Here is a 51,353-nt window from a genome sequence, read left to right on the forward strand (position 1 = left end):
ATCGGCGCCAGCGGACCGGGATGGCGATGGAAAGACGTAGTGAAAGGCATAAGCTCGAGGTTTTCCGTGAATCAAATCCGACGTAATCCCTGCTAAGTCGGACGAGCACGGAAAAAGGACAATGCCAGGTGAAAATAAATCAGCCGCGGGCGACGACCCGGGTGTAATAGCGGGTGAAACGCGACACCCGGACGGGCAGCGCGCGTTCCACGGCGGCCAGCGCGCGGTCGGTGTCGTCGATCGGGAACGCGCCCGACACCCGCAGCGACGCGACCGCCTCGTCGCAGCTGAGGCGACCGGGACGGTAACGGTCCAGCTGCGCAATGAAGTCGTCCAGGCGCAAGCCATCCACGATCAAGAGGCCGCGGGTCCAGGCGTCGGGTTCGCCCGTGACGGCGCCGTCATGGCGGGCGCCCGCCCCTTCCAGCACGCCCTGTTCGCCCGCATTCAGCACCAGCGGCGGCCTTCCGTCCAGCGGCAGCAGCTCGACCGCATGCCGGAGCACCGCGACGCGCGTCTGCGTGTCTTGCCGGTTGACGGTGAAGCGCGTGCCCAGCGGGCGCACCGTGCCATGCAGCGTCGTCACGCGCAAGGGCGGCAAGCCCTGCGCGGCGTGTTCGGTATCGATCAGGATCTCGCCCGCGTGCACGGTGATGTGGCGGCCGCGCGCGTCCACGGCCACGTCCACCGCGCTGGCGCTGTCCAGCCACAGCAAGGTGCCGTCCGTCAGGACCAGTTCGCGTCGTTCGCCCGTTCCCATGCGGTAGTCAGCCAGATAACTGGCCGCCATCCGCTCGACCGGTAGCGTGCGCCAGGCCACCAGGCCGCCGGCGCCAAGCAGCGCCACCGCCCCCAGGCCGTTACGCAGCACGGCGCGCCGCCGCGTGAAGTGATGGTCGGCCCGGTACAGCGTATCGGCGGCCAGCCGCGCAGGCGCCGCGCCCAGCGTGCCGCGCAGCCGTTCGACCTGCCGCCAGATGCGGGCATGTTCGGGGTCGGCCGCCAGCCAGCGGCCATGCGCTGCCACATCGGCCGCGCTGACGTCATCGGCGCATAGCCGCGCATACCATTGCGCCGCCGCGGTAATTGTCTTGTCCGCCATCGCCGCCTACTGTCGTTCCAGGGCGTAGACCAGGCAGTGCTCGGTCGCGCGCGCCATGTACTTCTTGACCGAGCTGACCGTCACGCCCAGCTTGGCCGCGATGTCGGCATAGCTTGCGCCTTCCAGCTGCGACATGAGGAAAGCGCGCCGCACCTTGTCGCCCAGGCCGTGCAGCATGGCGTCGATTTCGCGGATGGTTTCCAGCAGGATGGCCTGCGTCTCGGGCGAGATCGCATGGGCCTCGGGCTGCTGCGCCAGGGTTTCCAGCCAGGCCCGTTCCAGCACCTGGCGGCGGATGTGGTCGACCAGCGTGCGCTGCGCCACCGTGGCCAGAAAGCTGCGCGGCTGCCGCACGCCCTGCAATTGGGCCATGGACGCGGGCGAAGCCAGCAGGCGGAGGAAAGTGTCTTGCGCCAGGTCGGCGGCCTCGGCGGGCACGCTCAGGCGGCGCAACAACCAGCCGCGCAGCCAACCGTGATGGTCGCGATAGAGCAAGCCCAGCTCGCGGTGCTCCAGAGATTCCGAGGACGACATGGCCGTAGCGCGACCGCTTCCTGATTTTTAAGAATGGGAATTGTAATCATTATTGATGATGGCGGGCAATTGCCCGCCATCTTCCCGGATGCCTACCCGCCGCTACACCATGGGCGGCACCGTTTCACGCTCGGGGTGCCGGTGCTTGGCCAGCGCCTCGATGAACAGGCCCGCGCTTTTCGCCGGCGAGCCGCCGCCCATCAGCAGGCCGCCGTCCGACTCGTCAGGCGCAATGCCCGCCGATCCGAACAACTGCCCGCCCCGTCCCAACGCCAGCAGCGTCTTGCCGTGGCGGAAGGCGTCGCGCAGGAATTCCAGCGCCCGCCCGTCCGTCTGCAAGCGCCCCACGGCGCCCTCGCCGCCCGGGACGATGGCCCCATCGAACAGCCCCGAAGGGTGGTTGTCCAACGACGCGTCCGCGTCCAACGTGCTGCCGTCCTCGGCCTGCACCGGGCCGATGCGCTGGCCCACCAGCCGCACCACCACGCCTGCCTTGATCAGCGCATCCGCCACGGCCGACACGGCCCCGCCGTCCACGCCTTCGGCCACCAGGATGGCGACCTTGCGCGTGGCGACGCCGCCATCGCCCGGTCTTGCGGTCAGCGACAGCGTCGGCGACACCTCGACCTCGGGCTTGGGCGGCTCGGCGATGGCGCGCGGCAAGGGCTCGGGCAAGGCCATGCCCAACTGGTCGGCCACGGCCATGGCCAGCTCGTCCGACACGTTGCGCAGCGACGCCACCATGCGCTGCCGGATTGCCGGCACCGTCAGCTTGCTTAGCTCAAAGGCGAAAGCGTTGATGATGTGCTGCTGTTCCCAGTCGGTCTGGCTATTGAAGAACAGCGTGGCCTGGTTGTAGTGCTCGGCGAACTTCTCGGGATGGCCGCGCAGTTCGTCGCCCGTCACCGGTTCCGGGAATGGCACGAAACCTTCCATGCCGGCCTGGAACGGGCAGCCGCCCGCCAACGAATTCGGTTCATAAGCCACCCGCCCGCGATGGATGGCCTGCCGATGCATGCCGTCGCGCTGGTTGTTGTGCACCGGGGCAAGCGGCGCATTGATGGGGATCTCGTGGAAATTCGGGCCGCCCAGGCGCGAGATCTGCGTGTCCACGTAAGAATGGATGCGCCCGGCCAGCAGCGGGTCATTGGTGAAATCCACCCCCGGCACCACGTGCGCCGTACAGAAGGCGACCTGCTCGGTCTCGGCGAAGAAGTTGTCGGGGTTGCGGTCCAGCACCATCCGCCCGATGGGCCTGACCGGCACCAGTTCCTCGGGCACGATCTTGGTGGCGTCCAGTACGTCGAAGCTGAAGCGTTCCGCCTCTTCTTCGGTGAAGACCTGCACGCCCAGTTCCCACTCGGGGCCGTTGCCGGCGTCGATGGCTTCCCACAAGTCGCGCCGGTGAAAGTCGGGGTCGGCCCCCGACACCTTGACCGCTTCGTCCCACACCTGGGAATGCGTGCCCAGCACGGGATTCCAGTGGAACTTCACCAGCCGCGATTCGCCCTGGGCGTTGACGAAGCGGAACGTGTGCACCCCGAAGCCCTGCATCATGCGGTAGCTGCGCGGAATGCCGCGATCGGACATCACCCACATCAACATGTGCGTGGATTCCGGCATCAGCGACACGAAATCCCAGAACGTGTCGTGGGCGGATGCGGCTTGGGGCATGCCATGATGCGGCTCGGCCTTCACCGCGTGCACCAGATCCGGGAACTTCATGGCGTCCTGGATGAAGAAGACGGGGATGTTGTTGCCCACCAAGTCCCAATTGCCTTCATCGGTGTAGAACTTCACCGCGAAGCCGCGCACGTCGCGCGCCGTGTCCTTGGAGCCACGTTCGCCCGCCACGGTCGAGAAGCGCACGAACACCGGCGTGCGCTTGCCCTTTTCGGCGAACAGCGACGCGGCCGTCAGGTCGGTCAGCGCCTCGTAGCATTCGAAGTAGCCATGGGCAGCCGAGCCGCGAGCGTGCACGATGCGCTCGGGGATGCGCTCATGGTCGAAATGCGTGATCTTCTCGCGCAGGATGAAGTCTTTCAGCAAGGCCGGGCCGCGCAAGCCCGCCTTGAGCGAATGCTGGTTGTCTGCGACGCGCACGCCCTGATTCGTGGTCATCATCTGATCGCCAGCATCCGAGCGCACGCGCGCCAGCCGGCCATCCACGGCATTCACGCCCGGGGCGGCCGCGTCGACGGTCTTGTCCGAAACCTCGCTTTCCGACAAGGTGCTGGCGCCCACGGACGGATCGGCAAGGGGTACGTGCGCACCGGTGACCGGGCAGCGTGCCGCCTCGGCGCCGTATTCGGCAGCCTTGTCGGCATTGTGGGGGATGGCCGCCACCGTGGCGCCCACGGCGGCGGCTCGCTTTAGAGCCGGATGGCCGGGCTTGCCGGCGGGACCGGCAGCGGGACCGCTATCGGTATTCATATAAGCGGTGTCGAGTGCACCGCCGCCCTTGCCTGCGGGGGGCTTGCCTGCGGGTTTCTTGCTTGCCATGGTCGGTCTCCTAGTGTTTCAGCATCTTGTCGCGCGACTGTTCGGCGCGGGATGCGCCGATCGCGGATTCCACCTGCTTGACCTCTTCGGGCGGCGGCAGCACGGCCGGAAAGCCCAACGACTCGATCCACAGTTCGCGGGACCAGCCTTGCGTGTGATACAGGTGATGGTCTTCGTCGGTCGCAACAGCGTCATAGGCCTGCTTCAGGATCTTGGCTTCCTTGCCCGTGTGCTGGTCGGCAATCACCCCGATCAGCGACCAATTTGCGTGATCCTTCGTTTCGGCCAGCACCACGCACTCGGTCGCCACCAGCTGCGCGGCATCCGGGTCCCCTGCACTGACCGCCATCTTCATGGCCTTGACCAGCGATTCGCCCAGATGACGGACGACCCCGCGGCCCGGTGTCTGGGTTTCGGGGTCGAGTCCCAGTTGTTCAAACACGGTCAAAAGGACGCGGTGGTGCGTGCGCGTCTCTTCCAGGTATTCCTTCCATTCTTTCTTCAGGTCGTCGTTGATGGCACAGGACACCGCGGTCTCGTAGACGGACAGGCCGCCGATCTCGGTCTCCAGCGCCTGATAGAGCAGTTCGTGGATCTGCTGGGCGTTTCCGGCTTTGTGTTTCATCAGGGGGCTCCTTGTTCAGTGGCACCTGCGGCCTGACCGGCCAGGGCGGACAGTCAAGCGGATGAGGCGCCACTACAGCAATCCCCATGCCTGATCACGCAACGCCTGCCCTCGCGAAACGGAAGGCCTGGAATCCTTAGCATCGCAACTCCGGCCCCAATTCGCTTAGAATTGGAACCATTCTCAATAAAATCAAAATCCGTCCGGCTCGCGGCGGCAACAACGAATAAAGAGGCTCGTTCTGAAATCCGGTTTCCGCCTATCCATGGCCTGGTTGCATACCTGGGTCGGCCTGTGGTTTTCCTGGCTGCTGTTCACGGTGTTCCTGACAGGGTCGCTGGCCGTGTTTTCCGAGCCCATCACCCATTGGATGACGCCCGAGCACCACGCGGCCGAAGCCCTGGCCGCCCAGCAGGAAAGCGCGCCCGTGGACCGCGCCCGCCGCCTGGAGCTGGCGATCGACTACATGTCGCGCAAGCACGCAGGCGCCGAGATGTGGGAGATCTGGCCCGTCAACCGCTCCCACGAAAACAGCCTGTCGGTCTATTGGTTCGACCAGAACGGCCAGTACGCCGATGCGGAACTGGACCCCGCGACCGGCGCCGAAATGGATGACCATCACGACGAGGAAGGCCGCGCCACGATGGGCGGCACGCACTTCGTGAACTTCCACTACACGCTGCACGAAAGCCATTACGGCCTGTGGATCGTGGCCTTCGCCACCATGGCGATGCTGGTGGCGCTGATTTCCGGCGTGGTCACCCACAAGCGCATCTTCAAGGACTTCTTCACGTTCCGCGTGAAAAAGGGGCAGCGTTCGTGGCTGGACGCGCATAACGCGGTCGCCGTGCTGACCCTGCCCTTCCAGTTCATGATCGCGTACACCGGCATCGTGATCTCCAGCGCCGAACTGATGCCCGCCCCGGTCGCCGCCCAATACGGCGCCGGCATGGAAGGCACCCGCCTGTACCTGGCCGAGATGCAGGGCGAAGTCAAACCGCTGCGCACCGGCACGCCGCTTGCAATGCCTAAGCTGGAACCCATGGTGGCCCAAGCCGAAGCGCTGATCGGCCAGGCCGCGCGCGCCATCGTCATCAACAACCCCGAAGACAGCTCCATGCGAATTGCGGTCTACGGCTGGAACGAAGACCGCGACACCTTCCACAACATCAGCGCCACCACCGGCATGGCCGAATTCTCGGGCGCCACGGGCGAACTGCTGCGCACGCGGCCCGCCGGCGGCGTCAATGGCGGCACGCCCGCGCTGGTGCGCCAGGTGATGAGCGACCTGCACATGGCGCGCTTTGGCGGGCTGGCCATTCAGTGGCTGTACTTCATCTGCGGGCTGGCGGGCGCCGCCATGATGGGCACGGGCGCCGTGCTGTTCATGGTGAAGCGGCGCGCCAAGCTGGGCAATGAATTCGGCGGCGCCACGGCGCGCATGTACCGGCTGTTCGAAGGCCTGAACGTAGCGGCGCTGGCCGGCCTGGCCGTGGCGTGCGTCAGCTACTTCTGGGCCAACCGCCTGCTGCCTGTGGCGCTGGAGAACCGGGTGCTGTGGGAACTGCGCTGCTTCTTCGGCGTATGGGCGCTGATGCTGGCGCTGGCCTGGCTGTGCAGCCCGCGCCGTGCATGGATCTCGCAGCTGGGCTTGTTGGCAGCGCTGTGCCTGCTGCTGCCGGTAATGTCGTTCGCGACGCTGGGCGACCATGTGTTCGCGCAGATCGCACGCGGCGATTGGGAAAGCGCCGGCGTTGAACTGACGGCCGTCGCCTTTGGCGTACTATCCGCCTGGGCGGCCATCCGTTTGTGGAAGAAGCCCCTGTCCGCGCCCGCCCAGCGCAAACCCCGCGCGAACCAAGAGGCTGCGGCATGAACATGAACGACGTATTCGCCATTGTGATGGCTTTGCTGCTGACCTACTCGGGCATGGCCTGCCTGAGCCTGGCGATGCCGCGCCATTACGACCAGGTCTGGGGCCGTGATCCGTCGGCCGGCCATACGCGCGTGCTGCGCGGCGCCGGCGTGCTGTTGCTGGCGCTGGCGCTCCTGCCTTGCGTCGGCCTGTGGGGCAATACGGTGGGCGTGGTCGCGTGGCTGGGCTGGCTGTCCGCGGGCGCGCTGCTGTGGGTGGGCATGCTGTCCTGGGCGCCGCGGCCTGCCGCCAGCACCGCCGCCCTGGCGGTGGCCATTTCGCTGGCGGGCATCGGCATCGGCTTCTGAGGCCCACGGGGCATTGCGCTTTGCACGGGCTCCTTCCCCGTGTTTGACCCGCATCAAACCAGGCTGATATCGCGCGCAGGCTACGCGCCGATAGCACCATATGTGGTGGTAGAGTTTTCACACCCCACTACATATGGTGTCAATAATGCCTATCCAACACATCCTCAAGCGTGACGGCCGCGTCGCGGACTTTGATCGCGACAAGATCGCGCACGCCATGGCGGCGGCCGGAACCAGCACGGGGGAGTTGGATCTGGCGGGCGCGCAGGCGCTGACCGATATCGTCATCGGCGCCTTGGCGGACCAACCCTGCCCCGGCGTCGAAACCATCCAGAACCGCGTCGAAGAAGCCCTGGTCCAGGCGGGCCACTGGCGCACTGCCCGCGCCTACATCGTGCACCGCGAACAGCATGCCCGGTTGCGCTCGCTGCGCCACACCCTGGTGGATGTGGAAAGCGCCATGGAGGAATACCTGGACCAGCGCGACTGGCGCGTCAACGCCAATGCCAATCAGGGCTACAGCCTGGGCGGCCTGATCCTGAACGTGGCGGGCAAGGTCACCGCCAACTACTGGCTGTCCAACGTCTTCACGCCCGAAGCGGGCCAGGCGCACCGCGACGGCGACATCCACATCCACGACCTGGACATGCTCAGCGGTTATTGCGCCGGCTGGTCGCTGCGCCAGTTGCTGACTGAAGGCTTCAACGGCATTCCCGGCAAGGTGGAATCCACCCCGCCCAAGCACATGTCGGCCGCCATAGGGCAGATCGTCAACTTCCTGGGCACATTGCAGAACGAATGGGCCGGCGCGCAGGCCTTCAGTTCCTTCGACACCTACATGGCGCCCTTCATCCGCCGCGACGCGATGACGTACGCCGAGGTGAAGCAGGCCATGCAGGAACTGATCTTCAACCTGAACGTGCCCAGCCGCTGGGGCACGCAGACGCCCTTCACGAACCTGACGTTCGACTGGACCTGCCCGGCCGACCTGAAGGAACAGGTGCCGTACGTGGGAGGCCAGGAAATGCCGTTCTGCTATGGCGACCTGCAGGCCGAAATGGACATGATCAACCGCGCCTACATTGAAGTGATGATGGCCGGCGACGCCAAGGGGCGCGTGTTCACCTTCCCCATTCCCACTTACAACATCACGCCCGACTTCGACTGGAACCATCCCAACACCGACCGCCTGTTCGAAATGACGGCGCGCTACGGCCTGCCCTATTTCCAGAACTTCCTGAATTCGGACCTGGAACCCCATATGGTGCGGTCCATGTGCTGCCGCCTGCAGCTGGACCTGCGCGAACTGCTCAAGCGAGGCAACGGCCTGTTCGGATCGGCGGAGCAGACCGGATCGGTAGGCGTGGTCACCGTCAATTGCGCCCGCCTGGGCTACACCTGCCAAGGCGACGAGGCGAAGTTGATGGCGCGCCTGGACACGCTCCTGGGCCTGGGGCGCGACGTGCTGGAGACCAAGCGCAAGGTGGTGCAGCGCTACATCGACCAGGGCCTGTACCCCTACACCCGGCGCTACCTGGGCACCTTGCGCAACCACTTCAGCACGCTGGGCGTGAACGGCATCAACGAGATGATCCGCAACTTCACGCATGATGCCGAGGACGTGACCACCGCCGCCGGCCATGCGCTGGCCGTGCGCCTCCTGGACCGCGTGCGCGACCGCATGACCGAATTCCAGGAGCAGACCGGCCACCTCTACAACATGGAGGCTACGCCCGCCGAAGGCACGACCTACCGCTTCGCGCGCGAAGACAGAAAGCGCTATCCCGGCATCCTGCAGGCGGGGTCCGACGCCCAGCCCTACTACACCAATTCCAGCCAGCTGCCGGTGGGCCATACCGACGACCCGTTCCACGCGCTGCAACTGCAGGAAACGCTGCAAAGCAAGTACACGGGCGGCACCGTGCTGCATCTGTACATGAACGAAGCCGTATCGTCCGCCGAAGCATGCAAGCAGCTGGTGCGCCGCGCGCTGTCGAATTTCCGGCTGCCGTACATCACGGTCACACCCACGTTCTCGATCTGCCCCAACCACGGTTATCTGGCCGGGCATCACGAGTTCTGCCCCAAGTGCGACGCCGAACTATTGGCCAAGCAATCCGCGTGCTGCGCACCCGCCTAGCGCGCGACATCCCGCCGGGCGCAAGCCCGGCATTCACCCCAAGGAGTCCTCGATGCAAACCTTGACCGTCCCCGCCCCCACCGCCGCGGCACCCGCCCTGCAACTGGACGACAGCCAGCGCGTGCGCTGCGAAGTCTGGACCAGAGTGATGGGCTACCACCGTCCCGTCTCTTCCTTCAACACCGGCAAACAAGGCGAATTCAATGAACGCCGCTTCTTCGTCGAGCAACGCGCCTGAAGGCGCGCCTCAACACGCTGAGTCCGGTACGCGCAGGCTGGCCGCAAGGCCGGCCTACGCGGCCCCGCCCCAGCCCGTTGTCCAACCGCTGCCGCGGCATTCGCCCGCCATCGGCGGGCTGGTGCCCTTTTCCACGGTGGACTGGCCCGGGCAACTGGCCGCAGTCGTCTTCATCTCGGGCTGCCCCTGGCGCTGCCATTACTGCCACAACACCGAATTGCAAACCCGCGCCGCCCGGTACGACTGGCGCGAAACGCGAGCCTTCCTGGCCACGCGCACCGGCCTGCTGGACGCCGTGGTGTTCTCGGGCGGCGAGCCTTTGAGCGAACCCCGGCTGCCGGCGCTGATCCGCGACGTGCGGCGCATGGGATATCGGGTGGGCCTGCACACGGCGGGCATCTATCCCTTGCGCCTGGCCGATGTGCTGCGCCATCTGGATTGGGTCGGGCTGGACATCAAGGCCGATGCGCAGGGCTACGACGACATTACCGGCCGCCGCGATTCCCAGCGCCCCGCGCTGGCCTGCCTGACGCAACTGCTGTCCGCCGGCACGGAATTCGAATGCCGCATCACCTGGCATCCCGACTGGCTGGATGAAACGCGACTGCTGGCGCTGGCCCGCGAATTGGCGCGCCGCGGCGTGCGGCGCTTTGCGGTGCAAGGCGCGCGCAGCTCGCCCGGCACCCCGCCCAGCCGTGCGCTTAGCACGCAGGGGCAAGCCCGGCTGACTGAGTGGTTTGCGGAATTCGCCTATCGCTGAGCCAACGACTCGGCCAGCGTCGCGTGAAAGCGCGGCGACCCGATCGCCCCGACGTTGCAGCGCGACCAGGGCGACGTGGCCGTCGGGTCCACGCTGAACACGCGGCCGGGCGCCATGATGACCTTTTCGGGCATCAGGTCGGCCGCCAACGTCAGCGAATCGGACACGCCGGGAAACGCCGACCACAGGTAAAGCGAGCTCCCCGGCCGCGCAAAGACCTCGGCCCCCAACGAATCCAGCACCTGCAGGGCATGGCCGGTGGCGGCCTCCAGCCGTTGCCGCAGCCTGACCAGATGCCGCTCGTAATGCCCGTCGCGCAGCATCACATCCACCATGCGTTCGCAGTATTCCGAACTGCTGACGTGCACCAGGGCTTTCAGGTCGGCCAGGTCGCTGGCCAGCGCCGCGTTGCAGGCGATGAAGCCCACTCGCAGCGCCGCTGAAAACGATTTCGAGAAGCTCCCGATATAAATGGTGCGTTCCAACTGGTCGAGTGCCGACAGCCGGACCGCGGACGTGGGCTTGAAATCGGCCAGCGAGTCGTTTTCCACCACCATCAGGTTGTAGCGCTCGGACAACTGCAGGACCTTATAGGCCTTGGCCAGCGAAATATCGGAACCGGTAGGGTTGTGCGCCAGCGACTGCGTGAAGAACAGCCGGGGCTTTTCGCGCTGCAACAAGGCTTCCAGCGCCACCACGTCGGGCCCATCGGACAGGCGCGGCACGCCCAGCATGCGCACGCCCGCCAGCTTCAGCTTGCCGAACAGGGGGTAGTACCCCGGGTTGTCCACCAGCACCGTCGCGCCCGGCGGCACGAAGTAGCGGATCACCAGATCCATGGCCTCGTTCGCACCGTGCGTCAGTACCAGTTGCCGGGGCGCCACGTTCACGCCGACGTCGCCCAGTTTGCGCACCAGGCTTTCGCGCAGCGGCGCGTAGCCGAAGCGGCTGCCATAGCGGAACAAGGCGCCCAGGCCTGTGCGCACCACCTTCTGGTGATAGCGGTCCATGCGCATGTCGGCCAGCCACTCCACGGGCGGAAAACCGTCGCCTGCCTGCACTGCGTCGGGCTGCGTCTTGAGTTGCTCGCGCATCAGCCACACGATGTCCATCGCGCGGCTTAGCTGCCCGGGTTCCTCGTCAGCCGCCTTGCGCGCGAAATCACCGTCCAGCACGAAGAAGCCCGCGCCGCGCCGCGGTTCCACCAGCCCTTGGGCCACCAGCATTTCAAAGGCCACGACCACGGTGTTCTTGGCGTACCGGTGCAGCTGCGAGAGCTCACGCAAAGACGGGAGTTTGTCGCCCGGCCGGTACACGCCGTCGGCAATTTGCTGGCCGATCAGCTTGGCCAGGCTTTCGGCGATGGGCGCGGCGCGCGGCCGCCTGCCCAGTTTGATTGCGTCTTCCATGCGTCGTTTTCCGCTTGAGTCCGGGCCAGAATTGGTGCAGTGCGATGGTACTGTTTGCCCAAACTGTACCTCTCAATAGCGGTACAGTTTACCTAGAATCAGGCCACTTAATTCTTATACGGAGACCTGCCATCGTGGCCGATTCACGCTTGCCCAACTTTCGCGCGCTGACCCCTGCGCAACGCCTGGCCGCGATTGCGGACGCCGCTTCGCTGACCCCTGAAGAACAGCAGTTGCTGGCCCGACCGGGCGCGCTCGGCCTGGACCGTGCCGACGGCATGATCGAAAACGTCATCGGCGCGTTCGAACTGCCGCTGGGCGTGGCGGGCAACTTCCAGGTCAATGGCCGCGACGTGCTGGTGCCGATGGCGGTGGAAGAACCGTCCGTCGTGGCGGCAGCCTCTTTCATGGCGAAGCTTGCGCGCGAATGCGGCGGCTTCGAGACGTCCAGCAGCCGTCCGCTGATGCGTGCCCAGGTCCAGGTGCTGGGCCTGACGGACCCGCATGGCGCGCGCCTGGCGCTGTTGCGCGAACGCGAGCGCATCGTCACGCTGGCCAATAGCCGCGACAAGGTGCTGATTGGCCTGGGCGGCGGCTGCCAGGACCTTGAAGTCCATGTCTTCCCCGACACCCCGCGCGGCCCGATGATCGTGATGCACCTGATCGTGGACGTGCGCGACGCGATGGGCGCCAACACCGTCAACACCATGGCCGAGGCCGTGGCGCCGCTGGTCGAAACAATCACGGGCGGCTCGGTACGCCTGCGCATCCTGTCCAATCTGGCCGATCTGCGGCTGGCGCGCGCCCGCGTGCGCCTGACGCCCCAGGTGCTGGACACCAAAGACCGTAGCGGCGCCGAGATCATCGAAGGCGTGCTGGACGCCTACACCTTCGCCGCCGTCGACCCCTACCGCGCCGCTACGCACAACAAGGGCATCATGAACGGCATCGACCCCGTCATCGTGGCCACCGGCAACGATTGGCGCGCGGTGGAGGCCGGCGCACACGCCTATGCCGCCCGCTCGGGCCGCTACACGTCGCTGACGCAATGGGAAAAGGACACGTCCGGCGCGTTGGTCGGCACGATCGAGATGCCCATGCCCGTAGGCCTGGTGGGCGGCGCGACCAAGACGCATCCGCTGGCCAAACTGGCGCTGAAGATAATGGACGTGAAATCGGCGCAGGAGCTGGGCGAAGTGGCGGTCGCCGTCGGCCTGGCGCAGAATCTGGGCGCGTTGCGCGCGCTGGCCACCGAAGGCATTCAGCGCGGCCACATGGCGCTGCATGCCCGCAACATCGCATTGGTGGCCGGCGCCGTGGGCGCCGAGATCGATACCATCGCCAAGCGCATGGCGGCGGAGCAGGACGTCCGCACCGACCGCGCGCTGGCCTTGCTGGAGGAACTGCGGCAGTCGCGATAAGCCCGGCCGGCCCCGGCCATATAAGAACAGAGGCGGCGCGCGGCATGGCCCGCGCCGCCCGACCACAACGGAGAGAGACATGGAAGCAAAATCCCCGGCGCCATCCTGGCGCCTGGCCGAGGTATGGAGCGACACCGTGGACCTGCGCCAACTGGCGTGGGCCATCGGCATCGGCATCACCATCAGCGTGGCGGGTTTCTATGCCGCCAGCCGCTGGTTGCGCGGCATGGTCGCGTCCCCCGAACTTGCGCACGCCTACGCCATGCTGGCGGGGTTGGCCGGCTGCGTGATCGCCGGTGTCATCTGCGCGCGCCTGTTCCCGCCCAAACGCGAAGTCATCGAACACACCTCCACCCATGACCCGGCCTGGCGCGCCGAAGTGCTGGCCGAACTGGCCGAGCAGCCCGGCGGCCTGGGCACGCTGGCCGATCTTCCGGAAGCGGTCGTGCGCGAGCTGAAGGAACTGGACCTGTACGACCTGTTCACCGAGCCGCCCGCCGCCCAGGCGTCCGCCACTCATGCGGTGCCCGCCCGCCCCCAAGGCGCATCCAAGGAGGCACTGGCATGAGCGATCCCGCCCTGCTTGAACAAATCATGGTGGCCGCCGCGATGGGGCTGCTGGGCGCGGTGGTGTTCGCCGCGATCGGCCTGGTATCCGGCACCGACGAAACCACGACGCTGGCCCCTTTGACCTTGCTGGTGGTGCTGCTGGGCGTACCGCCCGCCGGCGTATTCACCTTCTTCCTGGCCGGCGCGGTGGCCAAGCACATGACGCACGCCGTGCCCACTGCCCTGCTTGGCATTCCCGGCGACACGCTGGCCACACCACTGCTGCAGGACGCGAACATGCTGCGCAAGCTGGGCGTGCCGCACATCGCCCTGCGCAAGATGGTGTCCGGCGCCATCGTGGCCGCCTTTGTCGCCGTGCCGCTGGCCGTGCTGTTCGCCGTGCTGCTGGCGCCGTTCGGCGCCGCCATCACCAAGTCCGCGCCGTGGATCTTCCTGGCGGCAGCTGTGCTGATCGCCTATTTCTCGGCAGGCCGCTGGGCTGCGGTGGCGCTGCTGGTGCCCTTCGTGGTCGTCATCATCGCGCTGCAAAGTTTGACGGCCAAGTACGGCGTCAAACTGAGCATCAGCTATTTCCTGGGCATCGCCATCGGCCCGCTGATCGCAGACCTGTTCACGGTGATCTCGCCGATGGGCCGCGCGAAGATGATGCGCGACAAGGTGCGCACGTTCTCGCTGGCGCCGGACGTCAAAGGCTGGTCGGGCTACTTCCCCAACCCCTTGAAGGTGATGGACCGCACGCAGACGCGCTGGACGCTGGCCACGGCGGCGATTTCCAGCGCCACCTTCGTGTTCAGCCCCGTCGCCATGACCGTGGTGCTGGGCGAACTGGTCGGCTCGCGCATCAAGCACGCCTACCATCGCCTGACGACGGTGCTGTCGGCGCGCAATGGCGTCACCGAAGCCACCTACATCGCCGAGGCGCTGATTCCGCTGATCGCGTTCGGCCTGCCGCTAAGCCCGGTTGCCGCCGGTCCTGCCGCCCCGCTCTTCAACGCCCCGCCGCGCTTTACCGTGGATGCCGCCACGGGTCAGACGCACAACCTGCACAACCTGCTGAACCACTGGGAATTCCTGGGCTACGGCATGCTGGCAGTACTGCTGGCGGCGCTGGTGTCCTACCCATTCGCGATGAACTTCGCACGCCGCGCCGCGCTGTTCGTGTCGCGCAAGGTCAGCCACGAAGCCATCATCGCCACGTTCGTGGGCCTGATCATCGTGATCAGCATCTGGGAAGGCCAATTCCTGGGCCTGCTGGTGATCCTGACGATGGGCCTGTTCGGCGGCCTGCTGTCGCGGCTGTTCGGCTTCAATACCGGCGTGCAGTTCATGGGGTACTACACCGCCGTGCTGTCGGTGCCCGCCATCGTGAAGTTGATGGCGTAGGCCTCCCTAGTCCGGCAACGGCGCCTCCAGGATCGCCCCGGTCGCGGATTCCGTCATCACGACGGAACCGCCGCCGGGGCGTATCGCCACATTGGTGACCGTGCTGGCGCCGAGTGGGCTTTTCAGGAAGTGCGTGACCTCGCCCCGCGCATTCAGCACGAAAACACCTCCCAAGCTGGCGTGGGCCACCAGCAACCGGCCGTCCGGCGTGGTTGCCAGGCCATCCGGCCCGCTGGTACCGAAAAACGTCCGGAACGCCCCCATCTTGGTGATGGAGCCATCCGGCATCACGGGCGCCCGCCAGACCTGATTGGCCCGGGTCACTGCCACGAAGAGCACCTTTTCCTCGGCGTCCAGGGCGATGCCATTAGGACTGGGCGCGTTCGCCAGCAGCAAGTCCAGGCGACCGGCGTCGGCGTCGTAGCGGTAGACGCGCCCCTGCGGGTCGTGCAGCCCGGTCTGCCCCTGGTCCGTGAAATACAGCCTGCCGGCTCGATCGAAAACCAGGTCATTCACGCCCTTGAACGACTCGCTGTTGCGGTGCCCCAGCACCGTTTCCACCTGGCCGCTCGCCATGTCGCAGCGCAGGATGCCCAGCCGGTAGTCAGCCACCCACAAGCTGCCGTCGCGATGCAGCGCCAGCCCGTTGGGCCAGCCACCGGTTTCGGCGACCGTGTGCCAGTCGTGCATGCCGTCGACCCGCAGAATGCGCCCATGCGGAATGTCCGTTACATAGAGCGCGCCCGACGCGTCGAACACCGGCCCTTCCAGAAAGCAGTCGACGATATGGCCCGCCTTGTTGGCGTCGGCCCAGGCGCTGCGCTGCTTGCGCCGCAAGCCTTCAGGCAGGATGGCGATGACGTGTGCCTCGATGACGACGGGCGGCGTGAAGTCCAGATTCCACATGGCAACCCCCTTATTCCGGCTTGATACCGACGCGTTTTCCCACGCCCGCCCAAAGCACGACCTGCTGCTGGACATAGCCGCCGAACTCGCCCACGGTCATCGACCGGTGCTGCGCGCCTTGGCGCGCCATGTTCTCGCGCATCGCCGGGTCGCTCATCACCTGGGAGACCAGGCGATTCATCTTGTCGACGATGGCAGGCGGCGTGCCCTTGGGCGCGGCCAGGCCGAACCAGTTCAGCACCTGATAGGACGGCAGGCCCGCTTGCGCGAACGTCGGTACGTCAGGCAACGTCGCCAGGCGCGCGTCGCCGCTGACGGCAAGCGCCCGCACGCGGCCGCCTTGCACAGGCGGAATTGCGGTGGGTGCCGCCGTGACCAGCACGTCGATCTGCCCGGCCATCACGTCCGCCAGCGCCGCGCCGGCGCCCCGGTACGGAATATGCGTCAGCGAAATGCCGGCTTCGCTCTTGAACATCTCGGCCGCCAGATGCGTCGAACTCGCCTGGCCGCCGGACCCGTAATTCAGCTTGCCGGGATGGGCGCGCGCATAGGCCACCAGCTGCTCCATCGTCTTGAAGGGCGACTTCTCCGGCACCAGCAGCACCAGCGGCGTTTCAATAATCTCGCTGACGTGGATCAGGTCGTTCCGGTAGTCCCACGGCAGCTTCGCGAACAGCAGCGGCAGCATCGTGTAGGTGGTGTCCGTCACCAGGAAAGTGCTGCCGTCGGGCGCCGACCGCACCACTTCCTGGGTGGCGATCGTGCCGGACGCGCCGGTCTTGTTGTCGACGATGAACGTCTTGCCCGTCGCCTCGGACAGCTTCTGCGCGACCTGGCGCGCGGCGTAGTCCGTCGTGCCGCCAGGCGAATACGGCACGACCAGCCGCACGGCCTTATCGGGCCAGGCGGCCGCGTCGCCCGCGGCGTGGACCGGCAGGCAGGTCATGCCGATTACAGCGGCGGCCAACAGGCGGGGCATGGCGCGCCCGCGCTTGAAAATGGATTTCATCGGGTTGTCTCCTTCGGGTTCTAGCTGGCCGCTTCAAGAGGCGGTCTGGATGTTGGCCTCGCGGATCAGGCGGGCCCATTTCTTCTGTTCCTGCAGGATGTATTGCTGCGCCGCGTCGGGCGTGCCGCCCATCGCGGTGCTGCCTTCCGCGGTGAAGAGCGCCACCGTGGCCGGATCGGCCAGTACCTTTTCCACGACGCCGTTCACGGCCTGGATCACCTCGCGGGGCGTGCCGGCCGGCGCCACCAACGCCTTCCAATCCAGCGCCTCGAAGCCGTCGAAGCCGGACTCGGCCACCGTGGGAACGTCGGGCAGGATCGGCAGCCGCGCCCGCGCGGTCACGGCCAAGGGGCGCAGCACTTTACCTTTCAGCATTTCCTGCGCGGCCTGCGGCGTGGCGAACATATAGTCGGTGTTTTCGCCCAGCAGGTCATTCAGGGCCGGCGCCGCGCCGCGGTACGGCACGTTCAGCACTTCGAACTTCGCCTGGTACGCCAGCAGCTCGCCCGCCAGATGGCCCACCGTGCCCGACCCCGCCAGGGCCTGCTTGATGGAGCCGGGCGCAGCGCGGGCGTCACGCACCAGATCCGCCAGCGTGTTCCAGCGCGCGTTGGCCTTCACCACCAGCACCACGGGCAGCGACGCGATCAGCGCGACGGCGGCGAAATCCTTGCCCGCGTCAAACGGCATCTTCGGCATCAGCGCCGGATTGATGGCCAAGTTGGAGGTCTGCCCCAAGCCCAGCATGAACCCGTCGGGCTTGGTCTTGGCCACATAGTCCAGGCCAATGTTGCCGCCAGCGCCCGGGCGGTTTTCGACCACGACCGACCAGCCGGCCAGGCCGGTGATCTTGGCGGCGATGGCGCGGGCCACCGAATCCGTGCCGCCGCCGGGCGTGTAGGGCACGATCAGCCGGATCGGCCGGCCATCGGGGTAGCCGCCGGCCGTCTGCGCCCGCAACGGCAATGCGGCCGCGCAGAGGGCTGCGCCCAGGAATGAGCGTCGGGATAGAGTCATCATGAGGGTTTGTCTCCTTGTGTAATGTGCCTTGCCTTCAAGGCCGCGATTTCATCGTCGCGATAGCCGGCGGCGCGCAAGAGCTCGTCGGTGTGTTCGCCCACGGCCGGTGGCTGCAGGCGGATGGGCGGCTGGACGCCGTCCAATGTCAGCGGGGCCAGCGGCACCCGGGTTTCGCGGCCGTCCGGCAACGTGACCGGCGCAAGCCCGCCCGTGGCCTTCAGGTGCGGATCGTCGAAGAGCTGCTCGGGCCGGGTGATGGGCGCGAACGGCAGGCCCTCTTGTTCGAACCGGGCCGCCAGTTCCGACGCGCGGTAGCCGGCCAGATGCGATCGCAGCTGCGGCATCAGCCAATCGCGGGCCTGCACCCGGTCGTTGTTCGTCTTCAGGCGCGGGTCCGCCAACCATTCCCCCAGGCCGAACGCGCGGCAGAAGATGTCCCATTGCTTGTCGCTGACGACCGCCAGGAACACCTGTTCGCCATCCCTCACCGTGAAGACGTCGTACACGGCCCACGCGGAAATGCGGCTGGGCATCGGCGCGGGCGCATTCCCCGTCATGGCGTGCTGCATCATGTGCTGCCCCACCAGGAAGACGTTGTTTTCGAATAGCGAGGCCTGCACTTCCATGCCTACGCCGGTATGTTCACGTTGGGCCAGCGCCGCCATGGCCCCCATCGCGCCGAACATGCCGCCCATGATGTCGTTGACGCTGGCGCCGGCGCGCAGGGGATCGCCGGCGCGGCCCGTCATGTAGGCCAGCCCGCCCATCATCTGCACCACCTCGTCCAGGGCGGTCCGGTTCTCGTACGGCCCCGGCAGGAACCCCTTGTGGCTGACATAGATCAGCCGGGGGTTGCGTGCCTTCAGCGCTGCGTACCCCAAGCCCAGTTTTTCCATCACGCCGGACTTGAAGTTCTCGCTGACCACGTCGGCCGAATCGATCAGGCGAAGCGCGGCCTCGATGCCTTCCGGCTGCTTCAGGTCCAGCGCGATGCTCTTCTTGTTGCGGTTGAACATGGGGAAGAAACCCGCGCCCGAGCCCAGCAGCCGGCGCGTGGAATCGCCCCCCATCGGTTCGACCTTGATGACCTCGGCGCCCAGGTCTGCCAGCAGCATGCCGCAGGTGGGCCCCATCACCATGTGGGTGAACTCGATGACGCGGACGCCTTCGTACGGAAGACGGGACGGGGAACGGCTGGACATATGAGGCACCTTAAAAAGGAATGGATCGACGCCCTGCGGCAGGCTTCAGGCAAAGCGCCGCCCTGCACGGCCGGCGCGTGTAGCGGCCTGCCGCGTTGGCATCGCGATCGGTAAAGAGGGACTAGCGCGGCGGCGTGAAACCCTTGGGTAATCCGGCGTCGGGCGTCATGCCGTACAACGGCTCGCCCGGCAGGCCGGCGGCAAGCGGCGCGCGCGCCGCGATGATGTTTTCCAGCGAGATCCCGGTACGCACGCCCATCGCCTCGAACATGAACACCAGGTCTTCCGTGACGACGTTGCCCGACGCGCCGGGCGCGTAGGGGCACCCGCCCAATCCCCCCAGCGAACTGTCGAAGGTGCGCACGCCCTCGTCCCAGGCCGCCAGGCAATTGGCCAGTCCCAATCCGCGGGTGTTATGCATATGGGCCGCGCCGGCATGCGAACCGATTTCGCTGCGCAAGCGCCGGAACAGGCGGCGCACCTGCGCGGGGTTGGCATAGCCCACGGTATCGGACAGGCCGGACTCATCCGCGCCGGCCGCGACGCACATTGCCGCCAGCCGGATGACGTCGTCCTCCGGCACCAGGCCTTGCAAGGTGCAGCCGAACGCCGTTGAAATGCCCGCTTCCAGCTTCACGCCGGGCGCGAGGGCGTCGCGCAGTTGCGCGATGGCGCGGACTTCTTCGACCATGTCTTCGGGCGTCTTGCGTACGTTGGCCAGCGAATGGGCGCGGCTGGCGGAGACCGGCATCGTCAGCTTATGGACCCCTGCGCGCAACGCGGCCTCCGCACCGCGCAGATTGGGGACCAGCGCCATCACCGTCACCCCGGGATGCTGGACCGCATGGGCGACCACTTCCGCCGCATCGGCCATTTGCGGCAGCAGCCGGGCCGGCACGAACGACGCCACTTCGATTTCGCGCAATCCCGCCGCGACCAGCGCATCGATCCACCGCAACTTGTCGGCCGTCGGCATGGTGGCCTTCACCGATTGCAGCCCGTCGCGCGGTCCGACTTCGCTGATCAGGACGTCGGTGGAATTTGGGGCGTCATGCGCCATGCTTGCGTCTCCGTGATATTCCATCTAATAGAATGGCGTTCTTTAGAATAGAATTAAATGCGAACAGGAAATCGCTGTCAAGCGCGTTTTAGGCCCAACGCCAAGCGGCCCTATGCCTACAATGGCCGCCAATCGTTCTAAAGGATGGAATATGCAGACTGTTGTCCGCCGCAGCGCCGGAGCTGGCCATGCCCCGTAAAGCCGTCACCGAATCCGTGGCAGACGCCGATGCCGCCGCTGGCGGCGTCGCCGCGGTCGACCGGGCGATGAGCCTGATGGCGGTCTTCACGCCCGCTGACCGCACGCTGTCGCTGGGCGAACTGGCCGACCGCACACGGCTCTACAAGAGCACCGTGCTGCGCCTGCTGGCGTCGCTGGAGCATGCGCAATGGATCCGCCGCCTGGACGACGGCCGCTACGCGCTGGGCCCCGAAGTGGCCCGCCTGCACAGCATTTATTCCGCCTCGTTTTCGCTGGAGCACGTAGTCATGCCCGTGCTGCGCGAACTGGTGGCCACGACCGGCGAAAGCGCGGCCTACCACGTGCGCCAGGGCGATGCGCGCCTGTGCCTGTACCGCGTGGATTCCCCCCACCCGGTGCGCGACCACATCCGCGCGGGCGACCTGCTGCCGCTGGAACGCGGCAGCGGCGGGCGCGTGCTGACGGCCTATGACGACATCCTGGGCCATGCGCCGGGGCCGGATCAGGCGCTGTATGCCCGAATCCGACATGATGGCTATTTCGCCGCGATGGGCGACCGGCTGAGCGAAGTGGCGGGCATCTCCGCCCCCGTTTTCCTGCTGTCGGGCGGCATCGCGGCGGCGGTGACGCTGACTGCCCCCGCCCACCGTTACAACCCGGATCACCTGACGCCCGTGCGGGAGGCCGCCCGCCGCCTGACGGGCCGCGTCGGCTGAGCGCAAGCGCCCTGCCATTGCCCGGCGGCTTGATCCCGCGCAAGGCGACCCGTCATCCCTTGTTCTAGCCTCTGTCCACTTGACCAGAGGAAAGACTCAACATGACGTGGTTCAAATCACTCAAACTCGCCGGACGCGAATTGCTGCCCATCGTTCAGGGCGGCATGGGCGTCGGCGTGTCCGCTCACCGTCTGGCCGGCACCGTTGCCAGCCAGAACGCGGTGGGCACCATCGCCAGCATCGATTTGCGCCATCACCACCCGGATCTGCTCGAAAAGACCGACAAATGCAATGACCGCGACGCCATCGACCGCGCCAATCTGGAAGCGCTGGACCGCGAAGTGCGCGCCGCGCTGGACACGGCGCAGGGGCGTGGCCTGGTCGCGGTGAACGTCATGAAGGCCGTGCGCGGCCACCCGGCGCTGGTGCGCCAGGCCTGCGAAAGCGGCGCGCAAGCCATCGTGATGGGCGCCGGCCTGCCCATGGACCTGCCCGAAATGACGGCCGACTTTCCCAAGGTTGCGCTGGTGCCGATCCTGTCGGAAGCGCGCGGCGTGGCCGTCGTGCTGAAAAAGTGGATGAAAAAAGGCAAGCTTGCCGACGCCGTGGTCATCGAACATCCGGGCCACGCCGGCGGGCATCTGGGCGCCGCGCGCCTGGACGATATCCACCATGAACGTTTCGATTTCCAACGCGTGCTGACCGAATGCCACGCGTTGTTCGACGAGCTGCAACTGGGCCAGGACGCGCCCCGCCTGATCGTCGCCGGCGGCGTGGGCAGCCATGACCAGGTACGCCACTGGCTTGCCAACGGCGCCGATGGCGTACAGGTGGGCACGGCGTTCGCCGTCACCCGGGAGGGCGACGCGCACGAGAACTTCAAACGCGTGCTGATGGACGCCGACCCGTCGGAACTTGCCGAATTCACCAGCGTGGCCGGCCTGCCCGCGCGCGCGGTGGCAACGCCTTGGTTGACCCGCTACCTGCGCCAGGAAAAGACGCTGCAGGACGGCACGCGCGCCGATCCGCGCCGGTGCAGCCAGCGCATGGATTGCCTGACGCAATGCGGGCTGCGCGATGGCCTGTCGAAATTCGGCCAGTTCTGCATCGACCTGAAACTGGCGGCGGCGCTACGCGGTGAGGTCAGCCGCGGCCTGTTCTTCCGCGGCGCGTCCAAGCTGCCGTTCGGCGGCGCCATGCGTTCGGTGCGCGAATTGATGGACTATCTGCTGCACGGGCAGATGCCCGCCACCGCCTGACGGGGCGCCTTGGGGCCTGCCGGCCCTAACGCGCCGCCGACAGTTCGAACTGGAACACCGCGCCGCGCTCGGCGCGCTCCACCAAGCGGATCTCGCTCTGGTGCAGTTGCAAGATGCGCTGCACGATCACCAAGCCCAGGCCGCCCCCGTCGCGCGGCCCGCGGCTCAGCGCAGACGCCCGCGTGAACAGGCCGGCGCGCAGTTCGGGCGGAATGCCCTGGCCCGAATCGCTGACCTGCACCCGCACCCGGCTTTGCGCCACGCCCAGTTGCAGTTCGATCCGGCCGCCGGGCGGGCTGTGACGAATAGCGTTGTCCAGCAGGTTCGTCAGGACGCGTTCGATCAGCCCCAAGTCCGCGCGCACCAGCGGCAGCGCCTGCGGGATGTCGGTGGTCAGTTGCTGCTGGCGCGCTTCGGCAGCCAGTTCGAATTTCTGCAGCACGTCCTGCACCAGTTCCGGCAGCGAAAACGTTTCCGGCTCCAGCCGCACCAGACCCGATTCCAGCCGCGCCAGCTCGAACAATTCCTGGGCCAGCCGGCCCACCTTGCGGCTTTGCGCCAGCGCGATGTCCAGATAACGGCGGCGTTCGCCGGCATCCAACGTTTCGTCTTTCAGGCGCAGGGTTTCCAGGTAACCATGCAACGACGTCAGCGGCGTGCGCAGATCGTGCGAGATATTGGCGACCAGGTCGCGCCGCTGCTGGTCCTGACGCGTCAACTCGCGCCATTGGTCGGATATCCGCCGGCCCATCTGAACGAAGCTGCGCCGCAGCACCGAGATCTCGTCCCCGTTGCGGTCCGACGCGTCGCCCGGACGCTCCAGCGCGGCCAGCGCCTGGCCGTCGTCGCCATCAAAGGACCGCACCGCCCGGGTCAGGCCGCGCAATGGCCGCGTAATCAGGGCAAACGCCGTCAGGCCCGCCACCAGCCCCAGCAAGGCCACCAACGCGATCGACCACAGCGTCGTGCGCAAGACCGAGCTGCGCGACACGGACATCGCCAGCGCATCGTGTGCCTGGCCTTGCAGCACCACGTAGACATAACCCTTGTCCTGCCCCGCCACCCGCACGGGCGCCGCGCTGAACACCTTTTGCACCCCGGCATTGCGCGGGTCGTCGCCCACGATGGGCAGCATGCCGCCCTCCAGCAGGCGTTTGACTGGCGCAAGGTCAACGTGGTCGCGCTTGATCTGGCCGGCCGGGGCCGCGTCGCCGACAATGCGGCCGTCGTTGGACAGCAGGTAGACCTCGACCGCGGGGTTGACGGCCATCAGCATGTCGAACAACGAACGCACGGCATCCGGCTTCCACCCGTTGGTGTCCATAAGCTCCGTCGTGCCCGCGATATGCTGCGCCAACCCGCTGGACAGGCGCTGCACGACCTCCTGCTCGTAGCGGGAATTGGCGGCGATCTGCAGCCAGGCCGATGCGCCGCAGCAGGCAAGCAACAGCAGCGCAAAGACGCCGGACAGGCGTTGGGTGAGGGTAAAGCGTTTCATGATGCGCCTCCCGTCGCGCCCGGCGCTGCCGCGAACTTGTAGCCCCTGCCCCAGACAGTCAGGATGCGCTGCGGGTTGGAGGGGTCGACCTCGATCTTGGTGCGCAGCCGGTTGATGTGCGTGTTCACCGTGTGCTCGTAGCCTTCGTGCTGGTAGCCCCACACATGGTTCAGCAGATCCATCCGGGAAAAGACCTTGTCGGGATGGCGGGCAAAGAAATGCAGCAGGTCGAACTCGCGCGGCGTCAGGTCCAGCCGGCGCTCGTCCACGTCCACGGTGCGTGAAATCGGATCGATGGATACGCCATGCACGGCCAGGCTGCCGGCATCGATGCGCGCATTGCGTTCAACGGCATCACTACGGCGCAGCAGCGCCCGCACCCGCGCCACCAGTTCCAGCATGGAAAACGGCTTGGCGAGGTAGTCGTCCGCGCCCAGTTCCAGGCCCAGGATGCGGTGCACTTCGCTGGACCGGGCGCTGGTGATGATGATGGGGGTGTAGCGCGCCATGGCACGCGCCCGCTTGCAGATCTCAAGCCCGTCGATGCCGGGCAGCATCAGGTCCAGGACCAGCGCGTCCCAACTGCCCTCTTCCAGCCGCCGCATGCCTTCGTTGCCGTCGGCGGCATGTTCCACCGCATAGCCTTCGTCGCGCAGGTGCAGGCGCAGCAATTCGGCGATGTGGGCGTCATCTTCAACTATCAGCACGCGTCGGGGCGTATCCATGTGGGGGCTCGGGCCAGTTCAGTACCGCCATTGTCGCCAATCCACCGGCGGGGAGTTATCACAAATATTTTAAGTTTGCGTGAGGACTCCGATATCGGGCCCGGGGAAGAATGGCTTCAACGACAGAACGCCCCGGAGACCCGCCATGTTGGCAAGCCCCGCAAGTCACGATACACCGGCCGCCCCGCGCCCGGCCGGCGCCATCCATCCCGGCTGGTTGCGGGCGATGCATTGGATCAATGCGCTGGCCGTCGTGATCATGGTGATGAGCGGCTGGCGCGTCTATAACGCCGCCCCGTTCTTCGACTTCACCTTCCCCAACGGCATCACGCTGGGCGGCTGGCTGGGCGGCGCCCTGCAATGGCACTTCGCCGGCATGTGGCTGCTGTTCGCCAACGGCCTGCTGTATCTGGCGCTGAACGTGGCCACCGGCCGCCTCTGGCGCAAGTTCTTCCCCGTCAGCCCCCGCGGCGTGGCCGCGGACCTGGGCGCCGCGTTGCGCGGCAAGCTCGCCCACGACGACCTGCGCCACTACAACCAGGTGCAGAAACTGGCGTACCTGTTCGTCATGGCCGACATCGTGGTGCTGGTGCTGTCCGGGCTGGTGCTGTGGAAGTCGGTGCAGTTCGATGGGCTGCGCGACCTGCTGGGCGGCTATGAATTTGCGCGCCGCCTCCATTTCTTCGCCATGGCGCTGCTGGTGGCGTTCGTGGCAGTCCATCTGGTGATGGTGGCGCTGGTTCCGCGCAGCCTCGTCGCCATGATCCGCGGCAAATAAGGAGCCCTTCGTGAGCCAGAAAAGACGCTTGTCGCTGTTGGGCCTGGACGGCCCGGCCATCCTGAAAGAAGCCAGGAACCTGCTGGCCAAACGGGTCGAGCAGCCTTCGCGCCGCACGTTCCTGCGCAACAGCCTGACGCTAGGCGGGCTGGCGATGCTGTCGGGCTGCTCGCTATCCGACGACGAGAACGTGGAGAAGGCGCTGGCCACCGTGTCCCGCTTCAACGACCGCGTGCAAGGCTGGATCTTCGACCCCAACAAGCTGGCGCCGACCTACCCCGAATCGATGATCACGCGGCCGTTCCCATTCAACGCCTACTACGGCATCGACGAAGTCCGCCAGGTCGAGGAAGCGTCGTTCCGGCTGGAAGTCACCGGCATGGTGGCCGACAAGCGCCAATGGCGGTTGGAGGAACTACGCGCCATGGCCCAGATCGACCAGGTCACCCGGCACATCTGCGTGGAAGGCTGGAGCGCCATCGGCAAGTGGGGAGGCGTGCCGTTCTCGACGTTCTTGAAGCGCGTGGGCGCCGACCTGACCGCGAAATACGTGGGCTTCAAGTGCTCGGACGACTACTACACCAGCATCGACATGCCGACGGCACTGCACCCGCAGACCATCCTGGCGTTGACCTATGACGGCAAGACCCTGCCCCCCGAATACGGCTTTCCCATGAAGCTGCGCATGCCCACCAAGCTTGGCTACAAGAACCCCAAGCACATCCGGGCGATTTTCGTCACCAACACCTACCCAGGCGGTTACTGGGAGGACCAGGGCTACAACTGGTTCGGCGGCAGCTAGGTGGAAATCCTGTTTGACCTCTCTTTCTCAAAGGAATACATCATGAAGACACTCACCACCGCCGCTTTCTCCCTGTGCCTGGCCTTTGGCGCCGTGGCCGCCCATGCCGCCGACACCATGGGCAAAGACAATATGGCCAAGGATTCGATGTCCAAGGACAGCATGTCGAAAGACGGCATGTCCAAGGGCGGCATGGCAAAGGATGGGATGGCGAAGGACGGCATGTCGCACGACGGGATGAAGAAGGATTCCATGTCCAAGGACGGTATGTCGAAAGACGGTATGTCCAAAAGCGGCATGACCAACGACAGCATGAAGAAGTAGGCCACCAAGTCAGACCGGCGGCCGGCCCCGCGCCGCTTGCCCGCACGCGGAACCCGCCCCCACCCTTCTCCCTTAGCCGGAGCCATGCCATGACATTGAATCGCAGACATTTCCTGAGCCTGGGCGGCGTCGCGGCCCTGGCCGCCGGCCTGGCCCCGTTGCTGGCCGCACGCAGCGCGCCGCCCGCGGCCTCGTTCCCCTACGCCTTGACCGACGCCCAATGGCGCGCCCGCCTTACGCCTGCGCAGTTCGACGTGCTGCGTCGCGAGGGCACCGAAAGACCCTACACCAGCCCCCTGAACGATGAACACCGCACTGGCACGTTCTCTTGCGCGGGCTGCGAACAGAAGCTGTTTTCCTCAAGCACCAAATTCGACAGCGGCACCGGCTGGCCCAGCTTCTGGCAACCGCTGGCGGCCGCCGTCGGCGAAACCCGGGACAGCAGCTTCGGCATGGTCCGCACTGCCGTCTATTGCGCCAACTGCGGCGGCCACCTGGGGCACGTCTTCGACGACGGCCCCCGCCCGACCGGCCTGCGCTACTGCATGAACGGCGTGGCCATGACCTTCGCCCCGCAGGCTTAACCACACCGCCCGATCAGGACCCCACACCATGAACATCCCGTTTCGCAAGCTCTGCGCCACCCTGGCCGCCGCCTCCGGCCTGCTGGGGGCTGGTGCGTCCCAGGCGGCCGAATCCGCCTTCATCATTCCGCCGCCCGCCGTCGATCAGGCGAAAGACGCCGCCCCGCAGGAAAAGGCCGTCATCGCCGGCGGCTGCTTCTGGGGCGTGCAAGCCGTGTTTCAGCACGTCAAGGGCGTGACCAGCGCGGTGTCCGGCTATGCCGGCGGCAAGGAAAACACCGCCAACTACGACACCGTCAGCAGCGGCCGCACCGGCCACGCCGAAGCCGTGGAAATCACCTACGACCCCAAGCAGGTCAGTTATGGACAGCTGCTGCAGATCTATTTCTCGGTAGCGCATGATCCCACCCAGCTGAACCGCCAGGGCCCGGACAGCGGCACGCAATACCGCTCAACCGTCTTCCCGTCCAACGACGGCCAACGCAAGGTGGCCGAGGCCTACATCGCGCAACTGAACCAGACGGGCGTGTATTCGAAGGCGCTGGCGACCACGGTGGAACCGCTGCAGGGCTTCTATCCGGCCGAGGGCTACCACCAGGACTACCTGGTGCGTCACCCGTACAGCATGTACATCATGGTGAACGACATCCCCAAAGTGGAGAACCTGGCCAAGACCTTCCCGGACCGGTATCGGGACAAGCCGGTGCTGGTGAATTGAGGGTCTGCCGGCCCATCGGGGTCCAAAAGGGCGAGCAATCGCCCTGCTGGCGCGTTGCCGTACTCCTTGGGCATAAGGCTTGCTGATAAGAGAAAGCGCCACGGCCCGCCGGGGAACCCGTTCTGGTCAACTCTGCCGCCATCGTCCTCCCGTTACAAGGAGGGTGACTGCCGCGCGCGACATAACGTGCCAAAGGCGAAATTCCAAAGGAGATCAGCGATGAGCGAAAAAACTGCAATGGTTGGCTTGGCCGTCCTGCTGGGCGTCTTCTCAAGCGTGCCGGCCGCTTCGGCGCAGGGCTCGCCGCAGTCGGTAACCGAAGTTCGAGTCGACGTTGCGAAGGTGGACGCGGGATACCGCGCGTCGAAGATGAGCGGTTCCACCGTCTACAACAGCAAGAAGGAAAAGATCGGCACCGTCGACGATCTGATCCTGGGACCTCCGGATTGGGTGCCGTACGCCGTCCTTTCGGTCGGAGGCATACTCGGCGTAGGCAATCATCTCGTCACTGTGCCCCTGGCAAAAATGCAAATCACCGACGATCAGTTGGTGCTGCCGGAGGCAACCAAGGACACGCTGAAAGCGCTACCCGAGTTCAAGTACGTGAAATAGGGGCTTTATTCCATCTTCCGGCCAAATTTCGCACGTCGAACAATTGCGGCGAATTTAAAGGGTTGAGACACAGCACCATGTGAATGTCAGCCCTCCAACCGGAATTGCGGCAAGGCAATCTCGGGGGAGGCCTGCTCGAAGCACACGCACACGCGGCTTCCTATCCGGACCGCCTCGGGTGGACTGTCGATGATGTTGGCCATCATGCGCACGCCCTCATCCAGGTCGATCATGGCGACGACGTACGGCACTTTTTCACTCAGGGCCGCATTGCTCGGACGCCGGTTGATGGTGTAGGTGTAGACGGTTCCCTGGCCTGCGGATTCGATCCACTCGATGCTGTCCGACAGGCAGGCCGTGCAGAACTCGCGCGGATAGAACTGGCGCGCCTTGCAGCAGCCGCATTGCTGGATGACCAGGCGACCTTCCTTCGCTGCATCCCAGTAGGGCTGGGTGATCCGGGTCGGTTGCGGCAGCGGGCGTTGAACTTGGTCCATGGTCAGACTCCGAGAATCAGGGTGGTGTTGCAGGAAAAAACCAGCCCGGGCGCATGGACCAGAGCCAGTTCGGCCTTGGGCAGCTGGCGCTCGCCGCATTCCTTGCGCAACTGGTGCACGGCCTCGAGTAGCAGCAGCATGCCGAACTGGCCGGGATGGTTGTAGGACAGGCCGCCGCCCGAGGTATTGATGGGGAAGTCGCCTCCGGGCGCCAGGCGTCCATCCGCCACGAAGGCCCCGCCCTCGCCGCGCTTGCAGAAGCCCAGCTCCTCCAGCGACTGGATCACGCCGATGGTGAAGTGGTCGTAGATCTGCACCACGTCGATGTCCGCCCGCGTGACGCCGGCCATCTCCAGCGCGGCGTCCGCCGTCTGCGCCACATTGGTGTCCAGCCAGTCCGCGGTATTGAAGGGCGTGTAATGATGCGAGAAGGATTCGGCAATGCCCATCACGTAGACCGGTGGCCGCTTCAGCGTACGAGCGCGCGCGGCGGACGTGACGATGACCGCCCCGCCGGCGTCGGTCACCAGGCAGCAGTCGCGCTGGCGCAAAGGATCGGCAATCATCTTGGAAGCCATGACTTCCTCGATCGAGGTTTCCTCGCGCCGGTAGGCTTTGGGATTGAGCTGCGCCCATTTTCGCGCCGCCACCGCCACTTCGGCCAGGTCCTTGTGGGTGGTGCCGTAGCGCTGCATGTGCAGCTGCGCCACCATCGCGTAATAGCCGATGGGACTCAGCTGGCCATAGGGCGTGATGAACTGCCCGCGCGGCATGCGCATGTCCTCCGGCGTACCGCCCACCTTGCGCGTTCCGTCCGACAACTGGGTGCTGCCGTAGGCCACCAGCGCCACCTCGCACATACCGGCCTCGATCGCGGCCATGGCGTGGCGGACGTGCATGACGCTGGACATGCCGCCCACGCTGGTTGAATCCACGTAGCGCGGGCGTATGCCCAAATATTCGGCCAGATGCAGTCCGGCGAACTTGTCGTCCACGTGCGCGAACACGCCGTCGACGTCCTGGAGAGTCAATCCCGCATCGCGCAGGGCGCGGGCCGCCGCCTGCGCCTGCAGGTCCAGCGAGGTCATCCCGGGCACTTTCCCGAGGTCGGATTCGGCGGCGCCGACGATGGCAACCGATTTCGAAAGATGCTTGGTCATGTAGGAATCTGCTCCTGTCGAAGTCCAAAAATAGGGTTCAAAGCGTCCGGGCGATCAGCTCGCGCATCACTTCCGAGGCGCCGCCGTAGATCCGATTGGGCCGCACGTCGGTGTAGGCGCGGGCGATGGGATACTCGCGCATGTAGCCGTAGCCGCCGTGGAACTGCAGCAGATCGTCGATGGCGCTGGTGGCTTCGGACGCCCACAGCTTGGCCATGGCGGCGCCCCCGGCGTCGAGTTCGCCATCCAGGTATTGCTGCACGCAGCCGTCGACGAAGGCTCGGGTGGCGGCGGCCAGGGTCTTGATGTCGGCCAGCTTGAAGCGGATGTACTGGTTGTCGATCAAGGCCTTGTCGAAGGCACGGCGTTCCTTGGTGTAGTCGACGGTCCATTGCAGCGCGCTCTCCAGCGCCATGGCGCAGCGCACCGCGATCATCAGCCGTTCGCGCACCAGCTCCTTCATCAGGTAGCCGAAGCCCTGCCCCGGTTCTCCCAGCATGTCCTCGTCCGGCACGAACATGTCCTGGAAGAACAATTCGGCCGTGTCCTGCGCCTTCTGCCCGACCTTGTCCAGCAGCCGCCCGCGCGTGAATCCGGGCGTCGCGGCATCGACCCAGAACAGGCTGATGCCGCGCGAGCCGGCGCCGGGATCCGTCTTGGCCACCACCAGCACACGATCAGCATGGAAGCCGTTGGTGATAAAGGTCTTCTGGCCGTTTATGACGTAGCCGCCCTGCGCCCGGGCCGCCGCGGTGCGGATCGCCTTGACGTCGCTGCCCGCGCCTGGCTCGGTCATCGCGAGAGACGCCACGATGTCGCCCTGGGCCATGCCGGGCAGATCGCGCCGCTTCTGGCTTTCGGTGCCGAAATTCAATAAATACGGCGCCACGATGTCCGAATGCGTGGTGAAACCCGTCACGCCCGTAGCCAGCGCGCGGGCGATCTCCTCCACCACGATGATGGTGTGCAGGAAATCCCCGCCGCCGCCGCCGTATTCTTCAGGCGTGCTAGGCAGCAGGATGCCCGCCGCGCCGGCCTTGCGCCACAGGTCGCGCGGCACCAGGCCGTCCTGTTCCCATTGATAGTGATGGGGCGTTATCTCGTCCGCAATGAAGCGCGCCACCGTGTCGCGGAACAATTCGTGGTCCGCCGAGAAGAGCTTGCGTTGCTGGTTCATGCTGCCTCCTGATCTGTCATGAAGGGCCTCCTAGGGCCAGTAGCGCTGCTTGACCAGCCGCTTGAGCAGCTTGCCCGTCTCGGTGCGCGGCATGTCGGTGGAAAAATCCACGCTCTTGGGGCACTTGATGGGCGAGATGCGCTCGCGGCAATACGCGATCAGCTGCTGCGCCAGGTCAGCGCTGGCCGCGTTGGGATCACGCAATTGCACGACCGCCTTGACCTCCTCGCCGAACTCGTCGTTCGGCACGCCGACCACCGCCACATCGGCCACGGCGGGGTGCGTGCAAAGCAGGTTCTCCGCTTCCTGGGGATAGATGTTGACTCCGCCCGACACGATCATGTTGGACAGGCGATCGGTCAGGTACAGATAGCCGTCCTGGTCCAGGTAGCCGATATCGCCATAGGTGGCCCAGCCGCGCGCGTTGTAGGCGCCGCGCGTCTTGTCCGGATCCTTGTGGTATTCGAATGAACCGCCCCCCGAAAAGTAGATGACCCCGGGCTGGCCCGCCGGCAGTTCGGTCAGCCCGTCCTCGCTCATGATGTGCGCCTGGCCGAACTCCGGTCTGCCCACCGAGCCGCGATGCGCCAGCCATTCCTCGGAACCCAGCGACGTACGCCCGACCAGTTCCGTGCCGCTGTAGTACTCGTACAGGATCGGTCCCCACCACGCGATCATGGCTTCCTTGACGTCGGCCGGGCACGGTGCGGCCGCATGCACCGCGTAGCGCAGCGTGGACAGGTCGTGGCGCGTGCGCTCTGTCTCTGGCAGGCGCAGCAGACGGATGAACATGGTCGGCACCCATTGCGAATGCGTGACACCGTAGGCGGCGATGGCCTCCAGCGCCGCGGCCGCATCGAATTTTTCCATCATGACGCAGCTGCCGCCGGCGCGCAGCGCCGCCATGTTCCAGCGCACCGGGGCCGCGTGATAGAACGGCGCCGTGGACAGATAGACCGTGTCGCGATCGAACGCCTTCCAGGCGCTGCTGGGCGAGTCGCCGACACGGAAGTAGCGGTTGGCGACCGATAGCGGACGCTTGATTCCCTTGGGCAGTCCGGTGGTGCCCGACGAATAGAGGAAGTCCGTGCCTTCCGGGGTTTCCGGCAGCGCCACGTCGTCGGCGCAGCGGCCGACCCAGGCCTCGTACTGGATTGCACCGGCGTCCGCGCCGTCCATGCAGACACGCAGCACGCCGCGCGCATCCAGGCTGTCCACATCGGTTTCGGTCTGCGTGCAGCCGGAATAGAACAGCACGCGCGCGTCGCAATTCTCGATGATGTAGCGCGCTTCTTCGCGCTTGAGATGCCTGCTGATGGTGGTGTAGTACAGGCCGACGCGATGCGCGGCCCACAGCAGTTCGAAGAACCGCGGATGGTTCTCCAGGAATACTGCAATCCCGTCGCCGGCCTGCAGGCCGGCATCCAGCAAGGCCGCGGCGCATTTGCGGCTGCGCAGCTCCAGCTCGCGCCAGGTCACCGTGATACCGGACGGAATCATGCGGTAGGCGATGCGATCGGGCATCTCCCGGGCATGGGCTTCAAGTGCAGACATGGTTCACCTCTGGTTTGCTCAATTGGCCAGGCGGGCAACGCCGTTGCTCAGCACCACTGTGCCGCGCTCGTCGGCCAGCGCGCGAAATTGCAGGCGGTCACCATCGCGCCAGATTTCCACGCGCAGCGTCTCGCCCGGGAAGAACGGTGCGGAAAAGCGCGCGGCGATCGCACCCAGCCGTTGGGGCGACGCAGCTGCGCAAGCCTGCAGCAAGGCGCGCGCAGCCATTCCATAGGTGCACAGCCCGTGCAGGATGGGCCGCTCGAAACCGGCGGCGCGCGCCATGTGCGGCAGCGCGTGCACCGGATTGAGGTCGCCGTTCAGGCGGTACAACAAGGCTTGCTGCGGCAGCGTGGACAGCAACACGACCTGATCGGGTTCGCGCTGTGGCGTGGCCGGCAACGCCTCCGGCGGCTCGTCGCCCTGGCCAAAGCCGCCATCGGCGCGGCAGAACGACACGTGCTCCACCGTGGCCAGCGGTGCCCCGCTATCGGCGTCGGAAATGTCGCGCACCGTCACCACCAGCGCGCCCTTGCTGGCGCCTTTGTCCACCACCCGCGTGACGCGGGTCTGGCTGCGCACTGCCCCGGCCGCGGCCAGCGGGGCGTGAAACGTCATGCGGTGCTCGCCGTGCAGGATCTTCACCCAGTCGATGCCGGTGGCCGGGTCGGCTGCCCAACCGTTGGGCGCGCCGAGGGTGGCCAGGAAGGTCGGCACCACGGCCGTCCCCTCTTCGTGCACGTAGCGCAGCTCGTCTTCATTGGCCGGATCAGTGCCGTAGCCCAGACCCAGCGCATAGATCATGCAGTCGCGCTCGGTGTAGCGGTCCACGCGGTCTTCGAACTTCCAGTTGCGCAGGCGTTGATAATCGATTGCCATGGATCATGCCTCCCTAAGCATGCCGGCGGCGACCTTGCCGCCGCCGGCGTACAGGTCATTCCGCCTTGATGCCGGCGGCTTTGATGATTTTTTCCCAGCGGTCCTTTTCCGACCGGATGAAGCCGTCGAACTCGGCTGCCGTGCCGCCCAGAGGAATGCCGCCCTGCTGCGCCAATTGCTTCTTCACGTCTTCATCGGCCAGGACTGCATTGAGCTCCGTATTCAGGCGCGCCACCACGGCCGGCGGCGTGCGCGCTGCGACCAGCACGCCCAGCCAGGCACCGACATCCACATCGGGATAGCCTTGCTCGGCCAGCGTCGGCACGTCGGGCAATATTTGGCTGCGTTCACGGGTGGTGACGGCCAGCGCCCGCAGCCTGCCGGCCTTGACCAACGGCGCCACGGTGATCACGTTCTCGACCGTAAAGTCGACCTGGCCAGCGACCAGGTCGTTGGTTGCCGGCGCCGCCCCCTTGTACGGCACGGTGACGGCCGTGAACTCCAGGCGATTCTTCAGCAGTTCGCCGCCCAGGTGTCCGGAGGTCCCGATCATCGACACCGCCATGGACAGGTTGCCCTGTTTGCCGCGGGCATAGTCACGGAACTCCGCCAGCGTCTTGACGGGCGCGTTGGCGTTGACGACCAGCGCATTCGGCATGGTGATGATGCGCGCCACCGGCGCAAAGTCGGACATCGCATACGGCAGCTTGCTGTACAGCGTGTAATTGACCGCGTTCGGCCCGCTGCTGCCCATGACCATCGTGTACCCGTCGGGCTCGGCCCGAAGCAAGCTCTGCATGCCCAGAATGCCAGCCGCGCCGGGCACGTTTTCGACCACTACCGGCTGCCCCAGCCGTTCAGACAATTTCTTGCCCACGATCCGACTGGTGATGTCCAGGATGCCGCCCGGCGAACTGGGCGCGATCAGCCGCAAAGGTCTGTTCGGGTAGCCCTCCGCCGCTCGCGACATCTGCGGCAAGGCCAATGAAGTCATCAGGCCGGCAAGGACTGCCAGCGCGACTCGCCTGCGTTTGTTCATGTCTGTCTCCTGATAGTTTTCGTCTCGCGGGCTTGTGGCGCCCGCTGTCTGGACTCCGCTGGGCGGATCCCTTACTGCGCGTCAATCCACCTTCATGCCGGTCGCGTCGACCACGCCCTGCCACTTCCGCACTTCGGTCTTCAGGAAAGCGCGGGCCTCCTCCGGGCCGCCGGTCAGGGGCCGGGCATAGATCCGGTCCATGAACTCCTGCACATCGGGTTGCGTGTTGATGTCAGCGACGGCGTCGGCCAGTTTCTTTAAGACCGGTGCCGGCACCTTGGCGGGTGCCGCCATGAAGTACACCGCTTCCACGTCGTAGCCCTTGAGGCCGGCCTCTTCGATGGTGGGCAGGTCCGGCATCGCCTTCATGCGTTCGCGCCCGGTCACCGCCAGCGCCTTCAGCTTCTTGGACTGCACCAGCGGGATCGCGGTGGAGACGCTGCCGAACATCATGTCTACCGTGCCCGACATCAGGTCCACCTCGGCCGGGCTCACCCCCTTGTAGGGCACGTGGGTCATGTCGACGCCGGCCATGACCTTGAACAATTCGCCGGCCAGATGAATGGAAGAGCCCATGCCGGCCGACCCGAAGGTCAGCTTGTTGCCACCGGCCTTGGCCTTGCGAATCAGGTCGTCGACGCCCTGGATGCTGGAGCCGGGCGGCACGACCAGGATGTTGGGCGTGGACGCCACCATGCCGATGGGCATCAGGTCGCGCTCCCAGTCGTAGGGGTTGCGCTTCATGGCGGCGTTGGCAGCCACATAGTTGGCCGCCATCGCGATGATGTAGCCATCAGCCGGCGCCTGCGTCAGCGCCTGGATCGCGATGTTGCCGCCGGCGCCCGGACGGTTTTCCACGATGAACGTCTGATTGAAACGCTCCCCCAGCTTCTTGGCATACAGACGGGCGAGCAAGTCGGTGGCGCCGCCGGGCGCGAAGCCCACATAAACCCGCACCGGCTTATCCGGATAAGCGTCGGCCGCGCCCGCTGCTCCGACAGCAGTCAGGCTCAGTACCGCGGCCAACAATCCCTTCAACATTTCCATGAGTCGATCTCCTTCCGTTTTTTTAGAGATAGGGGAACGTCGGGCCAGCTTATTCCGACATGCCGAACAGTATAACGACGTGCCGATATTAATTGTCAATATTTCCGGTGGTGTGTATATTTGTTCGGAACCTCGGAATAAATTCGAACCTACTCGTCGCCTATCCCGAGATATCGGATTTCGGGCCCAGGGCGGCGGGCACTATCAGCTACAGAAGGGGAATGGAGATGGACCTGCAACTCACCGGTAAAGTCGCTGTCATCACGGGCTCCGGCCGCGGCATCGGCTACGCCTCGGCGCTGGCTCTGGCGCAGGAAGGCGCGCGGATCGTCATTACCGATATCAACCCCGAATCGGTGGAACAGGCGGTTGGCGGCCTGAAACAGGCGGGCCACGATGCCATCGGCGCCGTGCTGGACGTCTGCGATCCTGATCAAGTCCAGACCATGGCCGAGCTCGCGGCGCACGCGTTCGGCGGCATCGACATCCTGGTCAACAACGCCGGTTTCACGCGCGACAAGTACCTGCTCAAGATGCCGGTGGAAGACTGGGACTCGGTGGTGGACACCGTCCTGAAGGGCGCCTACTACTGCACCAAGGCTGCCCTGCCCTCGATGATGGAAAGGAAGTGGGGCCGCGTCATCAACATTGCCTCGCGCGCACACTGGGGCAATCCCGGCCAGACCAACTATTCGGCCGCCAAGGCCGGGCTGATCGGATTCACCCGCGCGCTGGCGCTGGAACAAGGCAAATTCAACATCACCGCCAACGCCATCGCGCCGGGGCTGATCGAAACACCGCTGGTGCGCGGCCTGTCAACCTATGACACGCTGCGCGCCAATGCGTTGGCGCGCCAGCCGGTGCCGCGTCTGGGCGCGGTCGAGGACATCGCCAATGCCGTGGCCTTCCTGGCTTCCGAGCGGTCCTCTTTCATCACGGGTGAACTGCTGCACGTGACCGGCGGCCGCTACGCTTCCTGATATCCCTTCCCCGCGCCCCCACTCCGGAATCCGATCAACCATGCAAAGCGCAAGCCCTGCCAGCCCGCCCCCGCTTCCCGTCCAGCAGCCCCTGGAAGTCGGCCATCGTTTCGAATCAGCCGGCCGCACCATCACCGAGAGCGATATCGTCAACTTCGCCTGCCTGTCCGGCGACTTCAACCGCCTGCACGTCGACCACGAATACGCCAGCGCCACGCCCTTCGGCCAGCGTATCGCCCACGGCCTGCTGGTGCTGTCCGTGCTGTCCGGACTGACCACCCAGTCCAGCGGCTACCGTCAGCTGGAACCTTATGTACTGGCTCTGATCGACATCCATTGCCGCTTTCCCAAACCTACCTTCATCGGCGACACCATCGTGGTGCGGGTGACGGTGGCGGAAAAAACCGGGCAGTACCGCCCAGGCAAGGACAAGGTGGTGTTCCGACGCGAAGCCATCAACCAGCGCGGCGAGGTAGTGGTTCAGGCAGACTTCGCGATGATTCTGCGGTCCATGGAGGGTGCAGCATGAAACCGTTTGCAGATCTGAGCCGCTTCATCAATCCGCGCAACGTGGCCGTGGTCGGCGCCTCCGCCCGCGAATCCAGCCAGGGGCGCCGCCTGTACGACAACCTGGTACTGCATTCGTCGGTGCCCGGCGAGGTGTACGCGGTCAACCCGGCCTACCAGGAAATCGGCGGACGGCCGTGCTGGCCCTCCATCAGCGCCCTGCCCGAGGCCGAGATCGACGTAGCGCTGATCATGATCAACGCCACGCTGGTGCTGGATGCCTTGCGGCAATGCGCGGCGCGCGGGATACCCTTCGCCGTGGTCATGACATCTGGCTTTTCGGAAGCGGGCGAGGAAGGCCAGCGGCTCGAACGCGAGATCGCCCAGCTGTGCGAGGCCACCGGCCTGCACGTCTACGGACCGAACTGCCCCGGCTTCGTGAATGTGCGCGACCGCCTGGGCATGACCTTCTCGCCCGCTTTCAAGGACGATCTGAACGCAGGCTCGATCGGCCTGGCGACCCAGGGCGGCGGACTGGGCCGCAACCTGCTGCAGGGCCTGTCTTTCGGCCAGGGCGTGGGCCTGTGGTTTTCCGCCGGCAATGAGGTGGACCTGGAAATTCCCGACTTTATTGCCCACATGGCGAACGATCCGAAGATCAGCGTAATCGCCCTGCTGATGGAAGGCGTCAAGCACGGCCGTCGGCTGACCGCCGCGCTGGAACTGGCGCGTGCCCGCAATAAGCCTGTGGTGGTGCTGAAGGTGGGGCGCTCGGAAGCCGGGGTGCGCGCGGCGCAGTCGCACACGGCGTCGGTGGCCGGCACCGCCGCCGTCAACAGCGCCGTGTTCCGCCAGTTCGGCGCCATTGAGGTGGACGACCTGGACCAATTGCTGGCGGCCTCGCGCCTGCTGACCCAGATCACGCCCAAGAGCGGCAACGGCTTGTGCATCTATACCTTCTCGGGCGGTACCGCCGCGCTGGCGGCCGACATCGCCGGCGCGGCCGGCCTCCCGATGGCAGTGTTCGCGCCCGAGACCAAGGCCGCCCTGCGCAAACTGCTGCCGGATTTCGCCAGCATGGACAATCCCGTCGACACCACCGCCGACATCCTGCGCAACCCGGAGGCCTCGGCCGCATGCCTGCGCGCGATATGCGCCGACCCCCAGGTGGGCACGGTCCTGTTCCCTATCCCCATGGATTACGGTTCCATCACCGACGGCATGGCCCAGGCCATCGCCACGGTGGCGGCCGAAACCGCCACCTTGATCGTGCCGGTCTGGATGAGCCGGCGCCTGGGCGGCGGTTTCCAGTTGCTGGAGACGGCCGGCCTCCTGCCCTTCCTGTCTCTGTCGGACGCCATAGCGGCCCTGTCCAAGGCCATCCCGTGGAAGCTGCCCGCGCACGAGAGCGCCGCCGCTCCCCAACAAATGGCAGCCGCAGCCGGCAAGGTCCGCATGCTTAGCGAAGCCGCCGCCAAATCCCTGCTGCGGGAAGCCGGCCTGCCGATACCTGAAGGGGTGGTGGTCGCCAGCGCTGCGCAGGCGGCCCAGGAAGCCGAGCGCCTGGGCTTTCCCGTAGTGATGAAGGTGGTCAGCGCCCAGATCGCGCACAAGACCGAAGCGGGCGGCGTCAAGCTGGGCATCGCCAGCGCCAGTGCGGCGCGGGATGCCTATGCCGCCATCCACGAGTCCGTCGCGCGCCATAACCCCGACGCCGCTATCGACGGCATACTGGTGGAGCGCATGCTGCCACCAGGCGGCCGCGAGGTGCTCGTCGGCGTGCACATCGACCCGGCCTTCGGCCTGGTGCTGACCTTCGGCCTGGGCGGCATCTTCGTCGAGACCATCCGCGACGTGGCCCACCGCATGATTCCGCTGTCGCGAGACGACGCGCGCGCGCTGCTCGACGAGATCCGCTACGCCGAAGTGCTGGACGGCGTGCGCGGCCAGGCGCCTGCCGACCTCACGGCCCTGGAGGACCTGATCCTGCGGGTATCGGACTTCGCCTGGAGCCACCGCGACGCCTTGCAGGAAATGGAGCTCAACCCGGTCTGGGTCGGTGCCGAAGGACAAGGCGCGATGCCGCTGGACGCGTTGATCGGCTTGCGCCCCGGCGCCGACCCCGCCCTGGGCCAACGCCAGCCCTGAGCACCACTGGACTCTCCTTCCCGAACATACTCGCCTAGGACACGCATGGACTTCTCATTGGACTCCACCCAGATCGAATTGCGCGATTCATTGCGCCGGTACCTGGCCGCCGAAGTCGCGCCGATCGTCAACCGTTACGAAGCCGAAGCCCGCGTGGTGCCGCAGGACATGGTCCGTGCCATGCGCGACTTCGGCCTGCTGGGCGGCATGCTGCAGGAAAAGGACGGCGGCTATGGCTTGCCGATGACGACCTACGGCATGCTGATAGCCGAGCTGGCGAGCGTCTGGCCTTCGCTGCGAAGCATCGTCAGCACCAGCAATCTCGCCGCCTCGGTGCTGAGCGACGGCGGCTCGCCCTACCTCAAGGAAAAGTATTTGCCGCGGGTCCTGTCGGGCGACGCGATCGCCAGCTTTGCCCTCAGCGAACCCAACATCGGTTCGGACGCCGCCAACGTCGAAACCCGCGCCGTTGAAACCGCGACCGGCTGGCGAGTCAACGGCCGCAAGCTCTACATCAGCCTGGGCACGGTGTGCGAGCTGGGCGTGGTGTTCGTGCAGACCCAGCGGCAAAATGGCGAGCGCGGCGTCTCCTGCCTGCTGTTCGAGCGCGCCATGGCGGGCTTTTCGTCCAGCCCCATCCACAAGATGGGCATGCTGAGCTGCCCGCTGGGTGAACTGCTGTTCGAAGACGTGGAGATTCCGGCGGCCAACCTGATCGGCACCGAGGGCAAGGGCTTTGCGCTGGCCAAGAAATACCTCAACATCGGCCGTTGCGTGGTGGCGTTCTCGGCGCTGGGCATTGCCGAGGCCGCCTACGAGGCGGCGGTAAAATACGCCGGCGACCGGGTCCAGTTCGGCCGGCCCATAGGCGGCTTCCAGCTGGTGCAGCATATGATCGCCGACATGATGACGCTGGTCGAGACCTCGCGCCTGCTGTGTTGGCGCGCCGCCGACGCGCTGGACCGCAACGCCGCCGACAGCCAGATGCTATGTTCGATGGCCAAGCGCCACGCCACTGACGCCGTGCTGCGCGTGGCGGAACTGTCCATGCAAGTGCACGGCGGCGCGGGCTACACCACGCTTTTCCCGGTCGAGCGTTATTACCGCGACGCCCGCCACCTGAGCATCGCCGAAGGCACCAACCAGATTCAGGCCTTGCTCATGGCGCAGAGCGTATTGGGCATATCCGCCTTGAAATGACCGGCTACGCCAAAGCCCCGGCCGGCTCCCCACTCAACTCCGACATCCTATGCCGCAAATTCTCCCTACCGCGCAACGTGTGCTGCAAGTCTTCGAAGTCTATGCGCGGGAACGCCGTCCCCTGACGAATTCGGAAATGGCGCGCTTTCTCGATCTGGCCGACAGCAGCTGCTCGGACCTGCTCTACACGCTGCGCCAGGCCGGCTATCTGCTGCGCACACCGAAATCGCGCTACTTCCACCCGACGGGCAGGCTCCTCGACGTGGCGCAAGGCATCTCGGCGGCCGACCCGCTGCAGGCCTTCGCATCCGAAGCGCTGGAGATCCTGACGCGCCAGTCCGGTGAGTCCTCCATGTGCGGCCTGCTCGACGGCAACAAGGTGAAGATCTACGCCAGCCAGGAGAGCCCGCGCGCCTTGCGCTACGTGGTACAGCCCGGCACCACCTTCGACCTGCAGGTCGCCGCGCTGGGCAAGGCCTTGCTGGGCGAGATGGACGCGACGGAACGCAACGCACTCATCGACACGCTGCCGTTCGAGCACGTCACGGCCAGCACCATCACCAACCCCGACACCTTGCGCGCGCAGATCGAATCGCAGCGGGCCAAGCACTACTTCAACAGCCGCGACGAGGGCAATGAAGGCGTGTCGGCCGTCGGCATCGCGGGCCGCGTGGGCGGCCAGCTGACGGCGCTGTCCATTGTCGGCCCCACTCACCGCATGGATGCCAACATGGACAAGTACATCCAGATCATCCTGGACGCGCGCGCCGAATTCTTCGAGTCCTGAAACACGCAATCATGGAGTGACGATAGACATGGCTGGTGCTCTGAGCGGATTTACGGTGGTGGAAATGGCCGGCATAGGGCCCGGTCCGTTCTGCGCCATGATGTTGGCGGACATGGGCGCGGACGTGATCCGCATTGACCGGCTCACGCCCGGATTCCTGGGCGGCGGCGGCACCATCATCGACAGAGGCCGCCGCACGATCGCGCTGGACCTCAAGCAGCCCGGCGCGGCTGATATCGTATTGCGGCTGCTGGACAAGGCCGACGCCCTGCTCGAAGGGTTCCGGCCGGGCGTCATGGAAAGGCTGGGCCTGGGGCCCGACGAATGCCTGGCGCGCAATCCGCGGCTGGTTTACGGACGCATGACCGGCTGGGGGCAGGACGGTCCGCTGGCGCAGTCGGCCGGCCATGATCTGAACTACATCGCCATCACCGGCGCCCTGCACGCCATGGGACATGCCGAGCTGCCGCCCGCGCCGCCGCTGCACCTGGTCGGCGACATGGGCGGCGGCGCCATGATGCTGGCCTTCGGCGTTCTTTGCGGCCTGCTTGAAGCCGGACGCACTGGCCGGGGCCAGGTGGTGGACGCGGCCATCTGTGACGGCGCCTCCCTGCTGGCCAGCGCCTACCACGGCAAGCTGCAGGATGGCGGCTGGGTCAACCAGCGCCAGTCCAACATGCTGGATGGCGGCGCCCACTTCTACGGCTGCTACACCTGCGCCGACGGCAAGTACGTCTCCATTGGCGCCATCGAACCACAGTTCTATCGCCTGCTGCTGGAACGCTGCGGGATCGACGACCCGGATTTCCAGCAGCAATGGGATCGCGCGCAATGGCCGCAGCTGCGCGCCAAGCTGGCGGGCATCATCGCCGGCAAGACCCGCGAGCAATGGTGCTTGCTGCTCGAAGGCACGGACGCCTGCTTTGCGCCCGTGCTCGACTTCGAAGAAGCGCCGCGGCACCCGCATCACCAGGCGCGCGGCAGCTTCGTCAAAAGCGGCGGCACGCTATGCCCCGCCCCCGCGCCGCGCCTGTCGCGCACGCCGGGGCAGGCCCGCGCCGTACCCAAGCCGGGCGAGCACACGGAAGAACTGCTGGCGGAACTGGGTCTGGCGCAAACCGAGATCCAGGCCTTGCGCGAACGCGGCGCCATCGCCTGACGGGCCCGCGGCAGCTTGCGGCCAGGCTCAAGTGCGCGGCCCGGTCATCATGGAGTGCAGACATGGAGAACGATACGATGCAAGTCATCTCTAGCGAGTTCAAGACCCTGCTCTATGCCGTCGAAGGCGGCGTCGCCACCATCACCCTCAACCGCCCTGCCCAGAGAAACGCGCTGGACCTGACCATGCGCGAGGAGCTGGCCCACCTGGTGGACGCGATCCGGCGCGACCGCGGCGTTCGCGTCGTGATCCTGGCGGGCGCCGGCGGCGCCTTCTGCTCGGGCGGAGACATCTCCACCATGGGGTCCGGTGGTTCCGCCGAGGAAGCGCGGGAGCGCATGGCCAGCCTGCTCCTGACGATAGAAGGCCTGATCACGCTGGACCGGCCGGTGATCGCAGCAGTCGACGGCCCGGCCTATGGCGCCGGGCTGGGCCTGGCCCTGACCGCCGACCTGGTCCTGGCGTCGCCGCGCGCGCGCTTCTGCCTGTCGTTCCTGCGGCTGGGGGCCATTCCCGACTGCGCCACGATGTACACCCTGCCGCGCATGGTGGGCCTGCAGCGGGCCAAGGAGCTGGCCTTTTCCACCCGCGAGTTCCAGGCGCAGGAAGCCAAGGAAATGGGCATCGTGTTCGAGATCCAGCCGCAGGAGCTGATCCACGAGCGCGCGAGGCAGATCGCGCTGTCCATGGTCGAACTGCCGATGGCGGCGCTGGCGATCACCAAGCGCGGCTTGAATGCATCGCTCAACAGTGATCTGAACACCATGCTGGACATGGAGGCTGCAGGCCAGGGCGTGGCGCGCTCTTCCGAATACCACCGCGAGGCCGCCGGCCGCTTTCTCGACAAGGTGGCGCAGCGCTTCCAATGGCCGGTGGCGAACGCCTGATACGCCATTGATCGCCGGATCGACTTATTCGAGCATGCCGTTGACGAACGCCGGCCTTCAACCCGGCCCGTCGCTCGCCGCGGCCAGCAGCGGCACGATGATGTCGCTGATCGGCGTCGGGATGCCGTGGGCCCGGGCGCGACGCGGGACGACGCCGTTTCGGATGTCCCATTCGAGGGGCCGGCCGGCTTCGCGGTCTGTCAGGATGGACGTGCTCAAGTCCGCGGAAGCGGCTTGCAACTTGGCGAGGATTTCCTGCGGGACCTCGTCGCCCAGATTGGCTCCCTCGGCGCGCGCCACGGCCAGGCATTCTCGCAAATATGCCAGCGAGAGCTCGGCGATGTCGGGCCGGACGAACATGCCGGCGCGCCGATGCGTCAGGGCCATCAGGCCGGCCACCGCGTTCTGCAGCAGTTTGCGCCAGGCTACGGACTGGAAATCCGCGGAGATCTCCACGGCGCACCGGGTACCCCGGAGCCCCTCCGCCACCACGCGGGAGGCCGGCGATTCCGGCAGGCTCAGGCGAGCTTCGCCTCGTAAGCGTACCGAGCCATCGGCTTGAGCCTGCGCAGGAAACCACACGACAGCCGGGACGACCCGCGCACGCGGCGCGTGCTTTGCGACCGCTTCCAACTGTTCGACGCCGTTCTGCAGTACGCACACGACGGTATCCGGACGGCACAATGCCGCAAGCCATCCTGACGCCGTCTCGGTCTGCGTCGCCTTGACCGCGAGAAAGACCAGGTCCGCCTTGCGGTCGATCCGGTCGGGATCGGTCTGCACGGGGCCCGGAACAATGACGCGACGATCGCCATCATGCAGCGTGAGCTGGTCGCGGGGCGTGCGTCCGCACAACAGTTGCGGGCGGCCAACCTCGTGCAGCGCGGCGGCGATCGTTGTGCCGATGGCGCCCGGGCCCACGATGGCAATGGCGGTATCTGTTGCGGGACTCATGAGCTGGATTCCTTCGTAGCGCGTGCGGCCAAGATGTCGTCTGACTTCAAGACGGAAGAGGCATACCTTAAAGCAGAAATGTCGTCTGGCACCTTAAAGCCCTGCACGTTGAGGGGGGGCAAATACCGCTGTCCGCACGCAATGAGTGCGTCAAACGCAAGGGTCCATTCATGCTCTCGCTGCACGGTATAGGGGTAGGATTCTGCTTTTTGCAGCAGATGCGAGGCACACCATGGAGCACCCCGACCTGAACCTTCTGCTCGCGTTGGACGTGCTGCTGGAGGAAGGCAGCGTGAGCGGCGCGGCCAGGCGCATGAACCTGAGCCCTCCCGCCATGAGCCGCACCCTGGGCCGCATCCGCGAGACCCTGGGCGACCCGGTCTTCGTGCTGGCGGGCCGCAAATTGGTACCGACCCCCAGGGCATTGGCGATGCGCGAGCAAGTGCGTGTGGCGGTCGAGCACGCGACCCAGGCGCTCGCGCCTGCCTCCGAATCCAATTTGACGACGCTGGAGCGGCGCTTCAGCGTGCGCGCCAATGACGAATTCGTGGGCATCCACGCTGGCCGTTTGCTGGAGGCGATGGCACGGGACATGCCCCGCGCCATGCTGCGTTTTTCTCCCGAGGAAGACGATGTGGACGTCGAGGCGTTGCGCAGCGGTCGTATTGACCTGTTTATCAGTGCGTCCCGCAAACTCGGCCCGGAAATCAGGGTGCAGCCGTTGTTCACCACCACGTTCGTCGGCGTCGCCCGCGAGAACCATCCGATTTTCGAGGACGACATTACGCCCGAACGGCTCACGCGTTGGGGGCACATCGGCATTTCCCGGCGCGGCAAGTCCGCGGGCCCTCTCGACGCCGCATTGGAGGCCCAAGGCCTGCAACGGCATGTATCCCTGATCGTGCCCACGTCCTCTGCCGCCCTATTCACGTTGCAAGATTCCGACCTGCTGCTGCCCATGCCTGAACATCTCGCGCGCAGCGCGCTCACCGCCGGGCTGCGCATCCGGCTGTTCGATCTGCCCGTGCCGCTGGAAACGGTGCTGCTTACTCAGGCCTGGCACCCCCGCTTCCAGAGCGACCTTGCGCACCAGTGGCTGCGGCGCACGATCCTGGGCCTGTGCCGCGGGGATGGAATTCCGATTTCCCCCCACGGCTAGCTTCCAGGTGATCGCCGCGCCCAGGCGGGTTGCCGTAAACTCAGCATCACATCGCCATCCGCCTGGCGGTGAGGCCACGTTACATTCCCAGGCCCCGCCCCCGGGCCGCCCCATACGGCCAACGCCCCAGTCCCATGTTCCAACTACGGCAGCTGAAAATCTTCGTCGCGGCAGTGGAAACGTTGAGCTTCACGCAAGCCGCCAAACGGGTTCACCTGTCCCAGCCTAGCGTGACGGAACAAGTACGGGCGCTTGAAGAGAGCGTCGGCCAGGCGCTTTTCATCCGCCAGAACAATCGCCTGCAACTTACCGCGGCCGGAGAAAAACTGGCCATCCGCGCGCGCGAGTTGCTTGCCATGGCCGATGATGCCTACCGGGAAGTCCGCGACAACGTCGACGACCCAGGCGGCACGATCCGGGTCGCCGCCCCGCAGACCCTGTGCACCAGCGTGCTGCTTCCGCAACTGCTGCACTTTGCGGGCATGCATCCCGACACGCAGGTCGCGGTGCAGGAAAGAAACTCCCAGGCGACGGCCCAGGCGGTGCTCGATGGAACGGCCGACCTCGGCCTGGTGCACGGGTGGCCGGCGCAAGACGCCAACTTGCGGGCGGAAGTCATTGCCCGGGACATGCCGGTGGTCTTGCTGCCCCCTGGCCATCCCCTCAGCCAGACAGCCCGCATCAGCCCTGACGCGCTTGCGGCGTTTCCGCTGATCGTCACGATGGAAGGCTGCCGGTATCGGCAATACCTGGAGGCCCTGTTGCAGGACGCCTCCGTGCGGCCCCGTATCCGAGGTACTGCCGACAGCGTACCGGCCTTGATGCAGATGGTGGCCGCGGGCCTTGGGGTCTCGATCCTGCCACGGATGGCGCTGGATCCGGCGGCAACCGCGGCACGCGTCCAGTGGCGGCCACTGTCGACAGGGGGAGAAGGTCTTCCCATCTGTCTTCTCACCTTGCATCGCGCACCCACCCGCCAGGTGGCCGCCTTCATCGAGATGATCCGGCTTGCGGCGACTGCTTCAGACGAGCCGATGCCCGCCATCGACATGCAGCACGGTGCCGGTCGTGTAGCCATTGCCAAGTAGGAAGACGATGGCATCGGCGATATCGTCGCCGGTGCCGACCCTGCCCACGGGAAGCTGCTCGGCCATCGATGCCAAGAGCGGTTCGCTGTCGGCGCCAGCCACGTCCTTCCAGATCGGCGTACGGACCCAACCCGGCGATACGGCATTGACCCGCAACGGCGCAAGCTCGACGGCCATCGCACGTACGACCCCTTCCAGTGCGGCATTGATCGCCGCCACGGCCACGCCCTTGGGCCTGGGCCGATAGGCGGCGATGCCGGAAGTCAGGGTGATGGAGCCGTGTGCCGGCATGCGCTGGGCGCCATGCTTGGCCAGCAGGATGGGCGCGACGACCTTCGAGCGGATAGCCCGGTCCAGCGCGTCCAAGGAAAGCTGCGGCAGCAACTCGTAGGCGCCACGTATGTCGGCGGCCGTGCAGACCAGGTGATCCACCGGGCCGGATTCTTCAAACAGCCGCTGCACTTGCGCTTCGCTTGTCACATCCACCTGATGCAGGCGGGGCGCGCCAAACGCCCGCAGCGCCTCGCGCGCCGCATCAAGTTTGTCGCGGGATCGGCCCACGATCAGCACCTCGCAATGCCTGCGCAGCAATTGCGCACTGACGGCCAGCCCCATGCCCGAGCTGCCGCCGACGACCACGATGCGTTGTCCCGCAAGACGGTTACCCATGCTCATTTCCTTGAAAATCGTGATTGGAAGTTTGGAATGAGCGATGGTGGCGTGACGCGCAGTCAGGCGCCAGAAGGAATGTCCGATCGAGGCATCGGCCTATCCGATGGGGATCCGCATCTGCGGTATTCTCAAGGCGGTCCGTCCGACGCCAGCCAGTCGTTTCGTCGAATAGCATCAACCGACCGACAAGGAAATCATCATGAATAACCCTTTGCGCGCGTTCATCATTGCCGCATCCGTCTCTGGGCTTGCCGCTTGCGCCACCCCGCAGGCCAACGTCCCCATCACCGGCAACACGCACGCGGGCGCAACGTTGAAAACTGACGTCGCCCAGAACCTTTCCATGCAGGCCCAAATACAATCGAATTGCCAAAAGGTCGACGCGATTCAAACCGAGGTCGTGAAGATCAATCCGGTCGGCACCGGCAATTCGGCCGCGTCCCGGCAGTACGGAAGCGTAGATGAACGATGGATTGTGCAGCTGTGCAACCAGCAGATTCCGTTCAAGGTGACGTTGACACCGGATGGCCAAGGCGGAACGTTCTTTTCCACGTCGCGAGACAAGTAGTACCCAACCCCGAACCCGTCGGTTCGGCTTTTATGCAGGAATTTATTCAATGAGCAGCATTTTTCCAGGCGATATGTGGGCCGTGGGCGAAACCCGCGTCAACGGTCTGTCGGTCATCGTTCGTTTTCGTACCGGGATGCCGTCAGCGCCTGATCGTCAGATCCATGAGAACCTGATCATCATCTCGTGGCCCTATACCGGCATCGAGTCCGGCATGCCCAATGACGAAGACAAGCAGCACACCAATCGCTTTGAGGAGGCCATCGAGCAAGCCTTCGAGAACTCCCCCGTCGGTGTGCAGGTGGCTTGCATGACAGGCAATCATCTGAAGGAGTGGCGGTACTACACCGATAACGTCGAAACCTTCCTCGACGCATTCAACGCCTGCCTGGCGGGACATCCGATCTATCCCATCAACCTGCGCATGTTCAAGGACCCCGACTGGAATGCCCTGTCGGAACTGCAGCCCGCAGGCTCTGAACAGATTCACTGAAGGACGTTCAGCGGGTACAGCGTAAGCGTGCCCGCGAGGACCAACGTATCCCCGTTGGCCGCTATTGAAGCCGCTATATCGTCCCTAACGGCAGGTGTCACGACGGGGCAGCCGCCCCGTCATGACACCTGCTGTGCGCTGGGGTCAGTTCACCACGCATTTCCGCAACAAAAACGTCATGGTCGCGCCTTACCATGTGCGCTCATCCGCTGCCTTCCGGTAGCCTGCGTTGACTTCCTTGCGCGTATGCCCCGCCTTGCTGCCCTCCTCCCCCCGCGTTGCCTGCCGACCATGTCGCTTCAGCCTGAGGCGGATGCGCAACATCCTTGCGATGCTGGCCGCCGGGACGGCCATTGCCACGTCCGCGCCCGTGGCGGCTGAGCTTGCGGGCCAGCCTGCCCCAATCCCCGTCGCGGTCTACGTCTTCGACTGGCCGCGCCAGTCGCTGCATGACGCGTTGCAGCGCTACAGCCAATTGACCGGAGATTCCATGCTGTATGACAGCGGCCAGACCGCCGGTAAGATGGCGCCGCCGCTGGCAGGCCGCTTTACCGCGCGCGAAGCCTTGACGCGGCTGCTGGCGGGAACCGATCTTCAGGCTCGCTACACGGCGCCGCAGGCCGTGCTGCTGATGCCTCGGGCGTTGACCCGGCCAGCGCCGGTCCCGCCCGCCTCGCCAGCCGTGCGGCAGCAATATTACGGCCAGCTGCAGCGCACGGTGCTGGCTGCGTTGTGCGCCCGCCCGGCCTTGCGCACAGGGGAATACCGCGTGGCATTGCGTGTCGGGCTAAACGGCTCGAATGTCTTGTCGGACGTGCAGGTGCACGCCACCGGTCACCCCGAGATGGAACGCGCCTTGCGCAAGGCCCTGTCGGGCCTGCCCATTGCGCCCCCACCGCCCGGTTTCGGCTCACCCGCCACGCTGCTGATCACGCCCGAGGCCGCCCGCCGATACGGCGGCTGCACGGGATGAGCGGCGCCGGCCTGGCCGCGCTGCGGCGGTTGATCGCCGAGCGTTACGAAGCCATCAAGCATCAGGTGTCGCGTCGGCTGGGCGGCGCGTCCGACCTGGCGGGCGACGCGCTGCATGATGCCTATATGCGCTTGTCCGTGCGTGACGACCTGGACGCTGTCCGGCATCCGCAATCCTACCTGGTCAACACGGCCGTGCATGTCGCCATCGACCGCATCCGGCAGGACGTCCGGCTGCTGAGCGAAGGCGAGGTCAGCGAATTCTTCGATGTGGCGGATGCCAGTCCCGGGCCGGACCAGGTGATGCAGTCTCGCTCCGACCTGACCCAGATGTTCAAGGCGCTGGATATGCTGACGCCGCGACAGCGCGACATTCTGCTGGCTGCGCGCGTGGAAGGCCTGTCGCGCCCCGATCTTGCCAAACGCTGGGGCATCTCGGTGCGGCTTGTAGGGCGAGAGCTGCAGACCGCGCATGAACACTGCGTGCGGCAGATGGCGCGTACGGAGGAATAATTGAAAGAAAGTGTTTATTTCCCGCGTTATGGGTTCCGCTCCGGCGCCGCGCAAACGTCTAGATATCAGAACGGCAGATAGCGCCGCGCAGGCGAACGACCCCTCATGAACTCCGAACTTAACGCGGGCCCCCGCCCTGCCTTCGACCCCGCCATTGAACGCGAGGCCCACGCCTGGGCCCGCGCGTTGGCGACCGGCTCGCCCACCACCCGGGATGGTGACGCCTTCAAGGCATGGCGAGCCCAAAGCGCGGCGCATGAGCGCGCCTGGGTGCGGGCCGCGCGTGCATGGAAGGAGCTGGGCCACGTTGCACACGCCTACGTGGCGCATCACGCGACCCCTGGCACCGCACCCGGCCCGAATGACAACGCAAGCCGGAGGCCCGGCCGCTCGGGCCCATTCAGGCCGGGCCGAAGGTGGTTCCTGGCAGGCGGCGCCAGCGCATTCGCCAGCATGGCGGCAATCGGTTTGCTGCACCCGCCCTTCGGCCTTTGGCCGTCCTGGGCGGAAGCCAACGCCGACTATCGCACCGCCACGGGTGAGCAACGCAAGGTCGCCCTTGCCGACCAGCACCTGGAACTGGCGCTGAACACCCAGACCAGCGTCAACATATCGCTTCCCGGCGCCGCACCCCGCATTGAGCTGGTCTCGGGCGAAGCTGCCATCCGCGGCGCCCGCAGCCAGCCTTGCGAGGTCGTGGCGGGCGTGGGGCGCATGCGGCTGTCCACCGCAGACATCGAAATTCGCCGCCTTAACGATGATCAAGTGCAATTGCGCTGCAACAGCGGCCAGGTCGAACTCACGCATCCCAAGGCCATGCTGGTTCTTCAGGCGGGGCAGCAGCTACGCTACGACGCCGACGCCCTGGGTGCACCGGCCGCCTTCGGCCAGTCGGCCTCCGACTGGCGCGGCGGCATGGTCAGTTTTCATGACCTGCCCTTGAATCTGGCCGTAGAAGAGATCAACCGCTATCGGCCCGGCCGCGTGGTGTTGATGAATAGCGCGCTGGCACGTCACCGCCTGAGCGCCCGCTACGAGGTGAAGAACCTGGATCAGGCCATTGCGCAGATCCAGCAACTCTATGGCGTGTCCGTCAGACGCGTAGGCGACGTGGTGTTCCTGAGCTGACAGCCCTGGGGCCTGGACGCTTGTCATAAAAAATTCACGCGGATTCCTATGCCGAGTCCCGAAGCGTCGTTCGACTAGATGAGTAAGCGGGCCCAGTGACCCTGTCACTGCCGCCCTTCATCGACATCCTTGAATCACGCCATGTCCCTGTCTACGTCCGCTACGCCCTCCGCCCCATCCCGCCGGCACCACGCCCCCACGCGCGCCGGCTCGCGCGCTTTTGGCTACCGGCCCGCCTGGCGCCTGAACCCCCTGTCGCAGGCGGTGGCGGCATTGGCGATTGCAGGCAGCGCCACCGGCACGGCTCAAGCCCAGACGCGCGCATTCAGCCCCGGCTGGTTCTCCGACAAGAACGCCGTGCAGTCCACCGCGCAGCGCACGGGCCGCATGCCGGACGGCAGCCTGGCGGGCATCGGCAACAGCGCGCGGCAACAGGCGCAGTCGCGCCAGCAATTAACGAAGTC

Annotated in this window: 52 protein-coding genes; 31 read left to right on the forward strand and 21 right to left on the reverse strand. The window is 66.0% G+C overall.

Annotated features, from left to right (window positions below):
• Window positions 1-139: 139 nt before the first annotated feature.
• The 4 genes from AC27VE_RS24170 to AC27VE_RS24185 form a co-directional block, all read right to left on the reverse strand.
• Window positions 140-1,102, reverse strand: a complete 963-nt coding sequence (locus tag AC27VE_RS24170; protein WP_488705200.1) for a FecR domain-containing protein — start codon at window positions 1,100-1,102, stop codon at window positions 140-142.
• Window positions 1,103-1,108: 6 nt separating this feature from the next.
• A complete protein-coding gene (locus AC27VE_RS24175; protein WP_006223263.1) occupies window positions 1,109-1,636 on the reverse strand; it encodes a sigma-70 family RNA polymerase sigma factor in 528 nt (175 codons plus the stop codon).
• 102 nt (window positions 1,637-1,738) lie between these two features.
• Entirely contained in the window at window positions 1,739-4,138 is a 2,400-nt protein-coding gene (locus AC27VE_RS24180) for a catalase (RefSeq protein ID WP_488705201.1), read from the reverse strand.
• A gap of 10 nt (window positions 4,139-4,148) precedes the next feature.
• Window positions 4,149-4,763: a ferritin family protein gene (locus AC27VE_RS24185; protein ID WP_088588227.1), complete on the reverse strand. Its 615-nt coding sequence runs from the start codon at window positions 4,761-4,763 to the stop codon at window positions 4,149-4,151.
• A 265-nt stretch (window positions 4,764-5,028) separates the two neighbouring features.
• On the opposite strand from AC27VE_RS24185, the gene AC27VE_RS24190 reads away from it, so the two are divergent.
• From AC27VE_RS24190 to AC27VE_RS24210, 5 genes are all read left to right on the forward strand, one after another.
• Window positions 5,029-6,639 (forward strand): PepSY-associated TM helix domain-containing protein, encoded by a 1,611-nt coding sequence (locus tag AC27VE_RS24190; protein ID WP_488705202.1) that lies wholly within the window; start codon window positions 5,029-5,031, stop codon window positions 6,637-6,639.
• Entirely contained in the window at window positions 6,636-6,986 is a 351-nt protein-coding gene (locus tag AC27VE_RS24195) for a DUF3325 domain-containing protein (RefSeq protein ID WP_006223268.1), read from the forward strand. The genes AC27VE_RS24190 and AC27VE_RS24195 overlap by 4 nt, the downstream gene beginning before the upstream one ends.
• Before the next feature lie 145 nt (window positions 6,987-7,131).
• Window positions 7,132-9,126, forward strand: coding sequence for a ribonucleoside triphosphate reductase (locus tag AC27VE_RS24200; RefSeq protein ID WP_488705203.1), 1,995 nt, complete (start codon window positions 7,132-7,134; stop codon window positions 9,124-9,126).
• Between the two features lie 52 nt (window positions 9,127-9,178).
• Window positions 9,179-9,364, forward strand: coding sequence for an anaerobic ribonucleoside-triphosphate reductase (gene nrdD / locus AC27VE_RS24205; protein ID WP_006223271.1), 186 nt, complete (start codon window positions 9,179-9,181; stop codon window positions 9,362-9,364).
• Window positions 9,330-10,124, forward strand: coding sequence for an anaerobic ribonucleoside-triphosphate reductase activating protein (locus AC27VE_RS24210; RefSeq protein ID WP_488705204.1), 795 nt, complete (start codon window positions 9,330-9,332; stop codon window positions 10,122-10,124). The genes nrdD and AC27VE_RS24210 overlap by 35 nt, the downstream gene beginning before the upstream one ends.
• On the opposite strand, the gene AC27VE_RS24215 is transcribed toward AC27VE_RS24210, so the two are convergent.
• The gene (locus AC27VE_RS24215) at window positions 10,115-11,533 is read right to left on the reverse strand and encodes an aminotransferase-like domain-containing protein (protein ID WP_488705205.1); all 1,419 of its coding nucleotides are present in this window, start codon (window positions 11,531-11,533) and stop codon (window positions 10,115-10,117) included. The genes AC27VE_RS24210 and AC27VE_RS24215 overlap by 10 nt on opposite strands.
• Window positions 11,534-11,664: 131 nt before the next feature.
• Here AC27VE_RS24215 and AC27VE_RS24220 point away from each other — a divergent pair, with 131 nt between their 5' ends.
• The 3 genes from AC27VE_RS24220 (at window position 11,665) to AC27VE_RS24230 (ending at window position 14,907) form a co-directional block, all read left to right on the forward strand.
• On the forward strand, window positions 11,665-12,954 hold the full coding sequence (locus AC27VE_RS24220; protein ID WP_488705236.1) for a hydroxymethylglutaryl-CoA reductase, degradative: 1,290 nt from the start codon (window positions 11,665-11,667) through the stop codon (window positions 12,952-12,954).
• Between the two features lie 79 nt (window positions 12,955-13,033).
• Window positions 13,034-13,522 carry a hypothetical protein gene (locus AC27VE_RS24225; RefSeq protein WP_488705206.1) on the forward strand — a complete coding sequence of 163 codons (489 nt, stop codon included), beginning with the start codon at window positions 13,034-13,036 and terminating at the stop codon, window positions 13,520-13,522.
• Window positions 13,519-14,907, forward strand: a complete 1,389-nt coding sequence (locus AC27VE_RS24230; protein ID WP_006223276.1) for a tripartite tricarboxylate transporter permease — start codon at window positions 13,519-13,521, stop codon at window positions 14,905-14,907. The genes AC27VE_RS24225 and AC27VE_RS24230 overlap by 4 nt, the downstream gene beginning before the upstream one ends.
• Window positions 14,908-14,913: 6 nt before the next feature.
• Here AC27VE_RS24230 and AC27VE_RS24235 read toward each other — a convergent pair whose 3' ends face one another.
• From AC27VE_RS24235 to AC27VE_RS24255, 5 genes are all read right to left on the reverse strand, one after another.
• Complete coding sequence (locus tag AC27VE_RS24235) at window positions 14,914-15,813, reverse strand: SMP-30/gluconolactonase/LRE family protein (protein ID WP_427960416.1); 900 nt, start codon at window positions 15,811-15,813, stop codon at window positions 14,914-14,916.
• 10 nt (window positions 15,814-15,823) lie between these two features.
• Entirely contained in the window at window positions 15,824-16,822 is a 999-nt protein-coding gene (locus AC27VE_RS24240; protein WP_488705207.1) for a Bug family tripartite tricarboxylate transporter substrate binding protein, read from the reverse strand.
• Between the two features lie 33 nt (window positions 16,823-16,855).
• Complete coding sequence (locus tag AC27VE_RS24245; protein ID WP_488705208.1) at window positions 16,856-17,842, reverse strand: Bug family tripartite tricarboxylate transporter substrate binding protein; 987 nt, start codon at window positions 17,840-17,842, stop codon at window positions 16,856-16,858.
• Window positions 17,839-19,044 (reverse strand): CaiB/BaiF CoA transferase family protein, encoded by a 1,206-nt coding sequence (locus AC27VE_RS24250; RefSeq protein WP_488705209.1) that lies wholly within the window; start codon window positions 19,042-19,044, stop codon window positions 17,839-17,841. The genes AC27VE_RS24245 and AC27VE_RS24250 overlap by 4 nt, the downstream gene beginning before the upstream one ends.
• A 121-nt stretch (window positions 19,045-19,165) precedes the next feature.
• Window positions 19,166-20,104 (reverse strand): hydroxymethylglutaryl-CoA lyase, encoded by a 939-nt coding sequence (locus AC27VE_RS24255; protein ID WP_488705210.1) that lies wholly within the window; start codon window positions 20,102-20,104, stop codon window positions 19,166-19,168.
• 188 nt (window positions 20,105-20,292) lie between these two features.
• On the opposite strand from AC27VE_RS24255, the gene AC27VE_RS24260 reads away from it, so the two are divergent.
• Complete coding sequence (locus AC27VE_RS24260; protein WP_035212675.1) at window positions 20,293-21,021, forward strand: IclR family transcriptional regulator; 729 nt, start codon at window positions 20,293-20,295, stop codon at window positions 21,019-21,021.
• Between the two features lie 101 nt (window positions 21,022-21,122).
• Complete coding sequence (locus AC27VE_RS24265) at window positions 21,123-22,280, forward strand: NAD(P)H-dependent flavin oxidoreductase (RefSeq protein ID WP_006223283.1); 1,158 nt, start codon at window positions 21,123-21,125, stop codon at window positions 22,278-22,280.
• Between the two features lie 25 nt (window positions 22,281-22,305).
• Here the strand turns inward: AC27VE_RS24265 and AC27VE_RS24270 are convergent, their stop codons facing one another.
• Window positions 22,306-23,778: a sensor histidine kinase gene (locus AC27VE_RS24270; protein WP_488705211.1), complete on the reverse strand. Its 1,473-nt coding sequence runs from the start codon at window positions 23,776-23,778 to the stop codon at window positions 22,306-22,308.
• Complete coding sequence (locus AC27VE_RS24275; protein ID WP_488705212.1) at window positions 23,775-24,503, reverse strand: response regulator transcription factor; 729 nt, start codon at window positions 24,501-24,503, stop codon at window positions 23,775-23,777. The genes AC27VE_RS24270 and AC27VE_RS24275 overlap by 4 nt, the downstream gene beginning before the upstream one ends.
• A 145-nt stretch (window positions 24,504-24,648) precedes the next feature.
• Between AC27VE_RS24275 and AC27VE_RS24280 the strand changes: the two genes are divergently transcribed.
• The 6 genes from AC27VE_RS24280 (at window position 24,649) to AC27VE_RS24305 (ending at window position 28,321) form a co-directional block, all read left to right on the forward strand.
• Entirely contained in the window at window positions 24,649-25,281 is a 633-nt protein-coding gene (locus AC27VE_RS24280; RefSeq protein ID WP_488705213.1) for a cytochrome b/b6 domain-containing protein, read from the forward strand.
• 10 nt (window positions 25,282-25,291) lie between these two features.
• The gene (locus tag AC27VE_RS24285) at window positions 25,292-26,083 is read left to right on the forward strand and encodes a molybdopterin-dependent oxidoreductase (protein WP_035212563.1); all 792 of its coding nucleotides are present in this window, start codon (window positions 25,292-25,294) and stop codon (window positions 26,081-26,083) included.
• Window positions 26,084-26,125: 42 nt separating this feature from the next.
• Window positions 26,126-26,407, forward strand: a complete 282-nt coding sequence (locus tag AC27VE_RS24290) for a pentapeptide MXKDX repeat protein (RefSeq protein ID WP_488705214.1) — start codon at window positions 26,126-26,128, stop codon at window positions 26,405-26,407.
• 89 nt (window positions 26,408-26,496) lie between these two features.
• Complete coding sequence (msrB, locus tag AC27VE_RS24295) at window positions 26,497-26,991, forward strand: peptide-methionine (R)-S-oxide reductase MsrB (protein ID WP_488705215.1); 495 nt, start codon at window positions 26,497-26,499, stop codon at window positions 26,989-26,991.
• 28 nt (window positions 26,992-27,019) lie between these two features.
• A complete protein-coding gene (gene msrA / locus AC27VE_RS24300; RefSeq protein ID WP_488705216.1) occupies window positions 27,020-27,709 on the forward strand; it encodes a peptide-methionine (S)-S-oxide reductase MsrA in 690 nt (229 codons plus the stop codon).
• Window positions 27,710-27,928: 219 nt separating this feature from the next.
• A complete protein-coding gene (locus tag AC27VE_RS24305; RefSeq protein ID WP_488705217.1) occupies window positions 27,929-28,321 on the forward strand; it encodes a PRC-barrel domain-containing protein in 393 nt (130 codons plus the stop codon).
• A gap of 86 nt (window positions 28,322-28,407) precedes the next feature.
• Here the strand turns inward: AC27VE_RS24305 and AC27VE_RS24310 are convergent, their stop codons facing one another.
• From AC27VE_RS24310 to AC27VE_RS24340, 7 genes are all read right to left on the reverse strand, one after another.
• A complete protein-coding gene (locus AC27VE_RS24310) occupies window positions 28,408-28,818 on the reverse strand; it encodes a Zn-ribbon domain-containing OB-fold protein (protein WP_488705218.1) in 411 nt (136 codons plus the stop codon).
• 2 nt (window positions 28,819-28,820) lie between these two features.
• Window positions 28,821-29,978: an acetyl-CoA acetyltransferase gene (locus AC27VE_RS24315; protein WP_006223307.1), complete on the reverse strand. Its 1,158-nt coding sequence runs from the start codon at window positions 29,976-29,978 to the stop codon at window positions 28,821-28,823.
• A gap of 37 nt (window positions 29,979-30,015) precedes the next feature.
• Window positions 30,016-31,155 carry an acyl-CoA dehydrogenase family protein gene (locus AC27VE_RS24320; protein ID WP_488705219.1) on the reverse strand — a complete coding sequence of 380 codons (1,140 nt, stop codon included), beginning with the start codon at window positions 31,153-31,155 and terminating at the stop codon, window positions 30,016-30,018.
• A 30-nt stretch (window positions 31,156-31,185) separates the two neighbouring features.
• On the reverse strand, window positions 31,186-32,709 hold the full coding sequence (locus AC27VE_RS24325; protein ID WP_488705220.1) for an AMP-binding protein: 1,524 nt from the start codon (window positions 32,707-32,709) through the stop codon (window positions 31,186-31,188).
• An 18-nt stretch (window positions 32,710-32,727) separates the two neighbouring features.
• A complete protein-coding gene (locus AC27VE_RS24330; protein ID WP_488705221.1) occupies window positions 32,728-33,588 on the reverse strand; it encodes a MaoC/PaaZ C-terminal domain-containing protein in 861 nt (286 codons plus the stop codon).
• 55 nt (window positions 33,589-33,643) lie between these two features.
• Window positions 33,644-34,627, reverse strand: coding sequence for a Bug family tripartite tricarboxylate transporter substrate binding protein (locus AC27VE_RS24335; protein ID WP_315130856.1), 984 nt, complete (start codon window positions 34,625-34,627; stop codon window positions 33,644-33,646).
• Between the two features lie 81 nt (window positions 34,628-34,708).
• Window positions 34,709-35,674: a tripartite tricarboxylate transporter substrate binding protein gene (locus AC27VE_RS24340; protein ID WP_427962542.1), complete on the reverse strand. Its 966-nt coding sequence runs from the start codon at window positions 35,672-35,674 to the stop codon at window positions 34,709-34,711.
• 227 nt (window positions 35,675-35,901) lie between these two features.
• Here AC27VE_RS24340 and fabG point away from each other — a divergent pair, with 227 nt between their 5' ends.
• The 7 genes from fabG to AC27VE_RS24375 all read left to right on the forward strand — a co-directional run bounded on the left by fabG (window position 35,902) and on the right by AC27VE_RS24375 (window position 43,342).
• Window positions 35,902-36,654, forward strand: a complete 753-nt coding sequence (gene fabG / locus AC27VE_RS24345) for a 3-oxoacyl-ACP reductase FabG (protein ID WP_488705222.1) — start codon at window positions 35,902-35,904, stop codon at window positions 36,652-36,654.
• A gap of 40 nt (window positions 36,655-36,694) precedes the next feature.
• Window positions 36,695-37,183, forward strand: coding sequence for a MaoC/PaaZ C-terminal domain-containing protein (locus AC27VE_RS24350; RefSeq protein WP_315130863.1), 489 nt, complete (start codon window positions 36,695-36,697; stop codon window positions 37,181-37,183).
• Entirely contained in the window at window positions 37,180-39,309 is a 2,130-nt protein-coding gene (locus tag AC27VE_RS24355) for an acetate--CoA ligase family protein (protein ID WP_488705223.1), read from the forward strand. The genes AC27VE_RS24350 and AC27VE_RS24355 overlap by 4 nt, the downstream gene beginning before the upstream one ends.
• Before the next feature lie 45 nt (window positions 39,310-39,354).
• Window positions 39,355-40,509 carry an acyl-CoA dehydrogenase family protein gene (locus AC27VE_RS24360; RefSeq protein WP_488705224.1) on the forward strand — a complete coding sequence of 385 codons (1,155 nt, stop codon included), beginning with the start codon at window positions 39,355-39,357 and terminating at the stop codon, window positions 40,507-40,509.
• A gap of 49 nt (window positions 40,510-40,558) precedes the next feature.
• A complete protein-coding gene (locus AC27VE_RS24365; RefSeq protein WP_280027411.1) occupies window positions 40,559-41,296 on the forward strand; it encodes an IclR family transcriptional regulator in 738 nt (245 codons plus the stop codon).
• A 28-nt stretch (window positions 41,297-41,324) separates the two neighbouring features.
• A complete protein-coding gene (locus AC27VE_RS24370; protein WP_488705225.1) occupies window positions 41,325-42,455 on the forward strand; it encodes a CaiB/BaiF CoA transferase family protein in 1,131 nt (376 codons plus the stop codon).
• A gap of 62 nt (window positions 42,456-42,517) precedes the next feature.
• The gene (locus AC27VE_RS24375; protein WP_280027409.1) at window positions 42,518-43,342 is read left to right on the forward strand and encodes an enoyl-CoA hydratase/isomerase family protein; all 825 of its coding nucleotides are present in this window, start codon (window positions 42,518-42,520) and stop codon (window positions 43,340-43,342) included.
• 57 nt (window positions 43,343-43,399) lie between these two features.
• Here AC27VE_RS24375 and AC27VE_RS24380 read toward each other — a convergent pair whose 3' ends face one another.
• Window positions 43,400-44,296, reverse strand: a complete 897-nt coding sequence (locus tag AC27VE_RS24380) for an oxidoreductase (protein ID WP_488705226.1) — start codon at window positions 44,294-44,296, stop codon at window positions 43,400-43,402.
• A 232-nt stretch (window positions 44,297-44,528) separates the two neighbouring features.
• Here AC27VE_RS24380 and AC27VE_RS24385 point away from each other — a divergent pair, with 232 nt between their 5' ends.
• Entirely contained in the window at window positions 44,529-45,455 is a 927-nt protein-coding gene (locus AC27VE_RS24385) for a LysR family transcriptional regulator (RefSeq protein ID WP_488705227.1), read from the forward strand.
• A 134-nt stretch (window positions 45,456-45,589) separates the two neighbouring features.
• A complete protein-coding gene (locus tag AC27VE_RS24390) occupies window positions 45,590-46,543 on the forward strand; it encodes a LysR family transcriptional regulator (protein WP_488705228.1) in 954 nt (317 codons plus the stop codon).
• Here the strand turns inward: AC27VE_RS24390 and AC27VE_RS24395 are convergent.
• Window positions 46,478-47,212, reverse strand: coding sequence for an SDR family oxidoreductase (locus AC27VE_RS24395; protein WP_488705229.1), 735 nt, complete (start codon window positions 47,210-47,212; stop codon window positions 46,478-46,480). The genes AC27VE_RS24390 and AC27VE_RS24395 overlap by 66 nt on opposite strands.
• A gap of 202 nt (window positions 47,213-47,414) precedes the next feature.
• On the opposite strand from AC27VE_RS24395, the gene AC27VE_RS24400 reads away from it, so the two are divergent.
• The 6 genes from AC27VE_RS24400 to AC27VE_RS24425 all read left to right on the forward strand — a co-directional run.
• Window positions 47,415-47,783 (forward strand): hypothetical protein, encoded by a 369-nt coding sequence (locus tag AC27VE_RS24400; RefSeq protein ID WP_488705230.1) that lies wholly within the window; start codon window positions 47,415-47,417, stop codon window positions 47,781-47,783.
• A 49-nt stretch (window positions 47,784-47,832) separates the two neighbouring features.
• The gene (locus AC27VE_RS24405; protein WP_488705231.1) at window positions 47,833-48,276 is read left to right on the forward strand and encodes a DUF695 domain-containing protein; all 444 of its coding nucleotides are present in this window, start codon (window positions 47,833-47,835) and stop codon (window positions 48,274-48,276) included.
• Window positions 48,277-48,589: 313 nt separating this feature from the next.
• Window positions 48,590-49,249, forward strand: a complete 660-nt coding sequence (locus AC27VE_RS24410) for a secretin and TonB N-terminal domain-containing protein (RefSeq protein WP_488705232.1) — start codon at window positions 48,590-48,592, stop codon at window positions 49,247-49,249.
• A complete protein-coding gene (locus AC27VE_RS24415) occupies window positions 49,246-49,761 on the forward strand; it encodes an RNA polymerase sigma factor (RefSeq protein ID WP_488705233.1) in 516 nt (171 codons plus the stop codon). Before AC27VE_RS24410 ends, AC27VE_RS24415 begins: the two co-directional genes overlap by 4 nt.
• Before the next feature lie 105 nt (window positions 49,762-49,866).
• Window positions 49,867-50,889 carry a FecR family protein gene (locus AC27VE_RS24420; RefSeq protein ID WP_488705234.1) on the forward strand — a complete coding sequence of 341 codons (1,023 nt, stop codon included), beginning with the start codon at window positions 49,867-49,869 and terminating at the stop codon, window positions 50,887-50,889.
• A gap of 141 nt (window positions 50,890-51,030) precedes the next feature.
• Window positions 51,031-51,353: hypothetical protein (locus tag AC27VE_RS24425; protein WP_488705235.1), on the forward strand; the 323-nt coding region annotated here is incomplete at its 3' end.

Source organism: Achromobacter sp. 18P8.1.1, assembly GCF_057799415.1.

Excerpts from the sequence above, each read along its gene's own strand:
- AC27VE_RS24170 (WP_488705200.1), bottom strand. The coding sequence starts at position 1,102 with ATGGCGGACAAGACAATTACCGCGGCGGCGCAATGGTATGCGCGGCTA.
- AC27VE_RS24175 (WP_006223263.1), bottom strand. The coding sequence starts at position 1,636 with ATGTCGTCCTCGGAATCTCTGGAGCACCGCGAGCTGGGCTTGCTCTAT.
- AC27VE_RS24180 (WP_488705201.1), bottom strand. The coding sequence starts at position 4,138 with ATGGCAAGCAAGAAACCCGCAGGCAAGCCCCCCGCAGGCAAGGGCGGC.
- AC27VE_RS24185 (WP_088588227.1), bottom strand. The coding sequence starts at position 4,763 with ATGAAACACAAAGCCGGAAACGCCCAGCAGATCCACGAACTGCTCTAT.
- AC27VE_RS24190 (WP_488705202.1), top strand. The coding sequence starts at position 5,029 with ATGGCCTGGTTGCATACCTGGGTCGGCCTGTGGTTTTCCTGGCTGCTG.
- AC27VE_RS24195 (WP_006223268.1), top strand. The coding sequence starts at position 6,636 with ATGAACATGAACGACGTATTCGCCATTGTGATGGCTTTGCTGCTGACC.
- AC27VE_RS24200 (WP_488705203.1), top strand. The coding sequence starts at position 7,132 with ATGCCTATCCAACACATCCTCAAGCGTGACGGCCGCGTCGCGGACTTT.
- nrdD (WP_006223271.1), top strand. The coding sequence starts at position 9,179 with ATGCAAACCTTGACCGTCCCCGCCCCCACCGCCGCGGCACCCGCCCTG.
- AC27VE_RS24210 (WP_488705204.1), top strand. The coding sequence starts at position 9,330 with ATGAACGCCGCTTCTTCGTCGAGCAACGCGCCTGAAGGCGCGCCTCAA.
- AC27VE_RS24215 (WP_488705205.1), bottom strand. The coding sequence starts at position 11,533 with ATGGAAGACGCAATCAAACTGGGCAGGCGGCCGCGCGCCGCGCCCATC.
- AC27VE_RS24225 (WP_488705206.1), top strand. The coding sequence starts at position 13,034 with ATGGAAGCAAAATCCCCGGCGCCATCCTGGCGCCTGGCCGAGGTATGG.
- AC27VE_RS24230 (WP_006223276.1), top strand. The coding sequence starts at position 13,519 with ATGAGCGATCCCGCCCTGCTTGAACAAATCATGGTGGCCGCCGCGATG.
- AC27VE_RS24235 (WP_427960416.1), bottom strand. The coding sequence starts at position 15,813 with ATGTGGAATCTGGACTTCACGCCGCCCGTCGTCATCGAGGCACACGTC.
- AC27VE_RS24240 (WP_488705207.1), bottom strand. The coding sequence starts at position 16,822 with ATGAAATCCATTTTCAAGCGCGGGCGCGCCATGCCCCGCCTGTTGGCC.
- AC27VE_RS24245 (WP_488705208.1), bottom strand. The coding sequence starts at position 17,842 with ATGATGACTCTATCCCGACGCTCATTCCTGGGCGCAGCCCTCTGCGCG.
- AC27VE_RS24250 (WP_488705209.1), bottom strand. The coding sequence starts at position 19,044 with ATGTCCAGCCGTTCCCCGTCCCGTCTTCCGTACGAAGGCGTCCGCGTC.
- AC27VE_RS24255 (WP_488705210.1), bottom strand. The coding sequence starts at position 20,104 with ATGGCGCATGACGCCCCAAATTCCACCGACGTCCTGATCAGCGAAGTC.
- AC27VE_RS24260 (WP_035212675.1), top strand. The coding sequence starts at position 20,293 with ATGCCCCGTAAAGCCGTCACCGAATCCGTGGCAGACGCCGATGCCGCC.
- AC27VE_RS24265 (WP_006223283.1), top strand. The coding sequence starts at position 21,123 with ATGACGTGGTTCAAATCACTCAAACTCGCCGGACGCGAATTGCTGCCC.
- AC27VE_RS24270 (WP_488705211.1), bottom strand. The coding sequence starts at position 23,778 with ATGAAACGCTTTACCCTCACCCAACGCCTGTCCGGCGTCTTTGCGCTG.
- AC27VE_RS24275 (WP_488705212.1), bottom strand. The coding sequence starts at position 24,503 with ATGGATACGCCCCGACGCGTGCTGATAGTTGAAGATGACGCCCACATC.
- AC27VE_RS24280 (WP_488705213.1), top strand. The coding sequence starts at position 24,649 with ATGTTGGCAAGCCCCGCAAGTCACGATACACCGGCCGCCCCGCGCCCG.
- AC27VE_RS24290 (WP_488705214.1), top strand. The coding sequence starts at position 26,126 with ATGAAGACACTCACCACCGCCGCTTTCTCCCTGTGCCTGGCCTTTGGC.
- msrB (WP_488705215.1), top strand. The coding sequence starts at position 26,497 with ATGACATTGAATCGCAGACATTTCCTGAGCCTGGGCGGCGTCGCGGCC.
- msrA (WP_488705216.1), top strand. The coding sequence starts at position 27,020 with ATGAACATCCCGTTTCGCAAGCTCTGCGCCACCCTGGCCGCCGCCTCC.
- AC27VE_RS24305 (WP_488705217.1), top strand. The coding sequence starts at position 27,929 with ATGAGCGAAAAAACTGCAATGGTTGGCTTGGCCGTCCTGCTGGGCGTC.
- AC27VE_RS24310 (WP_488705218.1), bottom strand. The coding sequence starts at position 28,818 with ATGGACCAAGTTCAACGCCCGCTGCCGCAACCGACCCGGATCACCCAG.
- AC27VE_RS24315 (WP_006223307.1), bottom strand. The coding sequence starts at position 29,978 with ATGACCAAGCATCTTTCGAAATCGGTTGCCATCGTCGGCGCCGCCGAA.
- AC27VE_RS24320 (WP_488705219.1), bottom strand. The coding sequence starts at position 31,155 with ATGAACCAGCAACGCAAGCTCTTCTCGGCGGACCACGAATTGTTCCGC.
- AC27VE_RS24325 (WP_488705220.1), bottom strand. The coding sequence starts at position 32,709 with ATGTCTGCACTTGAAGCCCATGCCCGGGAGATGCCCGATCGCATCGCC.
- AC27VE_RS24330 (WP_488705221.1), bottom strand. The coding sequence starts at position 33,588 with ATGGCAATCGATTATCAACGCCTGCGCAACTGGAAGTTCGAAGACCGC.
- AC27VE_RS24335 (WP_315130856.1), bottom strand. The coding sequence starts at position 34,627 with ATGAACAAACGCAGGCGAGTCGCGCTGGCAGTCCTTGCCGGCCTGATG.
- AC27VE_RS24340 (WP_427962542.1), bottom strand. The coding sequence starts at position 35,674 with ATGGAAATGTTGAAGGGATTGTTGGCCGCGGTACTGAGCCTGACTGCT.
- fabG (WP_488705222.1), top strand. The coding sequence starts at position 35,902 with ATGGACCTGCAACTCACCGGTAAAGTCGCTGTCATCACGGGCTCCGGC.
- AC27VE_RS24350 (WP_315130863.1), top strand. The coding sequence starts at position 36,695 with ATGCAAAGCGCAAGCCCTGCCAGCCCGCCCCCGCTTCCCGTCCAGCAG.
- AC27VE_RS24355 (WP_488705223.1), top strand. The coding sequence starts at position 37,180 with ATGAAACCGTTTGCAGATCTGAGCCGCTTCATCAATCCGCGCAACGTG.
- AC27VE_RS24360 (WP_488705224.1), top strand. The coding sequence starts at position 39,355 with ATGGACTTCTCATTGGACTCCACCCAGATCGAATTGCGCGATTCATTG.
- AC27VE_RS24365 (WP_280027411.1), top strand. The coding sequence starts at position 40,559 with ATGCCGCAAATTCTCCCTACCGCGCAACGTGTGCTGCAAGTCTTCGAA.
- AC27VE_RS24370 (WP_488705225.1), top strand. The coding sequence starts at position 41,325 with ATGGCTGGTGCTCTGAGCGGATTTACGGTGGTGGAAATGGCCGGCATA.
- AC27VE_RS24375 (WP_280027409.1), top strand. The coding sequence starts at position 42,518 with ATGGAGAACGATACGATGCAAGTCATCTCTAGCGAGTTCAAGACCCTG.
- AC27VE_RS24380 (WP_488705226.1), bottom strand. The coding sequence starts at position 44,296 with ATGAGTCCCGCAACAGATACCGCCATTGCCATCGTGGGCCCGGGCGCC.
- AC27VE_RS24385 (WP_488705227.1), top strand. The coding sequence starts at position 44,529 with ATGGAGCACCCCGACCTGAACCTTCTGCTCGCGTTGGACGTGCTGCTG.
- AC27VE_RS24390 (WP_488705228.1), top strand. The coding sequence starts at position 45,590 with ATGTTCCAACTACGGCAGCTGAAAATCTTCGTCGCGGCAGTGGAAACG.
- AC27VE_RS24395 (WP_488705229.1), bottom strand. The coding sequence starts at position 47,212 with ATGGGTAACCGTCTTGCGGGACAACGCATCGTGGTCGTCGGCGGCAGC.
- AC27VE_RS24400 (WP_488705230.1), top strand. The coding sequence starts at position 47,415 with ATGAATAACCCTTTGCGCGCGTTCATCATTGCCGCATCCGTCTCTGGG.
- AC27VE_RS24405 (WP_488705231.1), top strand. The coding sequence starts at position 47,833 with ATGAGCAGCATTTTTCCAGGCGATATGTGGGCCGTGGGCGAAACCCGC.
- AC27VE_RS24410 (WP_488705232.1), top strand. The coding sequence starts at position 48,590 with ATGCGCAACATCCTTGCGATGCTGGCCGCCGGGACGGCCATTGCCACG.
- AC27VE_RS24415 (WP_488705233.1), top strand. The coding sequence starts at position 49,246 with ATGAGCGGCGCCGGCCTGGCCGCGCTGCGGCGGTTGATCGCCGAGCGT.
- AC27VE_RS24420 (WP_488705234.1), top strand. The coding sequence starts at position 49,867 with ATGAACTCCGAACTTAACGCGGGCCCCCGCCCTGCCTTCGACCCCGCC.